The organism is Algibacter agarivorans, assembly GCF_039543245.1.
Taxonomy (GTDB): domain Bacteria; phylum Bacteroidota; class Bacteroidia; order Flavobacteriales; family Flavobacteriaceae; genus Algibacter_G; species Algibacter_G agarivorans.
Genome location: NZ_BAABJJ010000037.1, coordinates 1 through 57,671, shown reverse-complemented (window position 1 = coordinate 57,671; position 57,671 = coordinate 1). Strand labels below are relative to the sequence as shown.

General features: G+C 33.7%; 40 protein-coding genes and 1 tRNA gene (1 of these 41 running past the window's edge). 14 read left to right on the top strand and 27 right to left on the bottom strand.

Annotated features, from left to right (window positions below; genetic code table 11):
* The 11 genes from ABD935_RS12955 to ABD935_RS12905 all read right to left on the bottom strand — a co-directional run.
* Nucleotides 1-875, bottom strand: partial view of an HlyD family secretion protein gene (locus ABD935_RS12955; RefSeq protein ID WP_345192552.1) — the 5' portion only. Its footprint begins 484 nt before the window's first position; 875 of the gene's 1,359 nt are visible here — the first part of the coding sequence; it begins with the start codon at nt 873-875; its stop codon lies beyond the left edge, outside the window.
* A 3-nt stretch (nt 876-878) separates the two neighbouring features.
* Nucleotides 879-2,546 (bottom strand): peptidase domain-containing ABC transporter, encoded by a 1,668-nt coding sequence (locus tag ABD935_RS12950; RefSeq protein ID WP_345192550.1) that lies wholly within the window; start codon nt 2,544-2,546, stop codon nt 879-881.
* A 2-nt stretch (nt 2,547-2,548) separates the two neighbouring features.
* Nucleotides 2,549-3,220 carry a TetR/AcrR family transcriptional regulator gene (locus ABD935_RS12945; protein ID WP_345192547.1) on the bottom strand — a complete coding sequence of 224 codons (672 nt, stop codon included), beginning with the start codon at nt 3,218-3,220 and terminating at the stop codon, nt 2,549-2,551.
* 243 nt (nt 3,221-3,463) lie between these two features.
* The gene (locus ABD935_RS12940; protein ID WP_345192545.1) at nt 3,464-4,165 is read right to left on the bottom strand and encodes a sulfite exporter TauE/SafE family protein; all 702 of its coding nucleotides are present in this window, start codon (nt 4,163-4,165) and stop codon (nt 3,464-3,466) included.
* 1 nt (nt 4,166) lies between these two features.
* Complete coding sequence (locus ABD935_RS12935) at nt 4,167-4,613, bottom strand: FixH family protein (RefSeq protein ID WP_345192543.1); 447 nt, start codon at nt 4,611-4,613, stop codon at nt 4,167-4,169.
* A 185-nt stretch (nt 4,614-4,798) separates the two neighbouring features.
* On the bottom strand, nt 4,799-6,223 hold the full coding sequence (gene ccoG, locus ABD935_RS12930) for a cytochrome c oxidase accessory protein CcoG (protein ID WP_345192540.1): 1,425 nt from the start codon (nt 6,221-6,223) through the stop codon (nt 4,799-4,801).
* 146 nt (nt 6,224-6,369) lie between these two features.
* Complete coding sequence (locus tag ABD935_RS12925; RefSeq protein ID WP_345192538.1) at nt 6,370-7,275, bottom strand: cbb3-type cytochrome c oxidase N-terminal domain-containing protein; 906 nt, start codon at nt 7,273-7,275, stop codon at nt 6,370-6,372.
* Nucleotides 7,272-7,457: a CcoQ/FixQ family Cbb3-type cytochrome c oxidase assembly chaperone gene (locus ABD935_RS12920; protein ID WP_345192536.1), complete on the bottom strand. Its 186-nt coding sequence runs from the start codon at nt 7,455-7,457 to the stop codon at nt 7,272-7,274. The genes ABD935_RS12925 and ABD935_RS12920 overlap by 4 nt, the downstream gene beginning before the upstream one ends.
* Before the next feature lie 24 nt (nt 7,458-7,481).
* Nucleotides 7,482-9,674 (bottom strand): cytochrome-c oxidase, cbb3-type subunit I, encoded by a 2,193-nt coding sequence (gene ccoN / locus ABD935_RS12915; protein WP_345192535.1) that lies wholly within the window; start codon nt 9,672-9,674, stop codon nt 7,482-7,484.
* Nucleotides 9,675-9,684: 10 nt separating this feature from the next.
* Entirely contained in the window at nt 9,685-9,870 is a 186-nt protein-coding gene (gene ccoS, locus ABD935_RS12910; RefSeq protein ID WP_345192534.1) for a cbb3-type cytochrome oxidase assembly protein CcoS, read from the bottom strand.
* Between the two features lie 239 nt (nt 9,871-10,109).
* Complete coding sequence (locus ABD935_RS12905; RefSeq protein ID WP_345192533.1) at nt 10,110-12,485, bottom strand: heavy metal translocating P-type ATPase; 2,376 nt, start codon at nt 12,483-12,485, stop codon at nt 10,110-10,112.
* A 104-nt stretch (nt 12,486-12,589) separates the two neighbouring features.
* Between ABD935_RS12905 and ABD935_RS12900 the strand changes: the two genes are divergently transcribed.
* The 6 genes from ABD935_RS12900 (at nt 12,590) to ABD935_RS12875 (ending at nt 20,666) form a co-directional block, all read left to right on the top strand.
* Nucleotides 12,590-13,267 carry a Crp/Fnr family transcriptional regulator gene (locus ABD935_RS12900; protein ID WP_345192532.1) on the top strand — a complete coding sequence of 226 codons (678 nt, stop codon included), beginning with the start codon at nt 12,590-12,592 and terminating at the stop codon, nt 13,265-13,267.
* Nucleotides 13,268-13,355: 88 nt separating this feature from the next.
* Nucleotides 13,356-14,483 (top strand): vWA domain-containing protein, encoded by a 1,128-nt coding sequence (locus tag ABD935_RS12895; RefSeq protein ID WP_345192530.1) that lies wholly within the window; start codon nt 13,356-13,358, stop codon nt 14,481-14,483.
* Nucleotides 14,484-14,690: 207 nt separating this feature from the next.
* Nucleotides 14,691-16,157, top strand: a complete 1,467-nt coding sequence (locus tag ABD935_RS12890) for a magnesium chelatase (RefSeq protein WP_345192529.1) — start codon at nt 14,691-14,693, stop codon at nt 16,155-16,157.
* A 243-nt stretch (nt 16,158-16,400) separates the two neighbouring features.
* Nucleotides 16,401-18,476 (top strand): HAD-IIB family hydrolase, encoded by a 2,076-nt coding sequence (locus tag ABD935_RS12885; protein ID WP_345192528.1) that lies wholly within the window; start codon nt 16,401-16,403, stop codon nt 18,474-18,476.
* 15 nt (nt 18,477-18,491) lie between these two features.
* The gene (locus ABD935_RS12880) at nt 18,492-19,763 is read left to right on the top strand and encodes a glycosyltransferase (RefSeq protein WP_345192527.1); all 1,272 of its coding nucleotides are present in this window, start codon (nt 18,492-18,494) and stop codon (nt 19,761-19,763) included.
* Nucleotides 19,764-19,781: 18 nt separating this feature from the next.
* A complete protein-coding gene (locus ABD935_RS12875; protein WP_345192525.1) occupies nt 19,782-20,666 on the top strand; it encodes a carbohydrate kinase family protein in 885 nt (294 codons plus the stop codon).
* 5 nt (nt 20,667-20,671) lie between these two features.
* Here the strand turns inward: ABD935_RS12875 and ABD935_RS12870 are convergent, their stop codons facing one another.
* The 9 genes from ABD935_RS12870 to ABD935_RS12830 all read right to left on the bottom strand — a co-directional run bounded on the left by ABD935_RS12870 (nt 20,672) and on the right by ABD935_RS12830 (nt 31,986).
* Nucleotides 20,672-21,241: a YdeI/OmpD-associated family protein gene (locus tag ABD935_RS12870; RefSeq protein ID WP_345192524.1), complete on the bottom strand. Its 570-nt coding sequence runs from the start codon at nt 21,239-21,241 to the stop codon at nt 20,672-20,674.
* A 5-nt stretch (nt 21,242-21,246) separates the two neighbouring features.
* Nucleotides 21,247-22,893: a M1 family metallopeptidase gene (locus tag ABD935_RS12865; RefSeq protein WP_345192523.1), complete on the bottom strand. Its 1,647-nt coding sequence runs from the start codon at nt 22,891-22,893 to the stop codon at nt 21,247-21,249.
* Nucleotides 22,894-22,952: 59 nt separating this feature from the next.
* Complete coding sequence (locus tag ABD935_RS12860; protein ID WP_345192522.1) at nt 22,953-23,423, bottom strand: DUF6265 family protein; 471 nt, start codon at nt 23,421-23,423, stop codon at nt 22,953-22,955.
* Between the two features lie 110 nt (nt 23,424-23,533).
* Nucleotides 23,534-25,336 carry an acyl-CoA dehydrogenase family protein gene (locus tag ABD935_RS12855; RefSeq protein WP_345192520.1) on the bottom strand — a complete coding sequence of 601 codons (1,803 nt, stop codon included), beginning with the start codon at nt 25,334-25,336 and terminating at the stop codon, nt 23,534-23,536.
* Between the two features lie 17 nt (nt 25,337-25,353).
* Nucleotides 25,354-26,544 (bottom strand): acetyl-CoA C-acyltransferase, encoded by a 1,191-nt coding sequence (locus ABD935_RS12850; protein ID WP_345192519.1) that lies wholly within the window; start codon nt 26,542-26,544, stop codon nt 25,354-25,356.
* A gap of 117 nt (nt 26,545-26,661) precedes the next feature.
* On the bottom strand, nt 26,662-29,070 hold the full coding sequence (locus ABD935_RS12845; protein ID WP_345192518.1) for a 3-hydroxyacyl-CoA dehydrogenase/enoyl-CoA hydratase family protein: 2,409 nt from the start codon (nt 29,068-29,070) through the stop codon (nt 26,662-26,664).
* A 7-nt stretch (nt 29,071-29,077) separates the two neighbouring features.
* A complete protein-coding gene (locus ABD935_RS12840; RefSeq protein WP_345192517.1) occupies nt 29,078-29,524 on the bottom strand; it encodes a MarR family winged helix-turn-helix transcriptional regulator in 447 nt (148 codons plus the stop codon).
* Between the two features lie 131 nt (nt 29,525-29,655).
* Nucleotides 29,656-30,048 (bottom strand): hypothetical protein, encoded by a 393-nt coding sequence (locus tag ABD935_RS12835; protein ID WP_345192516.1) that lies wholly within the window; start codon nt 30,046-30,048, stop codon nt 29,656-29,658.
* A gap of 168 nt (nt 30,049-30,216) precedes the next feature.
* Complete coding sequence (locus ABD935_RS12830) at nt 30,217-31,986, bottom strand: AMP-dependent synthetase/ligase (protein WP_345192515.1); 1,770 nt, start codon at nt 31,984-31,986, stop codon at nt 30,217-30,219.
* Nucleotides 31,987-32,214: 228 nt separating this feature from the next.
* On the opposite strand from ABD935_RS12830, the gene ppdK reads away from it, so the two are divergent.
* The 4 genes from ppdK to ABD935_RS12810 all read left to right on the top strand — a co-directional run bounded on the left by ppdK (nt 32,215) and on the right by ABD935_RS12810 (nt 39,827).
* Nucleotides 32,215-34,944 (top strand): pyruvate, phosphate dikinase, encoded by a 2,730-nt coding sequence (gene ppdK, locus ABD935_RS12825; protein ID WP_345192514.1) that lies wholly within the window; start codon nt 32,215-32,217, stop codon nt 34,942-34,944.
* A gap of 535 nt (nt 34,945-35,479) precedes the next feature.
* Nucleotides 35,480-37,705 carry a formate C-acetyltransferase gene (pflB, locus tag ABD935_RS12820; RefSeq protein WP_345192513.1) on the top strand — a complete coding sequence of 742 codons (2,226 nt, stop codon included), beginning with the start codon at nt 35,480-35,482 and terminating at the stop codon, nt 37,703-37,705.
* 79 nt (nt 37,706-37,784) lie between these two features.
* On the top strand, nt 37,785-38,534 hold the full coding sequence (gene pflA / locus ABD935_RS12815; protein WP_345192734.1) for a pyruvate formate-lyase-activating protein: 750 nt from the start codon (nt 37,785-37,787) through the stop codon (nt 38,532-38,534).
* Nucleotides 38,535-38,570: 36 nt separating this feature from the next.
* Nucleotides 38,571-39,827: an L-lactate MFS transporter gene (locus ABD935_RS12810; protein ID WP_345192512.1), complete on the top strand. Its 1,257-nt coding sequence runs from the start codon at nt 38,571-38,573 to the stop codon at nt 39,825-39,827.
* 106 nt (nt 39,828-39,933) lie between these two features.
* On the opposite strand, the gene purL is transcribed toward ABD935_RS12810, so the two are convergent.
* The 7 genes from purL to ABD935_RS12775 form a co-directional block, all read right to left on the bottom strand.
* A complete protein-coding gene (purL, locus tag ABD935_RS12805; RefSeq protein WP_345192511.1) occupies nt 39,934-43,674 on the bottom strand; it encodes a phosphoribosylformylglycinamidine synthase in 3,741 nt (1,246 codons plus the stop codon).
* 689 nt (nt 43,675-44,363) lie between these two features.
* Nucleotides 44,364-45,932: a hypothetical protein gene (locus tag ABD935_RS12800; protein ID WP_345192510.1), complete on the bottom strand. Its 1,569-nt coding sequence runs from the start codon at nt 45,930-45,932 to the stop codon at nt 44,364-44,366.
* A gap of 68 nt (nt 45,933-46,000) precedes the next feature.
* The gene (locus tag ABD935_RS12795; RefSeq protein WP_345192509.1) at nt 46,001-46,390 is read right to left on the bottom strand and encodes an acyl-CoA thioesterase; all 390 of its coding nucleotides are present in this window, start codon (nt 46,388-46,390) and stop codon (nt 46,001-46,003) included.
* Between the two features lie 383 nt (nt 46,391-46,773).
* The gene (locus ABD935_RS12790) at nt 46,774-47,796 is read right to left on the bottom strand and encodes a UDP-glucose--hexose-1-phosphate uridylyltransferase (protein ID WP_345192507.1); all 1,023 of its coding nucleotides are present in this window, start codon (nt 47,794-47,796) and stop codon (nt 46,774-46,776) included.
* 16 nt (nt 47,797-47,812) lie between these two features.
* Nucleotides 47,813-48,961, bottom strand: coding sequence for a galactokinase (gene galK / locus ABD935_RS12785; protein WP_345192506.1), 1,149 nt, complete (start codon nt 48,959-48,961; stop codon nt 47,813-47,815).
* A gap of 13 nt (nt 48,962-48,974) precedes the next feature.
* Entirely contained in the window at nt 48,975-49,865 is an 891-nt protein-coding gene (locus ABD935_RS12780) for an aldose 1-epimerase (RefSeq protein ID WP_345192504.1), read from the bottom strand.
* Between the two features lie 20 nt (nt 49,866-49,885).
* Nucleotides 49,886-50,878 carry a GntR family transcriptional regulator gene (locus ABD935_RS12775; RefSeq protein ID WP_345192503.1) on the bottom strand — a complete coding sequence of 331 codons (993 nt, stop codon included), beginning with the start codon at nt 50,876-50,878 and terminating at the stop codon, nt 49,886-49,888.
* A 144-nt stretch (nt 50,879-51,022) separates the two neighbouring features.
* On the opposite strand from ABD935_RS12775, the gene ABD935_RS12770 reads away from it, so the two are divergent.
* From ABD935_RS12770 to ABD935_RS12755, 4 genes are all read left to right on the top strand, one after another.
* Nucleotides 51,023-52,651, top strand: coding sequence for a sodium/sugar symporter (locus ABD935_RS12770; protein ID WP_345192502.1), 1,629 nt, complete (start codon nt 51,023-51,025; stop codon nt 52,649-52,651).
* 140 nt (nt 52,652-52,791) lie between these two features.
* Nucleotides 52,792-52,865 (top strand) — tRNA-Arg (locus ABD935_RS12765).
* A gap of 213 nt (nt 52,866-53,078) precedes the next feature.
* Complete coding sequence (locus ABD935_RS12760; RefSeq protein ID WP_345192500.1) at nt 53,079-57,242, top strand: hybrid sensor histidine kinase/response regulator transcription factor; 4,164 nt, start codon at nt 53,079-53,081, stop codon at nt 57,240-57,242.
* 34 nt (nt 57,243-57,276) lie between these two features.
* Nucleotides 57,277-57,555 carry a hypothetical protein gene (locus tag ABD935_RS12755; RefSeq protein WP_345192499.1) on the top strand — a complete coding sequence of 93 codons (279 nt, stop codon included), beginning with the start codon at nt 57,277-57,279 and terminating at the stop codon, nt 57,553-57,555.
* The last annotated feature ends 116 nt before the right edge of the window (nt 57,556-57,671 follow it).

The window sequence follows — 57,671 nt, the reverse complement described above, 5'->3', positions numbered from 1 at the left end:
ACATACAATAGGCTATTACGCTTTTTGTAATTACTATAGGCGTTTTCAAGTTTTGTAACTTGAGCTTGGGTGTCAAAACCACTAGATTGTGCGGTAAACATATCGCTTTGCGCTTTTGAAATTTTATCAGTAAAAGCAGCATTTGTTCTTGATAATTCTAACCTCGCATTAATTACATCATTTTGACTCATGAGATATTTGTTTTCTTGCGAAATAAATTTAGCCTGAGTTTCTTGAAGTTTTAAGCGTTTTTCTTCAACATCTTTTAAGGCTTTTAAACCTTCTTCTTGTAACGTTTGAATACGATTAAACTGTGTTTCTGCAATTTTTAAATTAGTTTTAGAGGCTTCCAAATCAATGCTATCACTTTTTACTTTAAGCTGCGATTGCATCAATTTGTTTTTAGTTTGCTCCATCTTCAATTTTTGCTCGTTTCGTAATGCTGAAATTTGTCTATTTAAAGCATCAACTTTTCCGCCATAAGCTGTTACAGATGATGATTTGGCCTGTATTTGGTCATTGGTTCTTTCCATCAGCCTATCATCAAAATAATCACTTTTCACTTCAGAAATCCTTAAAATGGTATCGCCTTTTTTTACTTCATCACCTTCTTGTACAAACCACTCTTCAATGCGTCCAGGTATTTGAGATTGAATATGTTGCGGACGCTGATTAGGTTTTAAAGTCGTAACAATGCCTTGACCTGTTATGTTCTGAGTCCAAGGTAAAAACATTACTATTAAAAGAATAATAGCCGCTGCTAACAAAAATCTATTAAAGTATTTGTAATACTTAATATTCATGATATTCTTTCCAGACTTATATTCGGCTAAGTCTATTTTTTTGTTCAACTGGTTATGTGATATATTGAGCATGACTTAGTTGTTTTTAGATTTGATTTGACCTTTTTCTAAGGTGATGATTTCGTTGCATTTATCTTTCCAAACAGAACTAAAACTAACTACAACGAGTGCCCAAGGCCTATCTTGATGGGATAAATAATCTACAATAGCTTTTGTTTCCGCTCTATTAAACCTATCTAAAGCATCTTCAAGGATTAATACTTTTGGTGTTTTTAGAATTGCGCGAGCCAAAACAATTTTTTTTGATAATGAGTAAGACATTTGTCTGCCGTCTGGATAAAGCACCGTGTTTAGACCATCTGATTGTTCCTTTATAAAAGATTTAAGCCCAACAATGTCAAGAACTTCATGAATTTTTTCATCTGCAATATTAGCATTTCCAAAGGTTAAATTGTCTCTAATAGAACCTTCGAAAGGGTTTTCATCCGATAAGGAAAGTCCTAATTGCGATCTGTAAAAGTTTAAGTGTAAACTATTAATAGACATATCATTTATATACACATGACCGCCTGTAGGTTGTATAACTCCAGCGATTAATCGAAGTAAAGTAGATTTTCCCGAACCGCTTTCACCATTAATTAAAATTCTACTTTTTGAGTTTATTTTTAATGAAATGTTATTTAGAATATGTTTATCTCTATTGTCAACTTCATATGAAACATGTTCCAATTCAATATTAATACCTTTACTGAATTGAGGTGTCTCTCCACCTTGATTTTCTAATTCTTTGTCAACAATTTGACCTATTTTTTCTAAGGACGTCAAAGTGTCGTAAAATGATTCTAACCCTAAGATTAGTTTTTCTACTGAAGCGATTACCAAAAGAATAATGATTTCTGCTGCAACAAACTGCCCGATATTCATTTCTTGGTTTAAAACAAGAGCGCCTCCAATCAACAGTAAACTTGCAGTAACAATAACTTTAAAGCTTATCATTTGAATGAATTGAAGCATGATAACCTTAAAATGACTTTCTCTTGCTTTTAAATAATCATTTACTAAATCATCATTCTTATTTATACCTAAGTTTGTGCTTCCAGACAATTTAAAGCTAATTACAGAACGCGCAATTTCTTGAATCCAGTGGGCGACTTTGTATTTGTTTTTGGATTCTTTTAAACTGGTTTCTAATCCTTTTTTTGCGGTGAATTTGAATACTACAAATATGAGAACAAGTAGTAAAAGTCCAAAGACTATAAAGAAAGGATGGTAAAATGACAGCAGTATTAAAGCAAATAAAATTTGTAAAACAGCTGTTGGCACATCAATTAGAATTTTTGACAAACTCTTTTGAATTGTTAGTGTGTCAAAAAAGCGATTTGCCAATTCTGGTGGGTAATAATTACGCAACTCAGACATTTTTATTTTTGGAAATCGATACGCCAACTCAAAAGAAGACCTTGTAAATATGCGTTGTTGTATGGTTTCAATAATTCTTAATTGCATGAGTTGTAAAGCGCCAGAAAAAGCCACGCCAAGCGTTACTATAATGACCAGGACGACCCATGATGTTGATATTTGCGCACCTTGAATTAAATTGATGATAGCTTGGATTCCTAATGGTAGTGATAAGGCGACAATACCAGCAAAAATAGCGTAGTAAAAAATTTGTAGTATATCCCTTTTTTCCAACTGAAGTAAGCCTACTAAACGTTGCCAAGGGGTCATTTGATTGTTTTCCATAGTTAGGATTTCAAAGTGTTAAGTACTAAGTTTTTCATAAAATTTGTTGGGGAAACCCCATCGTTACAATCTGTAATTGATTTAAAATGGTCTTTTAAAAAGTGCTGATGTAAACTACCTTCAATAATAGTACTTGCGAGACTTGATGGGAATTTGTAATCAGGTTTTGTACCAATAATCATATCGCGTAAACGATGTACAATGCGCTTGTATATTACAAAATAGCCCTCTTTATTTTCTTGGTCAACCTCTTTAGTTAAAAACGATTTTGAATTTTCATTAACCATAATTTTATTTAGAATGGTCTCATTAATATGGGAGAATTTTGAATCTTTTTTTATGGCTCTAGTAACAATTTCAATAGCCTTTTCAAGTTTGTCAGATGGATTTAAACTATGTGTTTCAAACACCAATTGATACTCAATCCATGCCCAATACCATGACGATAAATACAGAAGTAGTTTGTGTTTGCTTTCAAAATAACGATAAATAGAGCTCTCGTTAGAGCCTATTAATTTCCCAAGTTTTTTAAAGGTAAAGCTGTCAAAGCCAATCTCGTCAATTAAGATGATACTATGTTCCACAATACGCTTACCAAGATCAGAAGACTCTGGGTCTTTTACATAGATTTTCTCAGGAACTGCAATCTTTAAGTTTGAAAGTAATGAATCCATAATTAGTAAATTTAAGCGCAAATATAATAGTAATACTATTATTATAGTAACCAAAGCTATTATTTTTATTGATGTATAATTGATAAATACTATGAGTTAGTGTAGTTTTTGAGTTAAACATCTATAAGTAAGGTGGTTTTGTGTATTTTGAATATCTTCTAGAGGGGATTGTAGATGTCCGCAGTGATGAGAACATTCCTAAAGTAACCTCAAGGGAACCCCCAAAAAACCAAAATGTATCTTTTAATGACAATCCACCCCGCCAGAGACCACGTCGTAAACGGGAGCAGGAGAGAGGTAAGGAATACCTAAACCTAAACCGCGTAGAATAAATAAAGCACCAATAATAATAACAAAAACAGGAATAGCTTTTTGAATTTTATGTCTTGCTGAACCTTTTAAAAAGTGACTAAAATAAATTGCCGTCGTCATTAAAGGAATAGTTCCAATGCCAAAAATAGCCATATATAAGCTACCGTTAATTGCATTTCCTCCAGCAATAGCTGCAAATAATGCCATATATACTAAGCCACAAGGTAAGAATCCATTTAAAAAACCAATGGTTATAAAGGTATCCAATGTTTTTTTCTTCATAGCACTGCCCAAGGCAGATTTAACTTTGGAAATAAGCCTATAAATAGGTTTCGAGAAATTGTATTTATTAAAGGTTTTTTGAGGAATGATAACTGCAAGAATCATTAAAACACCTATAATAATAGATAGCTGTTGCTGAAATCCAAAAATGTAAAGGCGTTGCCCGATAAGTCCAAAAATGAGTCCAATAGTACTATAAGCTAACAACCTGCCAAAATGATAGATAGCAATTTGTGACACTTTTTTAAACCCATTTGTTCGGTCTACTGGTAGCATAAACGCTATTGGCCCACACATACCTACGCAGTGGAAACTTCCAAGCAATCCCAGTATAAATGCCGAAAAAAGCATACTAATATGTTATAGATTCTTTAAATAAATAATTATTTCCGTTATATTGCCAATCTACTATAATGTTCCAACGACCATCTACCAAACGATTGTCAGGTATGAGCAAATTAGATTTAGACAATGAAATGATAGTTTCAAAGTCTAACTGTTTGTTAGATGGTCTATATAGGAACACTTTTCCAGTAATTTTTTTGTAATCTATAGTTTCAGGGAACACAATTTTTAAGCCTTCACTAGTTCTTAAATAGCTAATATTTTCCTCTAGCTCTTTTGATTTTTCAAGTTTATTAATATCATTTTGATATAGTAATTCGGCACCATAATAATCCTCAGTAACTAATTCGTGTTCAAAGTTATCGTCCACAAGCATCGTTATGATAAAGTACAAAATAAAGGCGATAAAGCCAATAAAAGCAAGTACAATTCCGGTTCCCCAATTAAATTTCATGATTCAATATTTTGTCATTCTGAGTTCATTTCAGAATCTCATAATTCTTTTTTATGGCATTTCCCTTCGTACCTCGGGTCGGGCTTTCACTACTCGCTCCCTTCGAGGAGCTCAAACATACCGTTCAATCCCTAATGCACCCATCCGCCAAAGTCACTTCCAACTTCTGTCTTCGTGCTTCTGTCTTATTTAAAACTCCTAGGCCCTAAAAAATTTGCCGTTGTTGTTTCAATTAGCTTGTCACCCGAGTAAACACCAATCTTTATTTTATTTCTATCTCCAGTTAAAGCCGAATTATTGATCTCTATAAATAAGGTGCCTTGAGCAATGCCTTGATTGGGCACTATAAAACTGTCGTGTGTGGATACCACTTTTAATTTGCCTTTATGCGACATCAATTTAAAACTCACATCCTCAATATCTTTGGATGTTTTATTTACCAATTTATAGGTAAACACATTGCTTATTATATTGTTATCTTTATGTTCATATAATTGGCCTGGAAGTCTTAAAACATTGGCTTCTATGTCGTTTCTTAAAAAAAGCATACCAGTAAGTAATCCAACTAAAATGGTTAAAACGGCTATATAGCCTTTCATTCTATTCGTGATTTTAAATGGTGCTTTCGTTTCTATATTTTCTTCACTGGCATATCTTATCAACCCTTTTGGAAGATTAATGCTTTCCATAATATGGTCGCATTCATCAATACAAGCGGTACAGTTTATACATTCTAGTTGTGTACCGTTTCTAATATCAATGCCTGTTGGGCATACATTCACACACTGAAAGCAATCAATACAATCGCCATGGCCTAAGGCTGCTCTGTCTTCGTTTTTCCTGAATTTTTTCCTGCCTTTTTCTGCTTCGCCACGTTTATGGTCGTAAGCCACTACTATGGATTTTTTGTCCAATAAAACTCCTTGCAATCTTCCGTAAGGACAAGCAATAATACAAACTTGTTCTCTAAACCAAGCAAATACAAAATAAAATACTGCTGTAAATATTGACAGCGAGATAAGTGTGCTTAAATGGCTAAAAGGACCATCGGCTATGTATTGAATGAGCTTATCGCTTCCTATTAAATAGGCTAAAAACACATTTGCAATAATGAATGAAATGATTAAAAATATAATCAGTTTTAATCCTTTCTTTCTTATTTTTTCAGCATTCCATTCTTGTTTTGATAAACGGATCTGTTTTCCCCGATCGCCTTCTATCCAATATTCAATGCGTCTGAAAACCATTTCCATAAAAATGGTTTGTGGACAAATCCAACCGCAGAAAATCCGACCGAAAGACACCGTAAACAGTGCAATAAACACCACGCCAATTATCATTGAAATAACAAACAAATGAAAATCTTGTGGCCAAAATGGAAATCCGAATATATTAAAACGACGTTCTAATATATTGAACATCAAAAACTGATTACCGTTAATTTTTATAAAGGGCGATAATAATAAAAATGCTAATAACCCATAGCTAACCAGCTTTCGGTATTTGTAAAACTTTCCGCTAGGTTTTTTAGGAAATACCCAAGCACGTTTGCCTTCTTCGGTAATCGTACCAATAGAATCTCTAAATGTTTCGTTTTTTGGGGTTTCCACTTTTTTTTATTTATCCTGCGAGCCCCGATAATTATCGGGATTAAAAACATTGTAGGTATGATGAAACTATGCTTTAAGAGACCTACAAGGTTTTTTAAAACCTCGCAGGTCTAAAAGTGTTTAGTTTATATTGAATCTGTTACAATTTACTCAACTGCTTCGGTAGGAGCTTCAGCATTTTCATCAACCCAAACATCGCCTTCTGCTACTTTCGGGTTTGCTGGCGTAGTACCTTGAAATGTTAAAACATAACTGGCTACCTGTGCCATTTCTAATGGTTTAAGTTGTGCTTTCCAGGCAATCATCCCTTTTCCTGAACGCCCACCTTCTGATACGGTTGTAAATATGCTTTTAATGTTACCACCTAAAATCCAGTGTTTATCGGTTAGATTTGGGCCAATACCACCGCCGCCATCTGCCATATGGCACGCCACGCAATTTGTTTCGAATATTGTTTTTCCAGCTGCTAAATCTGCTGCTTCAGTAAGTTGTGTTACGGTATTGGCGTCTACTAAATTTTTTGCCGTTTTTTTGTATTGCTCAATAGCAATTCTAGCTTCTGCCAATTCTGTTTCTAATTCATCAATTTGATTATCTCCATTAAAAACATGATATTTAGCTAAGTAAACAAATGCAAAAACAATTGAGATGTAAAAGGCATACACCCACCAAGGTGGTAAGTTGTTATCTAATTCTTTTATACCATCGTAGTTATGGTCTAAAATAATTTCGCCTTCTTCTTCAATCGGTTTTGAGCCTAAAAGTTTTGTATAGGTTTCTTTTAGCCAAGTGAACTTATAAGCCGATTCCTTTTCAGCTAAAAAGCGTGTTTTGGCTTCTTCATCTAATTTGTGTAGCATTACATTTTCTAATGCGCCAACAATCGCTTCAATAGCAATAAGAATTAAAAGCACTAAAAGAAGAAATAGCATCACTGCGGGATATTCAATAAATGCAGGTTTTTCTCCAGAATCTATAAAGAATTCTACGGCTCCGAAAATGATAAAAAATACTATTGGAACTCGAATCCAAGATGGAACTAATTTTCTCATAATATATCGTCGTTTTGGTTGTCTAAAGGAAGGTTACTTACGTTTTTTATATAGTCTTTTTTAGCGGTAATAACCCACCAAAAAAGTAGTACAAAAAAAGTAAAGAAGATGAGTAGAGAGATCATCGGATAAATCTCGATTCCTGCAATACTCTCCATATGGTTTTTTACAAATTTCAACATGGTTTTGAATAATTTTGATGGTTATTATTGTTGCTCAGGTTTTACGTGAATATCAGTTCCCAATCGCTGTAAATAAGCTATAAGTGCAACAATTTCTCTGTTTTTCATTTCTATAAACGTTTCGCCATTATCAGAAGCATATTTTTTGTCTGCTTCATAAGTTTTAGCAAAATCTGGGTCGTTATGCAGGTTTTCTTCAATTTGAGCTCCTTGATCTAACATGTTTTGTTGCGCATTGGCAATGTCTTCATCTGTATAAGGTACGCCTAGTGTAACCATAGCTTCCATTTTTGCCTCTGTCATCGATTTGTCAAGTTTACTAGATGAACCTGTTATTAACCAAGGATAGCGTGGCATAATAGAACCGGATGAGGTACTTTGTGGATCGTACATGTGATTGAAGTGCCAGTTATCTGAATATTTTGCACCAATTCTGTGTAAATCAGGACCTGTACGTTTACTTCCCCAAAGGAACGGATGGTCGTAAACAAACTCACCAGCTTTTGAATATTCGCCGTAACGCTCTACTTCATGTCTAAACGGACGAATCATTTGTGAGTGGCAACCCACACAGCCTTCACGAATATAAATATCTCTACCTTCTAACTCTAGCGGCGTATAAGGTTTTACACTAGATATGGTTGGGATGTTCGATTTTACCATAATAGTTGGCACAATTTGAATAATACCACCAATTAAAATAGCAACTGTAGCTAAAATGGTTAATTGAATAGGTCTACGCTCTAACCATGTATGCCAACCTTCACCAGAAGTGCGTTTTTTAGTTACGCGCTCTAAAGCAGCTGCTTCTGCTAATTCATCTTCAACTTTACTACCTTGTTTAACTGTCATTATAACATTGTAAACCAAGATGAACATACCAATGATATATAGTGTACCACCAATAGCACGCATCCAGTACATCGGGATGATTTCAGTAACGGTTTCTAAAAAGTTACCATAAACTAAAGTGCCATCTGGATTAAATTGTTGCCACATAGAATATTGCGTAAAACCAGCAACATACATGGGTAGCGCATAGATAATGATACCTAATGTGCCTAACCAGAAATGTAAATTTGACAAGGCTAACGAGTACATTTTTGTTTTAAATAAGCGAGGGATGAGGTAATAAATAATACCAAACGCCATAAAACCATTCCATGCTAATGCGCCCACGTGTACGTGTGCAATAATCCAATCGGTAAAGTGGGCTACGGCATTTACACTTTTTAATGATAGTGTAGGCCCTTCAAATGTTGCCATACCATAACCAGTAATAGCTACAACCATGAATTTTAAAACAGGGTCGGTTCTTACTTTATCCCAAGCACCGCGTAAGGTTAAAAGTCCATTTATCATACCACCCCAAGACGGCATTAAAAGCATCACAGAAAAAGCAACACCTAAATTCTGCGCCCATTCTGGTAACGCTGTATATAATAAGTGATGTGGTCCAGCCCAGATATAAAGAAATATCAGCGACCAGAAATGCACGATAGATAATCTATAGGAGTAAACAGGTCTATTTGCTGCTTTCGGTACAAAATAATACATCAATCCTAAAAAAGGCGTTGTTAAAAAGAAGGCCACCGCATTGTGTCCGTACCACCATTGTACTAAAGCATCTTGAACACCAGCGTAAACCGAATAACTTTTCATTGCGCTTACAGGCAATTCTAAACTATTAAATATATGAAGTACGGCAACGGTAACAAACGTAGCAATGTAAAACCAAATAGCAACGTATAAATGGCGTTGTCTTCTTTTTAAAATGGTCCAAATCATATTCACACCAAAAACCACCCAAATTAATGCAATGGCTATATCTATTGGCCATTCTAATTCAGCATATTCCTTTGAAGTTGAATAGCCTAAAGGTAAACTGATGGCAGCTGCAACAATAATAAGTTGCCAACCCCAGAAGTTAATATTACTTAAAAGGTTGCTTGCCATACGTGCTTTTAACAAACGCTGTAGCGAATAATAAATACCAGCAAACATGGCATTTCCAACAAAAGCGAAAATAACGGCATTGGTATGTAAAGGTCTTAAACGACCAAAACTAAGCCACGAAATACCGTCGGTAAGATTTGGGAATAGAAACATAAAAGCAAGTAGCAAACCTACTGCCATGCCTACAACTCCAAAAATTATTGTAGCATAGAGGAATTTTTTAACGATTTTATTATCGTAATGAAACTGTTGCATCTCCATAATTGAAATATTATTCTTTTTTGGTTAGTATTGTTTTTTTTGGTTTTTCTTTAATGAGTTCGTCTTCAAATAACATGCGAACGGAAGGGGTGTAGCTATCGTCAAACTGTCCATTTTTTACAGCCACAATAAAGGCTACAAAAAAAACAAGAGCAACAATAATACTAATAGTTAGTAAAATATATATAACACTCATACCTACTTGAAGTTATAGATCAAAAGTACTTTCATACTATTTTGTAAAACATGACATTTATCATGTTTTCTTATTTGTAATCATTCTAATTTTCTTTGGGCGCCTGCCTGTTGGTAGGTTACCACAACGGGTGGGCTTTTCGCTATATCTTTTTCTCGTGACTCAAAAAAGGATGACGCTGCAATCCCTGCCTGCCGGAAGGGCTAACTCACTTGTTTGCCAAAATCTCTTTTTTAATATTAGGTCAATTTTCTACCTAAAACATTCGTGCAAATTGTTGTAAACACTACAATACTAATCGAACTTAAAGGCATTAATATGGCAGCTATTACTGGAGCTAATTGACCAGTAACCGCAAAATATAGCCCAATGATATTATAAATAAATGAAAAAACAAAACTCCATTTAATAATTTTTATAGACGATTTTGAAGCTTTTATAAATTTGAATAATTGGTTGAATTTTGAAGCATCCAAAATAGCATCACAGGCGGGCGAAAACACATTTACATTTTCTGAAATGGCAATACCTACATTGCTTTGTGCCAATGCTCCAGCATCGTTCAGCCCATCACCAATCATTAAAACTTTTGCTCCAGAGTTTTGGTGGTGTTTTATGTATTCTAATTTGTCCTCAGGTTTCTGATTAAAAAATAATTTAGTTTTAGCTGGTAATAACTTTGTCAAGTTTTCCTTTTCGCCTGCATTGTCGCCCGATAAAATGACCAAGTCGTAATCTCTTTTCAGCCTTTTAAAAAGTTTAGAAAGCCCTTTTCGATATTTATTATAAAACGTAAATTTCCCCTTGTATTGATTGTTGGTACTTACATGGACTGCTGTGTTTAATGTAGCCGTTTCAGAAGCAAACCCAACAAAAGGCGCAGACCCGATTTTTATAGAATCTTGCTCGTGTCGTGCTTCCATGCCCTTTCCTATGTGTTCTTGGTAGGTGTCTAAAGTCACAATGTTATGTTCGTTTAAAAGCGAGTATAAAGAGCGACTAAGTGGATGATTAGAATTCCGTAAAGTGCTTTTAAGCAAAGATTCTTCATTGCCAGAAAGCTCTAAGCCTTCATAGTCTATATGGGTTTCTTTGTTTGCGGTAATTGTTCCAGTTTTATCAAAAATAATAGTGTCGACAGCTGCTAATTGTTCAATAACAGAAGCATTTTTTGCATAGAATTTTAGCTTACCGAATATGCGTAATAAATTCCCAAATGTAAAAGGAGCTGCTAAGGCAATGGCACACGGGCAAGCAATAATTAGAACCGCTGTAAACACATTCAATGCTTTTGAGGCATCATTAAATAACCAAAAGGCAGTTGCTATAAACGCGATGCTTAAAACGGCAATGGTGAATTTTTTACTAATAGCGTTGGTTAGTGTCGTAAAGCTGTCTTCTTTATTTTTGTTAAATACATCGTTACTCCACAGTTGGGTTAAATAACTTTGTTCAACGGTTTTTAAAACATCAACTTCAATACTAGAGTTTAGTTGTTTCCCTCCTGCAAATAATTTATCACCAGATTTTTTTGATACGGCTTCAGATTCTCCTGTTACAAAACTATAATCAATATGGGCCTTGCCATTTATAAGAATGCAATCTACAGGAATAAGTTCTTCATTTCTAATGAGCAATCTGTCACCTTTTTCAATATCGTAAACTTGAACAGATTCCTCCTTTCCATCAGCATTTATTTTAGTAATCCCAATAGGGAAATATGATTTGTAATCCCTTTCAAATGATAAAAAAGTATAGGTTTTTTGTTGAAAAAATTTTCCAAGAAGCAAGAAAAAAATGAGTCCAGATAAACTATCAAAAAATCCTGTACCTAAATTAAAAATAATTTCGGTTGTACTTCTTAAAAATAAAACGGTTACACCTAAAGCAATGGGTACATCAATATTTAATATGTTAGAGCGCAATCCTTTATATGCAGAAATAAAATAATCTTGTGCCGAATAAAATACAACAGGAAGCGAAAAAGTAAACATCAGCCATCTAAAAATAGGAGCGTAGGTTTCAATCCAAAAACCAGAAACCTGAAAATATTCTGGAAACGATAAAAACATAATGTTCCCAAAGGCAAAACCGGCAATGCCTAATTTGTAAATAAGCGACCTGTCGGTATTTTTTTTGCCAACGCTAAAATCGTCCAGACTTATAAAAGGTTCGTAGCCAATACTACTTAATAATTTAACAACTTGTTTTAAAGAGAAGCTTTCGCTATTATAAGTAATGCGAACTGTTTTCTTTCCAAAATTTACTATAGAAGCACTTATTGAAGGTGCTATTTTGTTTAGGTTTTCAAGGATCCAAATACAAGAACTGCAATGGATATGAGGAATATAAACTGTTGCAATCTGTGTTTTTTCGTCATTAAATTCTAATAAACTTTCAACAATTTTATCATTATCTAGGAAGTTGTATTTGCCTTCTATATCACTTGGTTTGGCACCAGCGGCTTTCTGTAAATCATAATAGCATGTTAAATCGTTTATAGAAAAAATCTCGTAAACAGTTTTGCAACCATTACAACAAAATGATTTTTCATCATAAGTTATTTCGGAAGATGTTGAATCTAATCCACAGTGGAAACATGTTTTATGCCCCATAAAATTTGCTCATTTATACCTTTTGCGAAAATACAAAACAAGTGCTTTTTATATATGATATTTGTCATGTTTTCTTTATTTTTACACTACTTTAATTTTTTACCATGGGCAAGTGCGAACAATGTATTATTAAGCAATTTAACTCTTTGAAGTCTTTAACTAAAGATGAACTAATACGTATATCTGGTTGTAAAACTTCTAAAAAGATTAAAAAAGGGTCAATTATTTTTGAAGAAGGCGAAGTTTTAAATGGTGTATATTGTGTTAAGGATGGCATTTGTAAACTATCCAAATTAAGCGAAAACGGAAAAGATCAAATAGTTAAAATGGTTGTTAAAGGCCAATTACTTGGGCAGCGTTCATTAATTAGTGATGAAAGTTCTAATTTACAAGCGGTAGCATTAAATGATATGGAAGTTTGTTTTATTCCTAAAAGTGAGATTATTGCCGATCTTCAAAAAAACCCAAAGTTTTCTTTTGACGTGTTGAAAGATATGGCACACGATTTAAAGGAAGCTGATAATATTATTGTTAATATGGCTCAAAAGTCTGTAAAGCAAAGACTTGCGGAGGCTTTAGTTTATATTCACGATAGTTTTGGTGTAAATCCTGATGGTACGCTAAGTGTATTGCTTTCTAGAGAAGACTATGCGAATATTGTTGGTACAGCTACAGAATCAGCGATACGTGTTTTGTCTCAATTAAAAAAAGAAAAACTAATTTCTACAGTTGGTAAGTATATAAAAATAGAAAACTTAGAAGGTTTAAAACGTGTTGAATAGCAATTATTTAAAATCCTTGTTAAAGTATAGATAAATCTAATTACTAGATTCAACATTTTGTATAAAAATATAGTATTTTTATACAGCTATGAAAAACATTAAAACTTCCAGAAAAGGTTTTGTATTTAAAAAATATGAAGCACCAAATCTATCACCTTTTGATAAGCTTTTTGATATTTTTAAAGAATTAATTACGCATACTTCTGGCGATTTTGACGAAGCCATTGATTGGTTGCGAGAATTAGATAAAGAATACAAACTCACCACATCAGAATACACTATTGATGATTTTATTGAAGACCTTAAAAAGAAAGGCTACATAAGAGAAGAAATTGATAATAAAGGACAAGGAGGTATGGCTATTACTGCAAAAACAGAAAGAGCTATTCGGCAACAAGCATTAGACCATATTTTTGGAAAAATTAAACGTAGTGGGCAAGGCAATCATAAAAGTAAAAGCCCAGGAGTAGGCGATGAGCATACCGGCGATTTTAGAAATTATCAATTTGGTGATGCTTTGGATAAAGTATCTATGACTGAAAGCTTGAAAAATGCCCAAATCAATCATGGTATTGGCGATTTTACTTTATCAGAAGATGATTTAGTAGTTGAAGAAACGCTACACAAATCGCAAATGAGTACCGTGTTAATGATTGATATTAGTCATAGTATGATTCTTTATGGAGAAGATAGAATTACTCCAGCTAAAAAAGTAGCCATGGCATTGGCCGAATTAATTACCACAAGATATCCTAAAGACACTTTAGATATTTTAGTTTTTGGTAACGACGCTTGGCAGATTGAAATTAAAGATTTGCCGTATTTAAAAGTAGGGCCTTATCACACTAACACCGTTGCAGGTCTGCAATTGGCAATGGATTTATTACGCAGAAAACGAAACACCAATAAACAAATTTTTATGATAACCGACGGAAAACCAAGTTGCTTGCGTTTACCAGACGGACAGTATTATAAAAATAGTAATGGTCTAGATACTCATATTGTAAATAAGTGTTATGCTATGGCGCAACAGGCAAGGCGATTACACATTCCTATTACTACATTTATGATTGCTCAAGATAATTACTTAATGCAATTTGTACGGGAGTTTACCTATGCCAACCAAGGAAAAGCGTTTTATACAGGTTTGAAAGGTTTAGGTGAAATGATTTTTGAGGATTATGAAACAAATAGAAAAAAAAGAATTAGAGGTTAATTTAAGATAAAACTCCTCTTTCTTCCGATTTGAAATAAAACCGAAATTCATTCTCCTCTTAAATTTAAGAGGAGAGCAAGTAAAAGTGAAAATGGTAAATAAAATTTAAAAGTAATTAAAAGTATAAATAGAACTTGTTCCTCCCTAATTTTTTAAGGGAGGTGGATTCCGATGATAATCGAAATTCGGAGGGTTAAATAATTAAATATGAAAATAGAAAACATAAAAACACTAGGCGAATTAATAAAGGCAGGTTACAAAAGCAAATTTATAAAGGATGAGTTAAGAGATAATTTAATTCAGAAAATAAAAAATAAAGAGACTACTTTTGAAGGCGTTCACGGCTATGAAAACACCGTAATACCAGAGTTGGAACGTGCTATTTTATCAAGGCATAATATTAATTTATTGGGATTGCGTGGACAAGCAAAAACACGTTTAGCCCGTTTAATGTTGAATTTATTAGATGAGTATATTCCTTTTGTTGAAGGTTCTGAAATTAATGATGACCCATTACAGCCAATTTCTAGATATGCAGTTGAATTAATAAAAGAAAAAGGAGATGATGCACCAATTTCATGGTTACACCGAAGTGAGCGTTTTGCCGAAAAGCTGGCTACGCCAGATGTTACTGTCGCTGATATTATTGGAGATGTAGACCCTATTAAAGCGGCTAATTTAAAACTGAGCTATGCAGATGATAGGGTAATTCACTACGGTATGATTCCAAGGGCAAACCGTTGCATTTTTGTAATTAATGAATTACCGGATTTGCAAGCTAGAATTCAAGTAGCGTTGTTTAATATTTTACAAGAAGGCGATATTCAAATTAGGGGCTTTAAGCTGAGATTACCTTTAGATATCCAATTTTTATTTACAGCAAACCCCGAAGATTATACAAATCGCGGTAGTATTGTTACGCCTTTAAAAGATAGAATTGGTTCCCAGATTTTAACGCATTATCCATCGGATATTGAAACGGCAAGACAGATTACAGAGCAAGAAGCTAAAGTGGTTGAAGGCCAGAAAGCATCTGTTATAGTGCCCGATTTAGCAAGAGATTTGCTAGAACAAATTGTTTTTCAAGCCCGCGAGAGCGAGTTTATCGATGCCAAAAGTGGCGTAAGTGCACGTTTAAGTATTACAGCTTTAGAAAATTTATTAAGCACAGCAGAGCGACGGTCTTTAATGGTTGGAGGTGGAATAACCACATTACGATTATCCGATTTTGTTGGTATTATTCCGTCTATTACCGGGAAAGTAGAATTGGTTTATGAAGGTGAGCAAGAAGGCGCTGCCGTGGTTGCTTATAATTTAATTGGTGAAGCTGTAAAAAGTTTATTTCCTGAGTTTTTTCCTAAGATTGGAAAACTACAAAAACAAGAAGAGGAGAGCCCTTATGATGATATTGTGTCTTGGTTTTTCAATCAAAAAGATGGTTTTGAATTGTTAGATGATTTAAGAGATAAAGAGTATAAGGCTTTATTGGATGCTATTTCGCCATTAGATGATTTGTTAGCTGAATATCAACCTAACTTATTAAAACAAGACAGCTATTTTGTAAAAGAATTTGTGCTTTGGGCTTTAGTGGAATTTAAACAGTTAAGTAAACACAGGTTTACTGAAGGTGTTCAATTTAAAGATCCTTACGGTAGTTTTATAAACGATTTATAAAATTCGAAATTTTGACTTGAAATTTTTAACCGAAAAAATGTTTTTTTCGGTTTTTTTATTTTTTGCAGTTATTAATTATTCAAAAATGTAATGGTCATTTTTTCGAATTGATAATCTGTGGCGTTCTATTTATTACATATTGAATAGTTTTAAGAATAGTTCTTATTTAATAGGTTTTTAGCTGTTTAACTTCTAATTTCTTCAAAATTAAAATTAGAATTAAACAAAAACAACATATTTTTTATGGATAAAATCGAAGCCCAGATAAGTCTGCTTTCATTTGATATAGATAATACTTTAATAGATTTTCATACGTATAAAAGTAACTTTGGGAAAATATGGAAAAAGTACAAACCAAAAGATGTTCTTTTAACTTATAATACAGGGCGATTAATTGATGATGTTCTTTATTTAATAGATAAAGGTGTTCTTCCCCAACCCGATTATATAATTTCTGGTGTTGGAACACATATTTATAATTATAACGATAAAAGTCTAGTAAAAGAGTTTAATCATGTTCTTGATGATGGATGGGACTTAAAATCTGTTGAAAATGTAATTCAAAACATTGATCATCCAATAAGTGATCAACCTACTAAATTTCAACATGCCTATAAAAGAAGTTATTTTTTTCACAACGCAACTCCCGAACTAATAACTAGCGTAGAACAAGATTTTGCTGATGCGAATATGCATATTAACGTTGTGTATTCAGGAGGTAAGTTTTTAGATATTCTTCCAAAATTTGCTAATAAAGCTAATGCATTACAATGGTTGTTAGAGAAACTAAACATAAAGACTAACCAGGTTATGGTTGCCGGCGATAGTGGTAATGACTCGGCTATGTTTGATATTAAGGATGTAAAAGGTATTGTAGTAGCCAATGCCCATGAAGAACTTTACCAATACACAAAGCATAGGCAAGTTTATCATACCGAAAATGAAAAAGGTGATGGGATTATTGAAGGATTAGTCTATTACAAAGTATTACCACAGGAAGCTAAATTAGATACTAATGTTGACCATACCGATGATTTTTTTATAAAACAAGAACTAAGTCATATTGCCACAGAAGATGAAGACGAGAAAATTGCACTGATTCGTGAAGGCTATGAAAAGGCCATTGAAGCTCTAAAAAAGAATATCACACCACTTGGTTTTTCGGCATGCTCTATAAAGGATAATGTAGCTCATGGAACAGATGAAAATTATTATAGTGTTTGGGCAAGAGATGGTGCTATTACTGTTATTGGTGCTTTACCGCTTATTCATAAAGATAAAGAGATTCATAAATGTGTCCGACAAACACTTATCACTTTATTTGAACACATCTCCAGAAATGGGCAAATACCATCAAATGTTAGAATAAAAGACAATATTCCAGATTATTCAGGTGTTGGAGGTATTTGTTCCATAGATAGTGGGATATGGGTCGTTATTGCTTTTTATGAATATGTAAATGTGACCAAGGATATAAAATTCCTAAGAGATTATATTTCGGATATTAAAGAAACCATGAGATGGTTAGGTGCTCACGATAGTAATAATGATGCACTATTGGAAATACCCGAAGCAGGGGATTGGACCGATTTATTTGGCAGAAGTTATAATATACTTTATGATGAAATTCTTTGGTATCGTTCTAATGTATGTTTTGGAAGACTCTTGGAGATGTTGGGTGATCATGAACAAGCAGGTGAATATATTCGTTGGTCACAAGTCATAAAAAAAGAAATATTACAAAATTTTTGGCCTTCAACACAACAGCAGCTATTTCAAACAGTATCATTTGCAGAAAAGCAATTTACGCTTGGAGATACATCATATTTAATAGCACAAACAACACCATTTGATTTTAGTTGGAGATGCGATACACTTGGTAATATTCTAGCCTTTTTACATGGAACCATTGACTCCGAAAAAGCCCACCAAACCTTTAAATTTATGTTAGGTGTAGGCGTTAATGACCCTTTTCCTGTTGCTAATGTATATCCCGTGGTAAGCCCAGGAGATCCTGATTGGAGACCTTATTACACCGTTAATTTATTGAATTTACCAAATCACTACCATAATGGTGGAATATGGCCATTTGTTGGTGGTTTTTGGGTTAAGTTTATTAATAAATTAGGTTTAAAAGATATTGCAATAGCCGAATTACACAAGTTAGCACTTATAAATAAAGAAGGCATAAATGAAGAGTGGGAGTTTAACGAATGGGCACACGGAACAACTGGAAAACCCATGGGTAAAGCCTATCAAGCATGGTCTGCAGCACAATACATTTCTGCTTGCCATGATTTAAAAATAATTAATAAATAACTAAAAAATAATACTATGAAATCGATTTTAATGATCTCTTTACACGGATATGTAGCTGCAAATCCAGAACTAGGAAAACCAGATACAGGAGGACAGGTAGTGTATGTACTTGAGCTTGCAGATCGTTTCAGTAGGCTAGGTAAAAATGTAGATTTATTAACACGACAGTTTGAGAACCAACCTGAATACGACCATGTTAATGAAAATTTTAATGTATGGCGAATCCCTTTTGGAGGAAAAGAATTTATCCGAAAGGAAGATATGCATGATCATTTAAAGAAGTTTGTTACCAATACTTTGGCTGCAATAAAAAAAGAACGTAAAAAGTACGATGTTATTTATTCCCATTATTGGGATGCTGGTTGGGCAGGTCAAAAAATTGCTGAAGAGTTAGGTATATCACATGTACACACACCACATTCATTAGGCTGGTGGAAACAACATACCATGGGTAGCGATATGAACGAAAAAGAAATGGAAACCTATCGTTTTAAAGAACGTATAAGAAAGGAGTACTTTGTATTTCAAATGTGTAATCATGTTATAGCAACAACTTTACCTCAAGTAGATTTATTAACGCAACAATATGATGTATTACCTAGAAATTGCTCAATGATTCCCCCAGGAATTGATGAAAATCGTTTTTATCCCGTGCCAACAAAAGAAAACGATAAAATACGGGCAAAATATGATATTCATCCAACCGATATTTTAGCTTTAGGAAGAATGGCACATAATAAAGGCTATGACTTACTTATAAAAGCTTTGCCCACAGTTTTTGAATTGTGCCCAGAAGCACGTTTAGTTGCGGCAGTTGGAGGAGATTCTGCACAAGATAAACAAGGGATAAAAAAATTAAAAGCACTAGCCAATGATCTTGGTGTTAACGATAAGATTAAGTGGAAGAATTATATAGCAGATGAAGATTTAGCAAACGTATATCGTTCAGCAAACATTTTTGCTATGCCCTCGAGATATGAACCGTTTGGAATGGTAGCCATTGAGGCTATGGCATGCGGAACTCCAAGTGTAATTACGGTACATGGCGGTTTAAATGATTTGATTGATTTTGGTAATCAGGCTTTATTTGCAGACCCACATCGTCCAATAGAGTTTGGAGCAATGATGTCTATGCCTCTGTTATATCCAAATTTAAGAAATGAATTATCTGTTGAAGGCGCTCGCTTTGCAAGAAGAAACTTTGGATGGACAGGTATTGCTAAACGTATGCTTCAGGAGTTTAGAAACTCTATAAATCAGCGGACTATGGAATCCAATATTTATTAATAGTTTAATACAAAGCAAATGTCAAACATAGTTTGTTTTGGAGAGGTACTTTGGGATATGTTTCCAACGCATAAAAAAATTGGTGGTGCACCACTTAATGTCGCATTGCGACTAAATTCTTTTGGACACAATGTTAAAATGATTAGTGCTATTGGTAATGATGAAAATGGTAAAGCACTAATTCAGCATATACATGAAACAGGTTTGGATACCGTAACCTATATCCAAAGGCTTATCGATTATAAAACAGGCGATGTTAAGGTAACGCTTAACAATAAAGGATCTGCAACTTACGATATTATGTATCCCAGAGCATGGGACAAAATAGAACTTAATGAAATGAGCAAAGATATAGTTAGTAAGTCTAACGCTTTTGTTTTTGGAAGTTTGATAACTAGAGATGAGGTTTCAAAAAGTACGCTTTACAGCCTTATAGATAATGCAAGCTATAATATATTCGACCTTAATTTACGAGCACCTTACTATACTAAAGCTATTTTAACACATCTGATGGAAAAGGCGGACTTTATAAAGTTTAATGATGACGAATTATATGAGGTAGCCAGTTTCTTAAATTCAAAATATGATAGCTTAGAAGACAACTTAGAATACATTTCAGAACAAACCAATACAGATCATATTTGTGTGACAAGAGGTGAGCATGGAGCAGTATTGCTTTATAATAATGCGCTATATTATAATAACGGTTATCAAATAAAAGTAAAAGATACAGTAGGTGCAGGCGATTCTTTTTTAGGAGCTTTAATAAGTCAATTGTTAAGTAATGTAGAGCCACAAAAAGCTATCAATTTTGCTTGTGGTGTTGGTGCTTTGGTAGCACAAAGTGAAGGTGCAAACCCCAAACTTTCGTTATCTGAGATTAATACTTTTATAAACCCTTAAGCAGCTTACCAAGTATCTCTACTTTTAATATTAGCACATAACTCAATAATCTGATTTATACGTTTTTTTCTTGTGTCTTTGCGTTTGGCGCTGTGTAACCAAGACAGGTAGCTTTTTCTATAACCTCTTGCAAAATTTTGATAGTTTTCAAATGCCAATTTGTTTTTATCGAATGCAACTTGAAGTTCTTTAGGAATAATGCTATTTTCAACATCGTCCATGGCTGTCCATGTCCCTGTTTTTTTTGCAAGCTCAATCATTTTATGCCCAGAAGGATGAATTAATCCTACTTTGGTTAATTCTTTTACATATTTTTTATTGAGAGCGCTCCAAGTACTTTTTGGATTTCTAGGGCAGAAGTACTGTCGCCTTTTTCCATTTCCTAAACTTTTTACAGTAGAATCAATCCAACCAAAACAAATAGCCACTTTAACAGCCTCTTCCCATCGCATTGTGGGGACTTTCATTTCTAGTTTGTAAAAAATAAGATATACTGCTTTTTCTTTGCTATGGTTGTTAAGTAGCCAATCATACCAATCGGTGTGGCGTTCAAAATGGAGTTCAGGAAGGTTCAAAACAATTATAGTTGTTTAAATTCCGCATAAAAATCTTTGTCAAAAACTACTGGTATTTTACTGGAAGGGGTTTCTAAAGTCTGCCATTCAACTTTTGGATAAATCCAATGTTCATCATCCGCGATTTTTACTTGAATAGGCATATCAAAACCTTCAACAATATTAGTCCAACGGTATTTTAAAGTTTTCTTTTTTATTGAATATTCTAGTGTAGGAACCATAGTGGTTCTTAAATACTGATTAAAAAATTCAGTTAAATCTATACCAGTTTCTTTAGATAAAAAATCTTCAATTTGCTGTGTGGTTACGGTTTGATGGTAAAAAGTAACATTCATTTTTCGTAAAATTTTTCGCCATTTTTCATCGTCTTCAACAAGTTGTCTTAAGGTATGGAGCATATTGGCTCCTTTGTAATACATGTCTGCAGAACCTTCGCTATTAACATTGTAATTCCCTATTAAAGGTCTATCGTTTGCAATGTTTCTACGTGTACCAATAACATATTCTGCAGCTGCTTCTTTACCGTAGTAATAGTCTAAAAAGAGGTTTTCCGAATACGAGGTAAATCCTTCATGAATCCACATATCAGCAACATCTTTATTGGTAATATTATTGGCAAACCATTCATGCCCAGCTTCATGAATAATGATGAAGTCGAATTTTAGACCCCAACCAGTACCAGATAAATCATTCCCCAAATAGCCATTTTTATATTGATTGCCATAAGTTACAGAACTCTGATGTTCCATACCTAGATAGGGCACTTCAACAAGTTTAAAACTATCGGCATAAAATGGATACTGACCAAACCAATGCTCGAAAGCTTTCATCATTTTTGGAGCTTGTTTAAATTGTTCTTTGGCCACTTCTAAATTGTCTTTTAAAACATAATAATTCATGTCTAAATTCCCCCCTTGTCCATCATAAACTTCAGTGAAATTTGCATAATCACCAATGTTTATGTTAACGCCATAATTATTAATTGGATTTTTAACAACCCACGTATAAGTCTTTGTATCTCCAATTTGCTCAACACGTCTTAATCTTCCGTTAGAAACATTTATTAATTTATCAGGAACATTCACGCTAATTTGCATACTATCTACCTCGTCGTACATATGATCTTTACATGGCCACCAAACACTAGCTCCCAAACCTTGACACGACGATGCTATAAAATGATTACCATTTTTGTCTTTTTTCCATGAAATGCCACCATCCCAAGGAGCTCTTACAGCTTCTTTAGGATGACCTTCATAATACACATCTAAGCTTTTTATTTCGCCTATATTTTGATTGTTGATTAGGGAGATGAAGTGTGCATTACCATCATGTCTAATTTTTAATTCTTTATCATTTTGAACTGCTTTTAGCAGTTTCATAGGAGATTGTAAATCAATTTGCATGACTGAATCATGCTCTAAAACTTTATATTGAATGGTGTTTTTTCCCGAAATGAATTTATTGTCTGGGTCAACTTTAATGTCTAAATGATAATAGGTTAAATCCCACCATTCGCGTTCAGGAGTAATACTTCCTCTTAAAGTGTCTTGCCTTGTGAAATTATTTTTTTCTGTTAAAAGACCTTGTGCATTTAAGAAAAAAAGGGGTGTTATTAAAAAAATTATAAGTAAGCTGAAATGGTTTTTCATTAATTTAAAATTTACACTAAAATTAAATAAAAAGGTTCATAAGAGTTTGTTAATTTTTGCTATTTGGTATAATTGAATTTAACGGTTTCTATAGAACCGTCTTTTTGATGAATATCTACATAAACATTCATTTCGTTATCATTTACTTTCTCAAATATCATGCCTTCAAAAATAGCTTTAGTAGGAGTGATTTCTTTCAAAGGAAAATCTACGGTTTCATCTTTAGTCTCCCAACCTTTCAAATCATTGTTGAAGTGCTTTAATTGAAGTATTAAAGTGTTTTCTAATTCTCTAATAATTTCTATTTCATAAAATGAAACTTTTCCGTCGTTAATTAATTTAAAGGTAGCCATCATGGAACCACCAGATGGTTCACTCCAATTTTCTTCTGTTAGTCCACCAAAGGCCTCACCTTTCCAGTTTCCTGATATCCAAGCTATATTTTTTAGTTTAGGTTCTAATGTTTTCTTTTCTTGAGCAATCAAGATGGAAGTCGTAAATAATAGATAAACAATTACTAAAGTTTTCATATTTATGATTTTTCTCTAAATTAATAAAAATAAAAAAAAGCACTCCGAAAATTTATCCGAAGCGCTTTTAGAATTGAGTTAGTCGCTCTATTCAAATCCTGTTTTTTGTATTAAAAACAATATTTATTTTCTTTAATTACTTTTTCAGCAATAATATGTCTTAATTCAATAATATTGGGCATGTTTACATATTTAATATAGCGTTTTAAACCCATAAGCATCATACGTTGCTCGTCACCTGTAGAGAAAGAAATTATAGAATGCTTTCCAGCGGTTTCAATCACATCAATAGCATGGAATAAGTTTAATTTTGCCATAGCTATTTGTTCTTTTGCATTGGCTTCACCTTCTTTCTTTGCCATTTTTTCTGCACGAAGAATAGCGGATTCTGCTAAGTAAATTTGAATTAAAATATCTGAAGAAGCCAACATGAGTTGTTGTTGACTTTCAATTTTTTCACCATATTTCTGAAAAGCTGCACCTGTAACCATTAAGAATAGTTTTTTAAGATTTTTAACGATGCTTTTTTCTTCTGAAAATAACTCCGAAAAATCAGGAACATCAAAAGAAGGAATGCCTGTAAGTTCTTTAGCGACAGCTTGTGCAGGCCCCAATAAATCAACATGACCTTTCATGGCTTTTTTGATCAACATACCAATCGAAAGCATTCTATTGATTTCATTGGTACCTTCATAAATTCTAGCAATTCTAGCATCTCTCCAAGCAGATTCTATAGGTGTTTCTTCAGAGAATCCCATACCTCCATAAATTTGGATACCTTCATCTGAACATTTTTGAATAAATTCTGAAACCGCTACTTTTAGGATAGAACATTCAATTGCATATTCTTCAACACCTTTTAATTCGGCTTCTTGATGTGTGTCTTTTCCGTTGTTTTGACGAATAGTAATACGGTCTTCAATATTTTTTGATGCACGATAAGTTGCAGCTTCACCAACCCAACAATTAGTAGCCATTTCAGCTATTTTTTGGCGAATTGCTCCAAAGCTAGAAATAGGAACTTTAAACTGAATACGCTCATTGGAATATTTAACGGATTCAGTAATCACACGTCTTTGTGCGTCTAAACAAGCAGCGGCTAACTTTATTCTACCTACGTTTAGAGCATTCATGGCAATTTTAAATCCGTTACCTCTAGTGGATAACATGTTTTCAACAGGAACTACTGTTTCGTTAAAGAAAACTTGACGAGTAGAAGATGCGCGAATACCTAGTTTGTGCTCTTCTTCGCCCATCGTAATTCCGTTTGGGTTTTCTGAGTCGTATTCAACAATAAAACCCGTAATGTTTTTATCATCTTCAATTCTAGCAAAAACAATCATTAAACTGCAAAAACCAGCATTTGAAATCCACATTTTCTGACCTGTAATCTTGTATGTTTTACCATCTTCAGAAAGTACTGCTTTTGTTTTTCCAGAATTAGCATCACTACCCGCACTAGGTTCTGTTAAACAATATGAGCCAAACCATTCTCCAGTGGCTAATTTGGGTACGTATTTTTGTTTTTGTTCTTCATTGCCGTATAGTGTAATTGGCATGGTGCCAATACCCGTATGTGCACCAAATGCAGTACTGAAAGAGCCAGTCGCTCCAGAAATAAAATCACAAACCAATACCGTGTCAACAAAGCCCATGCCCATTCCTCCGTATTCTTCAGGAACTGAAACACTTAAGAAACCAAGCTCTCCAGCTTGCCTCATACAAGATTCTGTTAAGGCATAATCTTTCTTTTCGAATTGTGCTTTTTTTGCCCAAATTTCTCTATCAACAAATTCGGTAACAGCTTCTTTCATCATAAGCTGATCTTCGTTGAAATCTTCAGGTGTAAAAATATCTTCACAATCAATTTCTTTAACTAAGAATTGACCGCCACGTAAAATGTCTTTTTCCATTGCTTTTACTTTATTTTTTAATTTAAAAATTCAAAGATGCCACATGCACCTTGACCAGTTCCAACGCACATAGTAACTGCTCCATATTTACCTTTCATATCTCGTTTACGCATCTCGTCAAAAAGTTGCACCGAAAGTTTTGCTCCTGTACAACCAAGTGGATGGCCAAGAGCAATGGCGCCTCCATTAACGTTTACTATGTTTGGGTTTAAATCTAATTCTCTAATTACTGCTAAAGACTGAGATGCAAACGCTTCGTTCAATTCAATTAACGATAAATCATTCTGTTGTAGTCCCACTTGTTTTAATGCCTTTGGAACAGCCTTTACAGGGCCAATTCCCATAATGCGAGGTTCTACACCTGCAGCGGCATAACTGACTAATCTTGCAATAGGCTCAAGGTTTAATTCTTTAACCATATCTTCACTCATTACCATTACAAAAGCAGCACCATCACTCATTTGCGATGAGTTACCGGCAGTAACACTTCCTCCAGCAGCAAAAACAGCACGTAATTTTGCTAAAGCCTCTAAACTTGTTCCTTCCCGAGGGCCTTCATCTTTTGTTACTGTATATTTTTTTGTTGCTTTTTTTCCGTTGGGATCAATGTATGTTTGTTCAACCTCTATAGGTACAATTTGGTCTTGAAAACGATTTTCAGCTTGTGCTTTTAAAGCTTTCATATGAGAATTAAAAGCAAATTCATCTTGGTCTTCACGAGATACTTTAAACTGATTTGCAACCGCTTCTGCAGTATTTCCCATCCCCCAATAATAATCTTCGTGGCCAGCACTAACCGTATCGTAGTTTAATTCTGGTTTAAAACCTGTCATAGGTACAGAACTCATACTTTCAGAACCTCCAGCAATAATACAATCGGCCATTCCTGCTTGAATTTTTGCAGTGGCAATACCAATAGTTTCAATTCCTGAAGAACAAAATCGATTTACAGTAACACCAGGTACATCAACACTATTTAATCCAATTAATGAAATAAATCGCGCCATATTTAATCCTTGCGCACCTTCCGGCATAGCGTTTCCAACAATAACATCATCAATTCTTGATACATCAAGATTTGGTAATTCCTTCATCATGTGCTGAATGGTTTCGGCACCTAACTCATCTGCTCTTTTAAAACGGAATACACCTTTTGGAGCTTTACCAACAGCGGTTCTGTATGCTTTTACTATATATGCGGTCTTCATAATTCTATTTTTATTTTGGAAAGAGAGCAAAGAAAATAGATTAGATAAAAAGACTTTTAAATCTGTCTCTAAATATTGTCGTTTAGGTTCTCTTTTTTAATCTCTTTATTCTTTTTTCTAATTACGTAATGGTTTTCCCTTAGTCAACATGTGTTGAATTCTCTCTAAAGTTTTACGTTCCGTACATAATGATAGGAATGCTTCACGCTCTAAGTCTAATAAATATTGCTCGCTAACTAATGTTGGTTCGGATAAATCGCCTCCAGCCATAACGTATGCGAGTTTATTCGCGATTTTCTTATCATGTTCGCTAATGTAATTACTGTCTTCCATAGCGTCAGTTCCCACTAAAAACATACCTAAAGCTTGCTTACCAAGTACTTTTACATCTGTTCTTCTTATGGGTTGTGTATATCCTATATCTGCCATAAGTTTGGCGTGCTGTTTTGCAACCGCAATTTGGCGGTCTTTATTAACAACTACAATATCTTTTCCTTTTTGAAGCACACCCAAATCGAATGCTTCGTAAGCTGAAGTTGATACCTTTGCCATACCAATTGTTAAAAAATATTCTTGTAATGTATTTAATTGAACATCACCTTTTCTAAATGTATCAGAAGCTCTTAAAGCCATTTCTTTTGAACCCGCTCCACCAGGAATAACACCAACTCCAAATTCTACAAGCCCCATATATGTTTCTGCTGCGGCAACTACCTTGTCGGCATGCATTGATAATTCACAAGCACCACCTAAAGACATACCATGAGGTGCGGATATTGTTGGGATAGAAGAATAACGCATACGCATCATGCTATCTTGGAAATATTTAATAGCACCATTAAGTTCATCATATTCTTGTTCTGCGGCCATCATAAAAATCATGCCAATGTTTGCACCAACCGAGAAGTTTGCACCTTGGTTACCAACTACTAAACCTGCAAAATCTTTTTCAGCAATATCAATGGCTTTATTTAATCCGGCAAGTACGTCGCCACCTATAGTATTCATTTTGGATTGGAATTCTACATTTAGGATGCCGTCTCCTAAATCTTCAACAACAACTCCTGAGTTTTTAAAGACTTCATTCGATTTTCTGATGTTATCTAGTATGATGAAGCTATCTTGTCCTGGAATTTTTTCTTGTGTTTTCTTCGGAATATCATAAGCGTAGGATGCTCCATCTTTTACGGTGTAGAAAGAAGAACTTCCTGAAGCAAGCATATTGTTTACCCAAGCATTTGGTTCTAAACCTTCGGCTTTCATTATTTCTATTCCAGCTTCAACGCCAATAGCATCCCAAATTTGGAAAGGACCATGTTCCCAACCAAATCCTGCTTTCATAGCATCGTCAATTTTATATAAATCATCTGTGATTTCTGGAATTCTATTTGAAACGTAAGCAAATAGAGCCGCAAAACTTTTTCTGTAGAATTCCCCCGCTTTATCTTTTCCTTTTACTAATACCTTAAAACGGTCAACAACTTTATCAATAGATTTTGTTAATTCTAAAGTGGCGAATTTTGCACGTTTTGCAGAACGATATTCTAAGGTGTTTAAGTCTAGCGTTAATATTTCTTTTTTACCTTCTGAAGAAACGGTTTTTTTGTAGAATCCTTGACCGGTTTTACTTCCAAACCATTTGTTTTCCATCATGGTATTGATGAAATCTGGTAATTTAAAAAGTTCTAAACGTTCATCATTAGGGCAGTTTTCTCTAATGCCGTTTGCTACGTGAACCAAAGTATCTAATCCTACAACATCAACGGTTCTAAAAGTAGCCGATTTTGGACGGCCTATTACAGGACCTGACAATTTATCAACTTCCTCAACTGTTAAATCTAAATCTTTAACCGTGTGAAATAAACTTTGAATACTGAAAATACCGATTCGGTTACCTATAAAAGCTGGTGTGTCTTTGGCAACTACAGACGTTTTTCCAAGGAATTGTTCACCATAACCATTTAAGAATTCTAAAACTGAAGTATCTGTTTTTGGTCCAGGAATAATTTCAAATAACTTTAAGTAACGTGCTGGATTAAAAAAGTGTGTACCACAAAAATGCTTTTGAAAATCTTCTGAACGGCCTTCACTCATAAACTTTATAGGAATACCAGACGTATTTGATGTCATTAAGGTACCTGGAGTTCTATATTTTTCTAGTTTTTCAAAAACTTGTTGTTTGATGTCAAGTCTTTCAACTACAACTTCCATAATCCAATCTACATGGGCTACTTTAGCAATATCATCCTTAAGATTTCCAGTAGTAATTCTATTAGCAAAACTTTGATGATAAATAGGGGCGGGTTTAGATTTTAAAGATGCGGTTAATGCATCATTAACCAATCTATTTCTAACTATTTTATCTTCTAAAGTTAACCCTTTTGCTTTTTCTTTATCGTTAAGTTCTCTAGGGACGATGTCTAATAAAAGGACTTCTACTCCAATATTGGCAAAATGGCAAGCGATACCACTTCCCATAATACCTGAACCAATAATGGCTATTTTTTTAATTCTACGTTTGCTCATTTTATTTTTAACTATCAGATTGACTGTATATTTTTTTATTACTTACCATGTCATTAATGACTTCGGCTACTTCATAAAAATGTATTAATTGTTCTTCTGAAACATTGTTTTTTATGGCTTCATTGAATAACAATACTTTTTCTTTCGAGTAATTTCTTTTTTCTAGACCAAAATCGGTCAGGGAAATAATAACACCACGACCATCATTAGGATTAGGTTTTCTTGTAATTAAGCCTTTGTTTTCCATGGTTTTCAATATTCTAGATAAACTTGTAGCTTCCATTCCCATTTTTGGACCTAAAGCTGTTGAGGGTGTACCTTTTTCGGGGTCTATACTTAACAATGTAAAACCCGTTGCCATGGTGCTTCCAAACTTTGAGGCTTCTTCATTGTACATTTTTTGAACTGTTAACCATGTAGTTCTAAGTACATAGTCTATGGTTTTATCTTTCATAGTGTTTGATTGGTGTGCTCAAATATAAAAAAAAATACTATGCATGCATAGTATTTTTTTTAAAATTATAATTATTTTTTATAAGTAAGCGGTAATGGGTTGTAAAACAGTGAATTAAATGATGTTTTTTGCTATCCTATCTTGCCGTTTACTGCACCTATAACGGCACCTATAATGGATGTCATAACAACTGAAATGGCAACATCCAAAGCGGCTAATTCCATTGAAATAGTAGCGTTCATCGCTAAATTAAAAAAGTTGTAAAATAAACCTATAAATAAGCCAATAATAGCGCCTGCTTTAGCTCCGGTGATAGCAGTTGTAATTTGTGCCCATTTTGTAAAAATGAATGATACAAATAATCCGAAAGTTAAGCAACCTAAAAATATGAATAACATAGCGTTGGAACTTTCTTCCGGTTGAGGAAATGTGTTTATAAAAATAATTCCATAAAAGAGCCAACCTAAAAGGAAATCAACAATACCTCCAATGATACCGGAAACTAAAAAATTTTTTGTTTTCATTTGTTTTTGTTTTAATTGGTTATCAATTTAAAAGTATTAAAATGATGTATAAATAACAAAAAATATGATTTAAAATTAAGCAACTGTTTGTTTTTGAGCTGTTTTATTGAGAAATGTTTAAGTTATTTTATAAAATGGAATTTTATATTTATAATATGGTTGAAGAAATTATGGGCGGTAAATTTCTTCAATTAAATCTAGATACATTTTTTTTATAGTATCTCTTTTCATTTTTAGAGTAGGAGTGAGGTGTCCAGCATCAATAGACCAAACTTCAGGTGTCAGTTTAAACACTTTTATTTGCTCCCATTTACCAAATTTTTCATTACAGATATTCATTTCTTTTTGAATGCGGTCTTTGATGATATCTGAGTTTGCGATATCAATTTCAGATTTCCCGATGGTAAGTTGTTTTTTGTCGATCCAATCTTTAATAAAATCAAAATTAGGTTGGATTAATGCTGCGGCCATTTTTTCGCCTTCGCCAATAACCATAACTTGTTCAATAAATCGGGATTGCTTTAATTCGTTTTCAAGAAGTGTTGGAACAATATATTTACCACCAGAGGTTTTAAACATCTCTTTCTTTCTGCCCGTGATTTTTAAAAAACCATCAGCATCAATTTCACCTTTATCACCTGTGTGAAAATAATCCCCTGTCATGACTTCAGCAGTTTTTTCTGGGTCTTTATAATATCCCATCATAATGTTTGGGCCTTTGCAAAGTATTTCGCCATCTTCAGCTATTTTAACATCCACATCATCTATTGCTTTTCCAACATATCCTATTTTCCATCCTTTATTGCGTCTATCGCTTACGGAAACTCCAGGCGATGTTTCTGTTAGCCCATAACATTCCATAATAGGTATATCTGCAGCACCAAATATATGCCCTAATCGAGGTTGCAGCGCTGCACTTCCAGAGGCCATAAATACAATATTGCCTCCCAATGCCTCCTGCCATTTACTGAAAATGAGTTTTCGTGCCAATGCTAGTTTTAATTCATACCACCAGCCATTTTGCCCGTATGGTTCAAATCTAGTCCCTAGATCCACGGCCCAAAAAAATAATTTCTTTTTTATTCCAGATAAATCTTGACCTTTTGCTATAATTTTATCAAAAACTTTTTCAATTAATCTAGGAACAACAGTAATCATGTTGGGTTTGACTTCCTTTAAATTATCGCCTATTTTATCTATGCTTTCAGCAAAATGAATGGAGATACAGCGATATTGACATAAATATAAAAACGTACGTTCAAAAATGTGGCATATAGGAAGAAAACTGAGTATTTTTTGATTCCTCTCAAGAGGGAATCTTTTTTCTACAGCAAACACGTTCGAAACTATATTGGCATGAGAGAGCATTACACCTTTGGGCTTTCCAGTAGTACCAGAAGTATAAATAATAGTTGCTAAATCGGATGCGCTAACAGCATCTTTTCTAGCTTCAACATCATTCTGATTTGATTTGTCTTTTCCTAGTTCAAATAACTCTGAATAATTTTTACATCCTTCAATGACATCAAAGGAATAAACCTCCTTTAATTTTGTTTTAGATTTAATCTTATTTATTTTTTCTAAAACGTCTTTATCCGAAACAAAGCAGTAAACAGATTCGCTATGGTTTAAAATATACTCATAATCTTCAGAAGAAATAGTTGGATAAATGGGAATGGTCTGTGCCCCAGTTTGAAGCGTGCCAATATCTACAATATGCCATTCGGTCCTATTTGTTGAAGAAATAACAGCTATTTTATCATCTTTCTTAACGCCCAGTTTCAGTAAAGCTCTACTTAAGGCATTGGCTTTATCTAGATAGTCTTTAGTGGATGTATTAACCCATTCATTATTGTGCTTTGTAACCAAAGCATTATCTAAAGGATGGTTTTCTAGCTGATAATAAGGGAAATCAAAAAGTCTTGTAATTTCTGTCATTTGCTATTTAATAGTTTCTAGTATTGCAAAGTATGAAATTAAAAAGGATTTTCAAATATGTTAAAAACTTCTTTAGAACGCTCTGGTTTTAATAATCAACAATTACGTTAAGCAAAATAGGTAAGGTTTTTTATTAATGGATTAATGTTGGTTTTATGATTAAAGTCATTGAAATAAAGCATTATAGTCTATAATTTTAACCTTGAATTTTTATAAAAGGTAATTATTATGGAAATATTTCAAGAAGTAAAATCTCGAGTGTATCGATTTGGGGATAAAACCGCGGATGGGAACAGTAAAATGAAAAACTTATTGGGCGGTAAAGGTGCTAATTTGGCAGAAATGAGTTCAATAGGGATTCCAGTTCCACCTGGTTTTACAATCACTACAGAAGTTTGCACAGAATATAATTTATTAGGGCAGGACGCCGTAGTAGAGTTGATTAAAGAAGAAGTTGAAGCCTCTATTGCTAATATTGAATCTTTAATGGGGACTACATTTGGCGATAAAGATAATCCCTTATTGGTTTCTGTTCGTTCTGGTGCTAGAGTGTCTATGCCAGGAATGATGGATACCGTTCTAAATTTAGGAATGAATGATGACGTGGTTTTGGGATTAGCTAAAAAGACCAATAACGAACAGTTTGCTTGGGATTCTTATCGACGTTTTATTCAAATGTACGGTGGTGTGGTTTTAGGGATGAAACCTGCTTCTAAAGATGATATTGATCCTTTTGAAGAAATCATGGAACATCTCAAGGAAAAAAGAAGTATTCAGCTAGATACCGAATTTACAATTCAAGATTTAAAAGACCTTGTTTACGATTTCAAAGATGCGGTTAAGAAACGAACGGGTCATGATTTTCCAACGAATCCATGGGATCAGCTTTGGGGAGCAATCATTGCAGTATTTAATAGTTGGAATGGTGATAGAGCTGTGTATTATAGAAACATGAATGGTTACCCTGCCGATTGGGGTACAGCTGTAAATGTACAAGCTATGGTTTATGGTAATATGGGAGATAATTCAGGAACCGGAGTGTGTTTTACCCGTGATGCAGGTACAGGCGAAAACGTGTTTAACGGTGAGTATTTAATAAATGCACAAGGTGAAGATGTGGTTGCAGGTGTTAGAACGCCTCAGCAAATAACAAAATTAGGTTCGGAGCGTTGGGCAGAACTGGCTAAAGTTGAAGAAGATGATAGAGCTGAAAATTACCCGTCTTTGGAAGAGTTAATGCCAAAAATGTTTAATGAACTTAATGATTATCAAGATACTTTAGAGACCCATTATCGCGATATGCAAGATATGGAGTTTACTATTCAAGATGGTAAGCTTTGGATACTGCAAACTAGAAACGGTAAGCGTACAGGCGCAGCTATGGTTAAAATAGCCATGGATTTATTAAAAGAGAAAATGATTGATGAAAAAGAAGCTTTGCTTTTAATTGAAGCAAACAAACTCGACGAACTTTTACATCCTGTTTTCGACCCATCAGCACTTAAAAGAGCGCATGTTATAGCACAAGGTTTACCAGCATCTCCTGGAGCTGCAACAGGTAAAATAGTATTCTTTGCAGATGAAGCCAATAAATATAAAAATAGTATTTTGGTTAGAATTGAAACCTCTCCTGAAGATTTAGAAGGGATGAATATTGCAAAAGGGATTTTAACGGCTCGTGGTGGTATGACTTCTCATGCAGCTGTAGTGGCTCGTGGTATGGGTAAATGTTGTATATCTGGCGCTGGTGCATTAAAAATAAATTATAAAAACAGAACGCTAACTGTAGATGGTCATGAGTATCATGAAGGGGACTGGATTTCTCTAAATGGTTCTACCGGTAACATTATAGAAGGTAAAGTAGCAACTATAGAGCCAGAGCTAAGTGGCGAATTTGCTGAAGTTATGACGCTTTCAGATAAATATGGCATTATGAAAGTAAGAACGAATGCCGATAGTCCAAAAGACGCTAAAGTAGCACGTAATTTTGGGGCTCAAGGTATTGGATTGACCAGAACAGAACACATGTTTTTTGAAGTAGATAGGATTAAAGCCATGCGCGAAATGATTTTAGCAGATACCGTAAAAGGTAGAAAACATGCTTTGGAAGATTTATTGCCAATGCAGCGCGCTGATTTTGAAGGTATTTTTGAAGCTATGGAAGGCTTATCTGTTACTATTCGTTTATTGGATCCGCCATTACATGAATTTGTACCGCATCAATTAGCAACTCAAAAAGAGCTTGCCGAGGATATGCATATTTCATTACAAGCAGTTAAGAGTAAAGTGTCTGAACTAGAAGAGTTTAACCCTATGCTAGGGCACAGAGGTTGTAGATTGGGTAACACATATCCAGAGATTACTGAGATGCAAACTCGAGCTATCATAGAAGCTGCTCTCAATTTAAAAGAAAAGGGAATTATTTGTAAGCCAGAAATTATGGTGCCTTTAATTGGTACGGTTAAAGAATTTGAATTACAAGAAGAAATTATTCGAGATACTGCAAGTAAAATTTTTGAAGAACGAAATGATATGATTGAATATTTAGTTGGAACTATGATTGAAATTCCAAGAGCCGCTTTAATGGCAGATTTAATTGCTGAAAAAGCAGATTTTTTCTCTTTTGGAACTAATGATTTAACACAAATGACATTTGGATATTCACGAGATGATGCTGGTAAGTTTTTGCCAATATATATTGAAAAAGGTATTTTAAAAGTTGATCCTTTTGAAATTTTGGACCAAGAAGGCGTGGGACAGTTAATAAAAATTGGAACCGATAGAGGCAGAAGCACAAAACCAAACTTAAAAGTTGGTATTTGTGGCGAACATGGTGGTGAACCAAGCTCTGTTGAGTTCTGTTATAACTTAGGAATGGATTACGTAAGTTGCTCACCATATAGAGTGCCAATTGCTAGATTAGTTTCAGCACAAGCAGCTATAAAAGCAACCTTGTAATATTTTTATTTTTTTTAGTCAAAGAGACTGTTTTGAAATGTGTGATTAGAATTTTTATAGGTCATTTTTGATGTCGTTTTAGACAAAATTTTCTAGCATAGCCATAGTTACGGTATGAAATTTTAACGAAAAAGGGCGCAAAAAGGGGCATAAAAAAAATTGACATATATCAAAACAGTCTCTAAGCCCCCGAAGTAAATTTATTTATTTCGGGGGTTTTATTTTTTAGGATGCATTTGCATATTAACGTATATATTTTTTTTGATTTGTAAATTTTTACGAATAACATGATTTGAAAATAAAAACATTTGCAAAAATCATGTTAAAAAATAATATTTGTTAACGTTTATATAGCAAATAAGTTAAAAGTATAAATATTTTATTTTTCGTTTTTGTATTTCAAACGTTTTCGTAAAAACAAACTTAATAAAAAACCTTATTTACTGACATTTGTCAGGTTTATAATTAATCTCTGTAGATACCTTTGAGGCATCAAAACAAATGGATTTTTTTCAAAATATTAATATGTAATAAAATGGAAGTAAAACAATTTAAATCGGGAATTTGGACTAAAGAGGTTAATGTTAGGGATTTTGTACTAAATAACATTACACCTTACCATGGAACACATGAGTTTTTGGTTGGACCAAGTGTGAAAACCGAAAAATTATGGGAAGTTTGTAAAGCTGCCACCAAGGAAGAGAGACAAAATAATGGTGTACGTTCTGTAGATACAGAAACCATTTCAACAGTTAGCTCGTTTGCTGCTGGATATATCGATAAAGAAAATGAAGTTATCGTTGGTTTACAAACTGACGAATTATTAAAAAGAGCCATGAAGCCTTTTGGAGGTTTTAAAGTGGTTCAAAAAGCATTGGAAGAACAAGGTGTAAAACCAAATGATGCTTTAACTGAGTTATTTTCAAAATTTGTAAAGACTCATAATGATGGTGTTTTTGATGTTTATAATGCTGAAATTAGAAAATTTCGTTCTTTAGGATTTTTAACAGGATTACCTGATAACTATGCTAGAGGTAGAATTATTGGTGATTACCGTCGTGTAGCACTTTACGGAATTGACTTTTTGATAGAAGAAAAGAAAAAAGATTTAGCAAATATTACAGGTCCTATGACTGAAGCTGTAATTCGTTTGCGTGAAGAAGTTTCTGAACAAATTAGAGCTTTAAAGGATATCATTGCTTTAGGTAATAACTACGATTTAGATTTAAGTCGCCCTGCTGAAACAGCTAAAGAAGCTGTGCAATGGACTTACATGGGGTACTTAGCAGCTGTTAAAGAGCAAGATGGTGCGGCCATGTCTTTAGGGAATACCTCTACATTTTTGGATATTTATATTCAGAATGATTTACAAGAAGGTCTTATTACTGAAGAGGAAGCTCAAGAATTCATTGACCAGTTTGTAATGAAACTGCGAATGGTACGTCATTTAAGAATGAGTGCTTATGATGAAATATTTGCTGGAGATCCTACATGGGTTACTGAAGCTATTGGTGGGATGTTTGACGATGGAAGAACAAAAGTAACTAAAACGTCTTTCCGTTTCTTAAATACATTATACAATTTAGGAGCATCGCCAGAACCTAATATGACTGTGCTTTGGTCTAAAGACTTACCAGAAAATTTTAAAAATTACTGTTCTAAAGTTTCTATTGATACCTCTTCAATTCAATTTGAAAATGATAATATGATGAGAGCAGAACGTGGCTCTGATGATTATGGAATTGCTTGTTGTGTATCTCATCAAAGTTTAGGGAAATCTATTCAATTCTTTGGAGCGCGTACCAATTTGGCTAAAACCTTATTATTGGCTATTAATGGTGGACGTTGTGAGAAAACGGGAACTCAAATGGTTGAAGGTATTGCACCTTGTGATTGTGAGTACTTAGATTTTGACAAGGTTATGGGTAACTTCAAAATAGCTATGAAAGAAGTGGCACGAGTTTATAATGATTCTATGAACATTATTCACTACATGCACGATAAATACTATTATGAAAAAGCTCAAATGGCTTTAATTGATACTAATCCAAGTATTAATATTGCCTACGGAATTGCAGGTTTATCTATTGTAGCCGATTCGCTTTCAGCCATTAAATATGCAAGAGTAAAACCCGTTAGAAATGAGGAAGGTTTAACCGTAGATTTTGAAATTGAAGGTGAGTTTCCATGCTTTGGTAATGATGAAGATGGTGTGGATGAATTAGCAGCAAAAGCTGTGGCTGACTTCAATGATGAATTGAAAAAGTTAGCTGTTTATAAGGATGCTGAACCAACAATGTCAGTATTAACCATTACATCAAACGTGTCTTACGGTAAGAAAACTGGTGCTACACCTGATGGTAGAAAAAGCGGAATTCCTTTCGCTCCTGGTGCAAACCCAATGCACGGTCGTGATTGTAATGGAGCCATTGCTTCATTAAATTCTGTTGCTAAAATCGATTATAAAGATTCATTAGACGGTATTTCAAATACATTCTCAATAGTACCAAAATCATTAGGTGCTGACACGAATGAAAGAATTGAAAATTTAGCAACAATTATAGATGGTTATTTCATCAAAAACGCTCAACATTTAAATGTAAATGTTCTTGATAAAGAAATGCTTCTTGATGCTATGGAGCACCCAGAAGAATATCCTCAATTAACAATACGTGTATCTGGTTACGCTGTTAACTTTGTAAGATTAACAAAAGAACAGCAAATGGAAGTTATTACACGTTCTTTCCACGAATCCATGTAGTTTTATTAATATTTTGATGGCATCTGAAAAAGGAGTTTAATCACTTCTTTTTCGGATGTTTTTTTTAAAAACCTGACTTATCAAAACGCAACATAACATATTAAACGTACATTCTATTGAATCATTTGGGACCCATGACGGACCCGGTGTTAGAATGGTTATTTTTCTTCAAGGCTGCAAATTAAAATGTTTGTATTGTCATAATCCGGATACTATTGATACTGCAGGAGGAAAATCATATCCTATTGAAGAGCTTGCAGAAATGGCTGTAAAAATGAAACCTTACTTTGGTAAGAAAGGTGGTGTAACAGTTTCTGGAGGTGAACCTTTACTGCAATCAAAAGCGTTAATTCCCTTTTTTAAGAGGCTTAAAGAAGAGGATATTCATACTAATATAGATACAAACGGTAGACTGTTAAATCATTTTACCGAAGAACTATTAGATGATTATGCTGATTTAGTGATGCTGGATATTAAGCACATGACTGAGGAAGGTTATGAGTTTATAACGGGACAGCGTAACAAAGAAACGACGTTTAATTTCGCAAAGCATAGAGAAGCTTCAGGAAAAAAAATGTGGTTGAGGTATGTTTTGATTCCTGGGATTACAAACACACCTGAATTGCTACATGCTATGGGTAAGTACTTTAAAGATTATAAAACCATTGAAAAAATTGAACTTCAGCCTTATCATAAGCTAGGTGTTCATAAATGGGAATCTTTAGGTTGGGAGTATCAATTGAAAGATGCTCGCGAAAACACTGTTGAGGAAATAAAATCTGCAGTAAGCATACTAGAAAACTATTTCAAAGAAGTGAAAACAAACTAAGAGGTTGCTGTAAAGCACACCCAAACATTACAAATTATGAAAACACAAAAACTAAAAAACCGATGGCTTATAGCTGCTTCTGCAGTAGGAATCCATATCTCAATAGGCTCAGTATATGCGTATTCGGTAATGACTAACCCTGTTAAAGATATTTTTGATGTAGATGGAAGTGTTATAAAATGGGCTTTTAAGATTGCTATTTTATTATTAGGACTTTCAGCAGCATTTTTAGGACGCTGGGTTGAAAAAGTTGGACCAAAAGTAAGTGGAACAACCGCTGGGATATTTTATGGTGTAGGTATATTAGGGTCAGGCTTAGCCGTTCAATTGGAATCATTATGGCTATTTTATCTTTGTTATGGTGTTATTGGAGGTATAGGGCTAGGACTTGGTTATATTACACCAGTAAGCACCTTAGTAAAATGGTTTCCAGACAGACGTGGTTTAGCAACAGGAATGGCTATTATGGGCTTTGGTTTTGCAGCTTTAATATTTGGCCCTGTTATGCAATCTTTATTTGATTCTGTTGGGGTATCTAATGCCTTTTACATTTTAGGTGTTATATATATGATATTGATTTTATCGTCTGCAAGATATATTGAAAGACCACCAGAAGGTTATTTGCCAGATGGTTTTAAGCCAGGAGAAGGTAAAACTATTAAAAAGGATATGGCGAATATTGATGCCAATGCCGCTCTTAAAACACCTCGTTTCTACTATATCTGGATTATGATGTTTATTAATATTGCCTGTGGTATTGCTATCATATCGGCAGCAAGCCCAATGATGCAGGAGAAATTAAATTACACCCCAATGGAAGCTGCGGCTATAGTTGGTTTTATTGGTGTGTTTAATGGTTTAGGTAGGATTATGTGGTCTAGTTTGTCTGATTATTTAGGACGTGCCAACACGTATATTATTTTCTTTGCATTTCAAATTTTAGCATTCTATTTCTTGCCAAAAATGACTATGGAGCTAAGTTTCTTGATTGTATTGTTTACGGTAATAACAATGTACGGAGGAGGTTTTGCGACCTTACCAGCGTTCTTAGGAGATTTATTCGGAACAAAACAATTGGGTGCAATACACGGCATGGTGCTAGCGGCATGGGGACTAGCCGGTGTTGTAGGACCTACAATTTACGATGAAGTAAAAAAAGCTACAGGTTCGTTGGATGCTACTTTATCAGTCTTTGCAGGATTGTTTATTATAGCATTAATAATTTCGTTGCTCATGAAACGTTCAGTAACAAAAGCTTATAAGGAAATTAATAAGGATTTGAAGTTTGCTTAAACCGTAATCAAGAAGTTTTAATTTTTTATGATTGTGTGAGTTAGTGAAAAAGCCCAGAAATAAATGTTTTATTTCTGGGCTTTTTAATATGTAAATAATTTTCAGACTATCTATTTTCAATCCACAATCTAGCATTTACAAAAGCTTCCAGCCATGGCGACACTTCATCTTTTCTATTTTCAGGATAATTAGCCCAATTCCATTGAAACGTAGAACGCTCAATATGTGGCATGGTTACTAAATGGCGACCTGTTTTATCACTCATCATAGCGGTATTAAAATCAGAACCGTTAGGGTTATGCGGATAGCCTTCATAACCATATTTAGCTACAATATGATAGTTGTCTTCAGAATAAGGTAAACTAAATTTTCCTTCACCGTGAGAAATCCAAACGCCTAAGGTAGTTCCTGCTAGCGTTGAAAGCATCACAGAATGATTCTCTTGAATTTTTACCGAAGTAAATGAACTTTCGTGTTTATGAGAATCATTATGAAGCATCTTACCATGAATCTCATGTTCAGGGTTTATCTCTTCTAATTCCATAAATAATTGGCAACCGTTACAAATTCCAACAGAAAGTGTGTCTTCTCTATTGAAGAAATCTTGTATTACTTTATTAGCTTTTTCGTTGTATTTAATTGCTCCAGCCCAACCTTTTGCAGATCCTAAAACATCAGAGTTGCTAAAACCACCAACAGCGCCTAAAAACTGAATGTCTTCTAAAGTTTCACGACCCGAAATTAAATCGGTCATATGCACATCTTTTACATCAAATCCAGCTAAATACATAGCGTTTGCCATTTCACGCTCAGAGTTACTTCCTTTTTCACGTAGGATGGCTGCTTTAGGACGCTTACCATCATTGCGAGGAGTTTGCGACGTGGCAATCTTTTCATTAGGATGAGATTGCTTTACTGCGTTCGCAATGACGTCTTCAAGTTTTCCTGTAAAATGTTTAGGGAATGTATATTGTAAAGGTTGCTTTTTGTAATTATCAAATCTATCTTGAGCTAAATCATTTGCAGTTTGCTTTTGGTCTAATAAGAAAGATGTTTTGTACCACACATCTCTCATGTCAGCGATATCAAAGGAGAAATTATCGTCGTTATTTTTGATGCTTACCGTTGCAGAGTTATTTACTGTGCCGATATTAAAAAACTCAATATTATTTTCCGTTAAAACAGTTTCTATGGAAGCTTCTCCTTGAAAAACTAGTCCTGAATTTTCAGAGAATAAAACTTTAATGGAATCTTCTTCATTTAAAGCAGAGATATCAAAATCTGCACCCAAATTTATATCAGCAAAACACATTTCTAACAAGGTGGTAATTAATCCACCAGAAGCCACATCGTGTCCTGCGGAAATTTTATCAGCTTTAATTAAATTTTGTATGGTATTAAAAGTGTCTTTTACAAAAGTTGAATTTTTTACATCTGGAGCTTCATTTCCAATGGTGTTTAAAACTTGGTTAAAAGAACTTCCACCTAATTTAAAATCATCTTGAGAGATGTTAATATAATAGATATTTTGGCCGTTTTGTTGTAAAACAGGTTCTACAACTTTAGAAATTTCATTACAATTTCCAGCCGCAGAAATAATAACTGTTCCTGGAGAAATGACTTCATCATCTTTATATTTCTGTTTCATGGAAAGCGAATCTTTTCCTGTTGGAACATTGATTCCCAAATCAATCGAAAACTCTGAAATGGCTTTAACAGCTTTATATAAACGCGTATCTTCTCCTTCATTTTTACAAGGCCACATCCAGTTTGCAGAAAGCGAAATTGAGGCTAGATTATCTTTTAATGGCGCCCAAATGATGTTAGTTAACGCTTCCGTAATAGAATTTCTACTACCTGCTTCTGGATGAATTAATCCAGAAATAGGTGAGTGGCCAATAGAGGTAGCAATACCTTCTTTTCCGTTAAAATCCAGAGCCATAACACCAACATTGTTTAACGGAATTTGTAACGGGCCAACACATTGCTGTTTAGCTACTTTACCGCCAACGCAACGGTCTACTTTATTAGTTAACCAATCTTTACAAGCTACAGCTTCAAGTTGTAACACTTGCTCTAAATAGATTTGTAAATTTTTAGTTTTATATCTTGAATTTTTATAATGTCGCACAACAGTTTTATCTGTTAAAACCGTTTTAGGCGAACTACCAAACATATCTTCAAGCGCTAAATCCATAGGTTTGTCGCCCTTGGTTTCAGACTCGAAAGTAAATCTGTTGTTACCTGTAACTTCGCCAACATCATAAATTGGAGAGCGCTCTCTATCTGCTATTTTATGTAGGGTATCTAAATGTTTTTCGGCAATAACCAATCCCATACGTTCTTGAGATTCGTTTCCAATAATTTCTTTTGCAGATAATGTTGGGTCTCCAACAGGTAATTTATCTATATTAATTTTACCACCAGTATCTTCAACCAATTCTGAAAGACAGTTTAAGTGTCCGCCAGCTCCGTGATCGTGAATAGAAACTATAAAATTCTCTTCACTTTCCACCATACCACGCACTGCATTGGCAGCACGTTTTTGCATTTCTGGGTTAGAACGTTGTACGGCATTTAATTCGATACCAGAATCTAACGCACCAGTATCTGCAGAAGAAACCGCAGCCCCGCCCATTCCAATACGGTAGTTTTCACCACCAAGAATAACTATTTTATCACCAGTTTTAGGCGTGTCTTTTAAAGCTTGGTCTATTTTACCATAACCAATACCGCCAGCTTGCATTATGACTTTATCGAAACCAAGTTTTCTTGCTGCTGATGCGCTTGAAGCCGAATTTTCGTTGTGTTCAAAAGTTAATACTGAACCGCAGATAAGCGGTTGTCCAAATTTATTACCAAAATCTGATGCACCATTAGATGCTTTTATCAAAATATCCATTGGGGTTTGGTATAGCCAATCTCTAGCTTCAAATTTTTGTTCCCAAGGGCGGTTTTCTTCAAGTCTAGAATATGAAGTCATATAAACCGCAGTTCCAGCTAAAGGAAGCGATCCTTTACCACCCGCAAGTCGGTCTCTAATTTCGCCACCAGCACCAGTTGCAGCACCATTAAAAGGCTCGACCGTAGTAGGGAAGTTGTGTGTTTCCGCTTTAAGTGAAATCACAGATTCAAATTCTTGAGTTGTATAATAATCAGGAATATCGGCACGTTTAGGTGCAAATTGTTCTACTTTTGGGCCTTTTACAAAAGCCACATTATCTTTATATGCGGAAACAATATCATTAGGGTTTACTTCTGATGTTTGTCTAATCATTTTGAAAAGCGACACAGGCATTTCTTCACCATCAATCACAAACGTTCCATTGAAAATTTTATGACGACAGTGCTCAGAATTCACTTGAGAAAATCCAAAAACTTCAGAGTCGGTTAACGGTCTGCCAATTTTTTTTGAAACGCCCTCAAGATATTCAACTTCTTCATCGCTTAATGATAAACCTTCTTGTTGATTGTAGGCTGAAATATCTTCAATATTAAGAATAGGTTCTGGTTGAATATCAATTGTAAATGAGTCTTGATTTAAACCTTCGAATTTCTCAGAAATCATCGGGTCAAAATCCTTAAAATCTTCTGAAACAGCTAGAAATTCCTCAATTCTGATAATATCTGAAACCCCCATATTTTGAGTGATTTCTACAGCATTAGTACTCCAAGGGGTTATCATAGCTGCTCTTGGTCCAACAAAAAAAGCATCTAAGGATGCTTTTTCAATTTTAGGCTGATCGCCAAATAACCACGTTAATTTAGAGATGGTTTCAGTTGATAATTCTTTTGTTGATTGAACAGCATATATTTTGCTGGTTACGTTTCCAAAGAAATGAATCATTAGATCTAGATTTGTGTTTGTTTAAAGAAAGTGCAAATTTACACTTTTTTCACGATTCAAGATTGCTTTTTTTATGAAAGGAAGCATTCGAAGAATTTATCCAATAAAAGGAGTTTTTTATTAGTTATATACGTCTTAAGTTTACAATTCATTAAATTAGAATATAAAGAAGAAAGCTTTAAAAGGGAGGATTAAGGTTATTATATTCCTCCATTAAATTTATTTGGTTTTATGAATTCCTTTTTTTTTTTGTATTTATACAAGTCTGGATTTCGTGAATTTTATTTGAAATTTTCAAATCAATAATATCTTTTTCTGTTAGTTTTTTATAAGTCGGATAATATTCCGAGTTTGGTAATTCAGGAAACTGTTTACTTTCCATTTCAAGAAAAACTACCTTTTCAAATGTGTTCATCGTATTTGTTGTTAATTAGACATAACGTTTTAGATATAAACTTTTGTCACTCATGTCAAAAAACAAGTCAGGATATGGTAAGTTTTTTATCACTATTATCCTTTAAAGGTAATTTCTTTATTGCATTCCTTAAGGGTTTTCTATCTGTGATAAATCTTTTCGAGTAACAGTTATATATCATTGTGGCTTCAGGTCTGGGATGACTTAAATGTTCTTGGATATAACGGATGAACATGCTTTCTTCAAGTATTGTGTAATTGAAAGCTAAAGTCCATTAATCCTCCTCATCAGGCAACGTAATGTGTTGGTAAGCACCTAAATCTGGAGAAGATGTTCTATTCACGTTTAAAATATCAACTGGTACTTGGGTGGCAAAAGTTGCTAAACCTTTATTGATAGCTGCAGAATCATCACCTATTATTAATTCATTCAAATCGGAATCTTTAAAATTAGGGTCTTCATTATAAATATTGCCTTCGTACTTGCTTGTATCATCCAAATCGTAATTTGGACCTGTAAAGTTATTATTGTTATCTTCAAAACGAATTAAACAATTGGTGAATTTAAAATTAAAAACCACAGATTCATCTTCAATTTCATCTAATAAAATTTCCGGATTGTCATTTCCATAGATAATGCAATTGTTGAAATTTGCTTCGGTTAAATCTGCTATCGTTGCATTATTTTCTTCATCTAAAACAAAATTGTTCAATAAAACAGAAGGGAATTGTCTAAAACCATTATCCCAGTAATTAGCAATTGTAGCATGTGTAAAGTTGTATCTCCCGCCCAAAATTCCAGCAAAAGATGACAAACCAGAATTGTTGATAACCACATTTTCTCCATAAATGGATGTATTTCTTCCTAAAACCCCAAAACTTGCAGAATTATAAACTTGGCTATTTGTAATGGTAAGTTTATCATTTACTCCATTAGGGTTTCCATCACATAAAATACCCACTAAAGCATTTTTTATAGTAGCGTAATTTATGGTGTTATTGACGCTGCCGTCTAAAAGCCAAATTGCTCCCCATTGCCCTGGTATATCAGAGAAATTAGGTTCCAAACGATCACCTTCAAAAACAACTTCATTTTCAAGTAAGTCGCGGTCATTGCTAAAAGCACCATTAACATGAATTGAAGCACCCTTAGAAACTATAATGCCTGAATTGTCATGAAAATGCAAACGAGAACCTGCCTCTATAGTTAAGGTTTCGTTGGGAGGTACGGTGGCAAAGCCATAAATAACATAGGGTTTTTCGTTTGTAAAAGTTAGCTCATTAGGTAGTAATTCTCGCCCTTGTAATTCGGTTTCAATTAAATCGCCTCCTATATTAAGGGTTAGGGTTTCTATAATTTTCGTGGTGTTGTCTCTATCCGGATAAATAAATACAGCATCTTGAACTAAAGTGACTAATTCAACTTTTTGCTGATTCGAACCTGCATCAAATTCTATTTGGTCAGTATATAAATAATTACCATCTGGATTTGGGAAATTATTAATATCGATAGTTGATTCAACAAAAATAAACAAGCTGTCTTTTGAAAGAATTTCTACATTTTTAAAAATCTTTCCAGCAATACCATCAACATTTAATCGATAGTTTGAAGTTTCTCCTAATGCTAACCTAAGTGAAGGAATTGAAATATTATTATCACTTCTATTATATACTTTTAAATTGTAGGTACTAGAACCAATATTGGTAAAAACGGTATCTAAGTAAATAGTGTCTTTTGAAAATTGGAGACTTCCAGTACTTGGTGAAAATTCAAAATCCTTACGGCAAGAACTCCAAAGCATTAAAAATCCTAATGTGATCAAAAAGTATAAATAGCGTTTCATTAAAAGGGTAAGTTTTAAGCGATAAAAATATAACTTTTGAATTTATGTTTTAGTATGTTATTTGGGAATTAATCAAATAAATCAACTATTTCTTGTGTAATTCTTGTTGGACGTTCTGTTTTGGCGTTTACAAAACACCATTTAGTTTCGGATTTGGCAAGTAATTTGTTTGTGTTTGCATGGTGCATTTCAACAATACGGGTACTGGTAACGCCTTCGGATTTCTCAATGTAAGTTTTAATTTTAATAGTATCATTAAGAAAGGCAGCATTTCTATATTCTATAAAATGGGATATTAAAAACCAACTATATCTGTTCTGTAAGTCTTCTGAGGCTTTTGATTGCCAATGCGCTTTTGCTATATTTTGAACCCATTGCACATAATGCACATTGTTTACATGGTTTAAATCGTCTATGTGTGTTTTAGTGACTGCTAGAGTGGTTTCGTATATATTCATTTTTCACCAGTAGGTTTTAGACCCTTAAGCTTGCCCTGAGGTTCTTGGTTTTTTTATAATAAAATGAGACTTTCTATAAACACAAAAATAAAGTATTCTGGTTGTATAGCTTTAAAACATAGGTTTTAGAACAAGGCAAACACATACTTTATGAAAAATGCCACGTCCCAATAGCTATCGGGAACACTAATTTTCTATTTTAAGGATAAATGCAAAAATAATCTACACTAATAATCACAAATAATCACAAATAAAAAATCTGTAGATTTTTTATTTGTGATTATTATTTTTACACCTATATTTTAGTTTTATTAGTGTATCTGCTGCCTGCCGGGGCAGGCAGGTTGGTGGTAAAGATGACTCTCAAATTTTTTCAGTTCAGGCTATAATAAATCCCGAAGCATTTTTACTGCAGTTTCCGCAGTAATATCTCTTTGAGGAGAACCAAACATTTCATAACCTACCATAAATTTCTTAACTGTTGCACTTCTTAATAACGGTGGGTAAAAACTCATGTGCCAATGCCAATGTTTGTTTTCATTACCATCTGTTGGTGCTTGATGAATACCACTGGAATAAGGGAACGATGTGTTAAATAATTTGTCATAAGCTTTAGTGATTACCGAAATAGCTTCTGCATATTGCAATGCTTCATCGTTATTCATTTCTAATATATTGGCTTGATGTTTTTTAGGAACAATCATAGCTTCAAAAGGCCATACAGCCCAAAATGGAATTAAAACTACAAAGCCTTCGTTTTCAAAAATTATACGTTCTTGTTTTTCTAATTCTTGCGCTAAGTAATCGCCTAAAAGACTACTGTTGTTTTTGTTAAAGTAGTTTAATTGTTGTGTGTTTTTCTTGTCTACTTCGTTAGGAAGGGTAGACTGACTCCAAATTTGCCCATGCGGATGCGGATTGCTGCAACCCATTACAGCACCTTTGTTTTCGAATATTTGAACGTAATTAATTTTCGGATTGTCTGCCAACTCTTTATACTCTCTTTGCCATGCGAAAACAACTTTTTGAATTTCGGTTGCAGACATATCAGCTAAACTTTTAGAGTGGTCTGGGCTAAAGCAAATTACTTTACAAATACCAGTTTCGCTTTCTGCTACTAAAAGACCATCTTTTACATTGAATGATGGTGAATCGCTTTGTAGTGCTGCAAAATCATTAGTAAAAACAAATACATCTGTGTATTTTGGGTTTATTTCCCCATTAATTCTTGTATTCCCTGCACATAAATAGCATGTTTCATCGTGTGTAGGGCGCTTTTCGTTATTAACAGTTTCATTTTGTCCTTGCCATGGTCTTTTTGCACGATGTGGAGATACTAAAACCCATTCTCCAGTTAAAATATTATAGCGCTTATGTGAATAATCTTGTAAATCTGTATTTTTCATTTTATATAATTGTTGGTTATTTTACTAAATGTGTTCCGTCAGAAAGTTGTATGAAATACACCGAGCAGTCTTTATCAAACTTGTTTTTGTATGCCTTTGAAGCTGTCTCCGCAAAGTTCTTAGCCTCGCTTTTAGCAATTAAATTGATGGTGCAACCACCAAAACCACCACCCATCATTCTTGCTCCTAAAACATGTTTGTTCTTCTTTGCTTGTTCTACAAGAAAATCCAGTTCATCACAACTTACTTTATATTGCGTGGATAAACCGTTGTGTGATTGATAAATTAAAGCCCCTAAAGTTTCTAAATCTCCATCTGTAATGGCTTTTGCGGCCTTTACTGTTCTTGTATTCTCTTGGATAACATATAGTGCCTTCTGGTAATTTGCCGGAGTTACTTTATCAATTATAGTTTCTAAATCTGTTTCAGTAGCATCTCTTAGAGCTTTAACGCCCAATAGTTTCGCAATACTTTCACATGCAGAGCGTCTATCGTTGTAAGCACTGTCTGATAAACTATGTTTTACGTTTGTGTTGATTAGCATTAACTGATGATCTTTAAAGTTTATTTCGTAAGGCTTTGATTCAACAGTTCTGCAATCTAAATGTAAGGCATGATTTTTTTTGCCAAACATACTTGCATATTGGTCCATAATACCACAATTAACCCCAACATAATTATGTTCCGCTTTTTGCGAGATTAAAATCATATCGTGTTTTGATAGACCTAAATCAAATAATTCATTTAACCCAAAAACAACACTGTTTTCCAAAGCTGCAGAGGATGACATGCCAGCTCCACCAGGAATATTACCTTTAAAGACGATATTAAAATCGCCCACAACAATATTTCTGTTTTGTATTTCTGAAACCACACCAAATACGTAATTTTCCCAACTACCTTCTTTTGATGGTTTTAATGTGTTCAATTCAAATTTTATGGTACTATCCAAGTCTAATGCAATAGCTGTGCAGTCTCCAGAATTGCTCTTTTGGATTGCAGCAGCAATGCCTTTGTCAACAGCAGCAGGAAAAACAAACCCATCATTATAATCCGTGTGTTCGCCAATAATATTTATTCTTCCCGGAGAAAATATAAGCAATGGTTCTGATTTGAATGTTTCGATAAATATCTTTTTGACATCTTTAATTAGTGTAGCACTCATGTTTAGTTATAGTTTAGTTGTTATTTATTTTTAAGTTCCATGTTACGGAATAGGTTTCATTTGCATTTAAAACTTCCAGACCAATTTTATTGTTGAAACTGTCTGAAACTCCCGTGGTTGGTTCAATGGCAATGGTGTTTGGTTTTGGTGGTGTATAGGCTTGTAAATAATTGTTTTTTGATGAGGTATCAATTATTAAATTATATTTTGGAGTATTGAATTTAACAGTATTAGAGTTTAAAATCCAGCAATCATCCAGTTGTTTATTTTTTATCTGTAAAGTCTCGATGGGTTCAATGTCTTTAATGCCAGTAGTGATATTACGTTCGCCAATTATTAGTTTTTGCTGACTATCAAAACTCATAGAACTACCAAATAAATCATCACTTGTAAAGTAGGGGTGCCAGCCAATTGTAAAAGGGAATCCTTTGGAATCGGTGTTTTTAACAGAAACACTCAAACTTAAGTTGTTTTTTGAAAAAGTGTATTTTAATTGAATGGAATACCTGTATGGAAACCCGATGGACTTCTCGTATTCTTTATATTTTAAAATGATTGTGGCTGATTCTTCACTGGTTTGGGTATCGGTAATTTGAAACGTTTTATTGTATATCAACCCGTGTAGTGCATTGTTTTCTTCTTTTTGATTAATTTCAAATTGAAAATCTTCTCCGTTAAATGTATATGCACCATCTTTAATTCGATTTGCAAAAGGAAATAAAATGGATGACGCGTAAGTAATGTTATAGGTTAAAGGCGATAAGTCTTGAATTATGGCATGCCCATTAAGTGTTAATTCTTGTAGGCTTCCACCATTGTTAAGGTGAATTTTGCCGTAAACTTTTTTATCAGAATTTTCAATTTCTAAAATATTTAAATCTTTATTGTGGTTGATTTTATACATTAATTTTAATTTTTTGTTGATTACAATGAATTTCTGATGATTAAATTATTTGGGTTTTCTATTTTGATTACTTCTTTATTAAGTATCATTTCAGCCAAACGCTTGCCCATCATATTAAAATCTGTTGAAATGGTTGTAATGCCGCCTTCAACAATTTCTTTAAGCAAGGTATCATTATAAGAAATTATCCCTATGTCTTTAGTAAGAATAAATGCATTGCTTTTCATTTTTTTAATGATTCTCAATAAACTTTTATCATCAGGAATAATATAAAGTTCACCTTTTTCAAGCGTATGGTCCTGTAAGGAATTTAAAACTGTAAAAGGTATTGAGTTTTTTTTACAAAATATAGTAAATCCTTTAAGCATGCCTTGAGGTTGTTTGTCTTCCGAAAACACCAAAATTAACTTTTTGTATTTCTTGATAAGGTGTAAGGATTTGGTAAGGTTGTTGAAAATGGCTTTTTCAAAATTCTGGTAAATAGCTGAATAATTTAACAAATCATCATGTATCTGATCTAAAATATAGACTTTTTCTTGGGGTAGATTTTGAATGGCGTTATTTGTGTTTTTCAAATTCGCAGGCATGATAGCATAGTAATTATAGTCGCCAGCATTATCAAATATCAGTTTACTGAACAAGTTTTCGTTGAAGTGATGAAAAAAAATATCAACCTGAATATTTTCGCCTAAATGCTCTAAGAAAGAATTATATAAGTCTTCTTTAAAAGAGTTCAACTCATCAAAAAGCAAGAATATTTTTTGGGTTACGTTTACATTTTCGCTAGATACGTAATATCCTTTGCCAACAACAGAATGTATAATGCCTCTGTTTTTTAATTCGTTAAAGGCAGTTAATACAGTATCTCTTGATAGACTGTGTTCATCTTTAATGCTGTTGATAGAAGGTATTTGATCTCCTTTTTGTAGTGTGCCAGATATTATAGCGTCTTCAATTGAATTGATGATTTGCTTATATTTTGGAATCCCTATTTTTTTCTTGACTGTTATCATGATTTCGTGAGCAAATATATAAAAAATAATTACAAAAACCTACTAGACCCTACTGGTTTGTTTTTTTATTTTAAAAAAGGTCTTATTTTAAAATATAATTTCTATATTTGACTTCTTAATACTAACTAAACTAAATATTTTACTATGACAGCAGGATTTGAAATGTGGGACTATGTGGTCTTTATTGCTTATGCGATTTTAATTTTAGGTGTAGGATTGTGGGTTTCTCGTGATAAGGAAGGTCATCAAAAAAATGCCGAAGATTACTTTTTGGCAAGTAAATCTTTACCATGGTGGGCCATTGGTACATCATTAATTGCAGCAAATATTTCTGCAGAGCAATTTATTGGTATGTCTGGATCTGGATTTGCTTTGGGTATAGCTATCGCATCTTATGAGTGGATGGCGGCCTTAACGTTGATTATTGTGGGTAAATATTTCTTGCCCATTTTTATTGAGAAGGGCTTGTATACTATTCCTGAATTTGTTGAAAAGCGATTTTCTACCAATCTAAAAACTATATTAGCTGTGTTCTGGTTAGGACTTTATATTTTTGTTAATCTTGCTTCTGTACTGTATTTAGGAGGTCTGGCCATTGAAACCATTATGGGTTTTGATATGATATACGCTATTATTGGTTTGGCTTTATTTGCTGCTGCATATTCGCTTTATGGTGGTTTATCCGCTGTAGCTTGGACGGACGTTATACAAGTAGTGTTCTTGGTATTAGGTGGTTTAGTGACTACTTATTTAGCGTTGAATACAGTTTCTGGAGGTGAAGGTGTGCTGGTAGGTTTCTCAAAAGTATGGGAAGCTGCACCAGATAAATTCCATATGATACTTGAAGAATCTAATGACAACTATATAAATTTACCCGGTATTTGGGTGTTAGTAGGTGGTTTATGGGTGGCTAATTTATATTATTGGGGTTTCAACCAGTATATCATACAAAGAACATTGGCGGCTAAATCATTAAAAGAATCTCAAAAAGGTATTTTATTGGCGGCGTTTTTAAAACTTATCATTCCTTTAATAGTTGTCATTCCAGGAATTGCGGCTTATGTAATGGTTAATGATCCATCGATTATGGCTAATTTAGGCGAGGTTGGTATGCTAAATATGCCATCTGCTGAACAAGCTGATAAGGCTTATCCTTGGTTGTTGCAGTTTTTGCCAACAGGACTTAAGGGTGTTGCTTTTGCTGCATTAGCGGCAGCGGTCGTGTCTTCTTTGGCTTCGATGTTAAATTCTACATCAACCATATTTACTATGGATATTTATAAGCAATATTTCAATAAAAATGCTGATGATAAAACGACTGTAAATGTAGGGCGTATTTCTGCAGCTGTGGCATTAATAATTGCAGTAATTGTAGCGCCGCTTTTAGGCGGTATAGATCAGGCATTTCAGTTTATACAAGAATATACAGGTATTGTAAGTCCTGGTATATTAGCTGTATTTATTTTAGGTTTATTCTGGAAGAAAACAACTAATAATGCTGCTATTTGGGGGGCGGTTTTATCCATTCCAATTGCATTAGCGCTTAAGTTTATCCCTATTCCTGCATTTGAGCCTTGGATGCACCAAATGGGAATTGCAGCGGTATTGACCATGGTAATCATAGTTATAATGAGTAATATTCAAAACAAAGGCGCAGAAGACCCTAAAGCTATTGTGATTTCTAAAGATTTATTTAAAACATCACCTTTATTTAATATCGGTTCTATGGTAGTCTGTATTTTATTGGCAGTACTATATGCTTTATTTTGGTAGAATTATAAAAAAAGGATATTTAAAAAAGACATCAATTCATGATGTCTTTTTTTTATTTGAAAATTTTAAAACATTTCTTTTGGTTAGATATATAGTTAATTTTATATTTGCACACCAGAAAACAGAAATGTTTTCATTGAGGGCTCTTAGCTCAGCTGGATAGAGCACCTCCCTTCTAAGGAGGCGGTCGAAGGTTCGAATCCTTCAGGGCTCACTTAAAGCTTCACTTTAAAAAGTGGGGCTTTTTTGTTTTTATATGTGATACTTTTGTACAGAGTATTCAAAATTAAACAACCAAAAATAATAGCAAAACATTAATTTATTGATATATTTGGGTTAAGCCCTTATTTGGTATATAGTTATGTGTAAAACCCTTTCAATCTTAAAGTTTCTCTTTTTTCTGTGTTTGTTTTGTTTTCAAAATGAAATGAGCGCACAGGATTTAATTTATTTTCATCATTTAACTACTGATAACGGGTTGTCTCAAAATGATGTTAATGACATTTATCAAGACAATCAAGGTTTTATGTGGTTCGCCACACACGACGGATTGAATAAATATGATGGTTATGATTTTACAGTTTATAATCCAGATTCTAATAATTCTAAAAGTATAAATAGTAATTTAATCTTTGCATTGACCGCAGATAATAATGGAAACTTATGGTTAGGGACTACAGGAAATGGATTGAACTATTTTAATAAATCATTAGAAACTTTTACTCATTTTACCCATGACGAGTCTAATATAAAAAGTCTTAGTAATAATCATATAAGGACCCTTTTTTTAGACAAAGAAAATAAATTGTGGGTTGGAACCAACGATGGATTAAGTTTATTAGATCTAAATAAGTCTATTGATTCTGTAAGTTTTAAACGTTTTAACTTGTATCAGGAAGATCTGATTTCTGGGTCTGATAAAAACTCTATTTTTTCAATTTTTGAAGACAGTAAAAAACAGCTTTGGGTTGGAGGCTCTGATGGTTTGTATAAATTATTTAGGGACAATAATGGAGATATCTATTTTAGAACCGTTAATGAAGATATTGGGCTACCAAATGATACGGTAAGAAGTATTAAGGAGGATGCTTATGGACGTTTGATGATAGGGACGGGCTCTGGGTTGTATTTACTTGAAACAAATGGAGATACACACAAGGTAAATATGGTTTATGATGGCTTTTTTAATGTGATAGCTGTTAAAGAAAACCACATCTGGGCGGGAACAAACGATGGGCTGTTATATTTTGATAGTGCTAATAAAGATAGGATTCTAGAATTTAAAGGCCGCTATGTTTATGATCCTAGAAATCCCAATAGTTTAAGTAAAAATATAGTTAAATCTTTGTTTATAGATTATACAGGAATTGTTTGGGTAGGTACCAATGGAGGAGGCGTTAATAAGTTTGATCCTGAGAGAAAACATTTTAGGCATATTAGAAAAACATTAGAGCCTGAAAGTCTGAGTTATGATAAAATAAGGGCTATGTTTGAAGATAGCAATGGCACGCTATGGATTGGAACAGAAGGAGGTGGATTAAACATGCTCCTTAAAGAGAACCTTAGCGAAAATTACAGTGGTTTTATAACACTCAAAACCATTACAAAACCATTTGCATTAGCAGAGGTAGAAAAAGGAAACACTAAAAAGCTATTCATTGGAGCTGAACCTGTGCCAGGGGGATTGTTTACGTTGGACATTTCAAATCCAAGTCGCATAAACGAAAGTGACATTAAAAAAGAAAAAGAAATAACCCATAGTGTTTTTTCAATTTTAGAAGATAGTCATAAAAATGTATGGATAGGCACTTACAATGGAGGCATTCATCGTTGGTTATATCAAGGAGAGAATTTACCTTACCAAAAAGATGTTTTATTATATTCCAAAGGAGATGTTTCAAGTATTTCAAGTAATATTATTCGTAATATTTATGAAGATAGTAAAGGTAATATTTGGTTTGCTACTGGAAGAGGGTTAAATAAGTTATTGCCTATAGAAATAGCAAAGAGCCAGCCTAAATTCATCACTTATTTCCACAACCCAAAAGATAGTCTAAGTATTAGTCATAATTATATTCTTGAACTTTACGAAAGCAGTCAAGGAGATATGTGGATAGGAACTTTTGGTGGCGGACTTAATAAATTTGTTCCAGCCTCAGAAGGTTTGCCTGATAGATTTTTGGTTTACAACAATACAGATGGTTTGCCTAATAACGTTATTAAGGGAATTTTAGAAGATGATAATAATAATTTATGGGTATCTACAAATAAAGGGCTAACAAAATTTAATCCTGACACAAAAGCCATTAAAAATTATGATGTTAACGATGGCTTGCAAAGTAATGAATTTCAGGAATTGGCCTGCTTAAAGCGGGAAAATGGCGAGTTGCTTTTTGGAGGTATTAATGGATTTAACGCTTTCTACCCTGAAGATATTATCGATAACGCCTATGAGGCTAAAACTGTTATAACAAGTTTTTCAATATCTAATAAACCCGTTGATATAGGAGAAAAATTAAATGGAAAGGTTATATTAAATAAGTCAATAAACGATTCACAAGAAATTAAGTTAAAATATAGCGAAAATAGTTTCTCTTTTGATTTTGCAGCACTACATTACGCAGCTCCTCTAAAAAATCAATTTGCATACATGCTTGATGGTTTTGATAAGGAATGGGTTTTTACCTCTTCAAAAAAGCGATTCGCAACATATACAAACATTAATCCAGGAAATTATATTTTAAAAGTAAAAGCATCTAACAATGATGGTATATGGAATTCATCCCATAGTGAGTTGAAAATTAAAGTGATACCTCCTTTTTATCGTACTAATTTGGCGTATGTTTTTTATGGGCTTTTATTTTTAGTAGCCTTACTATTATATAGAAGATTTACCATAATTAAAACAACAAAAAAACATCAATTAGAACTAGAGCATTTAGAGAATGAGAAAAATGAAGAGCTACAAAGAATAAAGCTTGAATTTTTCACTAATATTTCTCACGAGTTTAGAACGCCATTGACACTTATTAAGGGACCTATAGAGTTTTTACAGAAAAACAGTAAAAATTTAACCCAAAAGGCATTGCAAGAACAGTATGCGTTAATGCAAAAAAATGCTAGCTATTTAATGCGATTGGTTAATCAATTATTGGATTTTAGAAAAATTAATCAAGGTAAGATGAGATTGGTGGTTCGTAAAAGTAATATTGTTACTTTTATCAAGGAAGTTGCAGAACCCTTTCAATTTTTATCACATAAGCAACTTATAGATTTTCAGATAAAAACGTCAAATCAAAATTTAAAATGTTGGTTCGACCACGAAGCATTAGAAAAAATAGTGAACAATTTACTTTCCAACGCTTTTAAATTTACACCAGAGCATGGTACAATTACTATTGAGGTTTTTCAAGAAATTGATGACCAGATCAGTCATAACGATGTTGTAGTCATTCAAGTTATAGATTCTGGAAAAGGAATACCAAAAAACAGAATCCAAAATATTTTCGAAAGATTTTATATAGAAGAAGATGAGGATAAAAAAAATCCACAAGGCGCAGGTATAGGTTTAGCATTTACTAAAAACCTTGTAGAACTTCATAGAGGTTCTATTCAAGTTAAGAGTAATGTAAATGAAGGCAGCCTATTTACTGTTAAACTCCCAATGAAAAAAGAGGCATACTTGAATATTCCTGAAATTGTTTGTAAAGAAGAATCTGATAGCGATTTTTTAATGAGGTCTTCTGAGAAAGAATCCTTTGCTATTGATATTAACGATGATCTATTAGATGACGATATTACAAAATCAAGATCCAAGTTGCCTATTTTATTAATTGTGGACGATAATAAAGATATAAGGGTTTTTGTTAAACAAGTACTGCAAAAAGAATATGAGATTCACGAAGCAGAAAATGGTGAAGAAGGGTTTAATATCGCTAGTAGAATTACCCCTAATATCATTATAACAGATTTAATGATGCCAATTATGGATGGTCTTGAATTATGTGAAAAACTAAAAACTAATAAGACAACTAGTCATATTCCTATTGTTATGTTAACCGCAAAAATTTCGCAAGAAAGTGAACTTAAAAGTCTTAAAATTGGTGCAGATGATTATATTAGAAAGCCCTTTGACACTGAGATGTTGAAGATAAAATTGAAAAATATTATAAAAGGGAGAGATGTATTAAGAAAACGTTTTAACCGCGAAATAAATTTAAACCCTAAAGAAGTCACGGTAACCTCTGCAGATGAGCGTTTCTTACAACAAGCCATCGAAATTGTTGAAAAACATATGATGAATACTGATTTTAGTGTAGAAATGTTGGTTAAAGAAATGGGGCATAGCCGTAGTAATTTATATTTAAAATTTAAAGAAATAACAGGCCTGTCCTCTAGTGAGTTTATTAGAAACATTCGCTTAAAAAGAGCCGTACAATTGTTTGAACAAAGTAATTTGTCGGTAAAAGAGATTATGTACATGACAGGTTTTAATACGGCTTCCTATTTTGCTAAATGTTTTAAAAAGCAGTTTGGCGTTATTCCTAGTGAGTATGTAAGGCAGAAAGATAAGAGAAATGAGTTGGAATAATTTTTTTACTAAATACTTTTCTAACAAGAGTTCTATGATGATTTTATTAGTGCTCTTTCTTTCTTGTGCTAAGTTTCAAAAAGAGAATACACAAACTCCTAATATTATTTTCATTTTTGCCGACGACATGATCTATTCTGCCATACATGCACTTGGTAACAATAAAATTAAAACACCAAATCTTGACCAATTGATAAATCAAGGCACCCCTTTACACATGCTTATAAAAGCGAGAGATATTGACAACGATGGTGATTTAGATATTTTACTAGGTAGCAATTCAGGTGTTTTTATGGATGAAAAAAAAGCATAGAAAACAAAAGAATGGCAAACTAAAGGAGGCGCTATTACTATTTTGGCACTTTCAGAAGTAAGTCCAAAAACTATTCATTTTTAAAAAGGATTGGAGTATTATTCATATTTCTTCAA

Excerpts from the sequence above, each read along its gene's own strand:
- ABD935_RS12875 (WP_345192525.1), top strand. The coding sequence starts at position 19,782 with ATGTCAAACATAGTTTGTTTTGGAGAGGTACTTTGGGATATGTTTCCA.
- ABD935_RS12865 (WP_345192523.1), bottom strand. The coding sequence starts at position 22,893 with ATGAAAAACCATTTCAGCTTACTTATAATTTTTTTAATAACACCCCTT.
- ABD935_RS12920 (WP_345192536.1), bottom strand. The coding sequence starts at position 7,457 with ATGTTGAAATTTGTAAAAAACCATATGGAGAGTATTGCAGGAATCGAG.
- ABD935_RS12855 (WP_345192520.1), bottom strand. The coding sequence starts at position 25,336 with ATGGAAAAAGACATTTTACGTGGCGGTCAATTCTTAGTTAAAGAAATT.
- ABD935_RS12780 (WP_345192504.1), bottom strand. The coding sequence starts at position 49,865 with ATGTATAAAATCAACCACAATAAAGATTTAAATATTTTAGAAATTGAA.
- ABD935_RS12835 (WP_345192516.1), bottom strand. The coding sequence starts at position 30,048 with ATGAAAACAAAAAATTTTTTAGTTTCCGGTATCATTGGAGGTATTGTT.
- ABD935_RS12860 (WP_345192522.1), bottom strand. The coding sequence starts at position 23,423 with ATGAAAACTTTAGTAATTGTTTATCTATTATTTACGACTTCCATCTTG.
- galK (WP_345192506.1), bottom strand. The coding sequence starts at position 48,961 with ATGAGTGCTACACTAATTAAAGATGTCAAAAAGATATTTATCGAAACA.
- ccoN (WP_345192535.1), bottom strand. The coding sequence starts at position 9,674 with ATGGAGATGCAACAGTTTCATTACGATAATAAAATCGTTAAAAAATTC.
- ppdK (WP_345192514.1), top strand. The coding sequence starts at position 32,215 with ATGGAAATATTTCAAGAAGTAAAATCTCGAGTGTATCGATTTGGGGAT.
- ABD935_RS12950 (WP_345192550.1), bottom strand. The coding sequence starts at position 2,546 with ATGGAAAACAATCAAATGACCCCTTGGCAACGTTTAGTAGGCTTACTT.
- pflB (WP_345192513.1), top strand. The coding sequence starts at position 35,480 with ATGGAAGTAAAACAATTTAAATCGGGAATTTGGACTAAAGAGGTTAAT.
- ABD935_RS12790 (WP_345192507.1), bottom strand. The coding sequence starts at position 47,796 with ATGAAAAATACAGATTTACAAGATTATTCACATAAGCGCTATAATATT.
- ABD935_RS12775 (WP_345192503.1), bottom strand. The coding sequence starts at position 50,878 with ATGATAACAGTCAAGAAAAAAATAGGGATTCCAAAATATAAGCAAATC.
- ABD935_RS12940 (WP_345192545.1), bottom strand. The coding sequence starts at position 4,165 with ATGCTTTTTTCGGCATTTATACTGGGATTGCTTGGAAGTTTCCACTGC.
- ccoS (WP_345192534.1), bottom strand. The coding sequence starts at position 9,870 with ATGAGTGTTATATATATTTTACTAACTATTAGTATTATTGTTGCTCTT.
- ABD935_RS12935 (WP_345192543.1), bottom strand. The coding sequence starts at position 4,613 with ATGAAATTTAATTGGGGAACCGGAATTGTACTTGCTTTTATTGGCTTT.
- ABD935_RS12810 (WP_345192512.1), top strand. The coding sequence starts at position 38,571 with ATGAAAACACAAAAACTAAAAAACCGATGGCTTATAGCTGCTTCTGCA.
- ABD935_RS12945 (WP_345192547.1), bottom strand. The coding sequence starts at position 3,220 with ATGGATTCATTACTTTCAAACTTAAAGATTGCAGTTCCTGAGAAAATC.
- ABD935_RS12845 (WP_345192518.1), bottom strand. The coding sequence starts at position 29,070 with ATGAGCAAACGTAGAATTAAAAAAATAGCCATTATTGGTTCAGGTATT.
- ABD935_RS12840 (WP_345192517.1), bottom strand. The coding sequence starts at position 29,524 with ATGAAAGATAAAACCATAGACTATGTACTTAGAACTACATGGTTAACA.
- ABD935_RS12905 (WP_345192533.1), bottom strand. The coding sequence starts at position 12,485 with ATGGGGCATAAAACATGTTTCCACTGTGGATTAGATTCAACATCTTCC.
- ABD935_RS12925 (WP_345192538.1), bottom strand. The coding sequence starts at position 7,275 with ATGAGAAAATTAGTTCCATCTTGGATTCGAGTTCCAATAGTATTTTTT.
- ABD935_RS12795 (WP_345192509.1), bottom strand. The coding sequence starts at position 46,390 with ATGAATATATACGAAACCACTCTAGCAGTCACTAAAACACACATAGAC.
- ABD935_RS12760 (WP_345192500.1), top strand. The coding sequence starts at position 53,079 with ATGAGCGCACAGGATTTAATTTATTTTCATCATTTAACTACTGATAAC.
- ABD935_RS12890 (WP_345192529.1), top strand. The coding sequence starts at position 14,691 with ATGAAAATAGAAAACATAAAAACACTAGGCGAATTAATAAAGGCAGGT.
- ABD935_RS12770 (WP_345192502.1), top strand. The coding sequence starts at position 51,023 with ATGACAGCAGGATTTGAAATGTGGGACTATGTGGTCTTTATTGCTTAT.
- ABD935_RS12895 (WP_345192530.1), top strand. The coding sequence starts at position 13,356 with ATGAAAAACATTAAAACTTCCAGAAAAGGTTTTGTATTTAAAAAATAT.
- ABD935_RS12880 (WP_345192527.1), top strand. The coding sequence starts at position 18,492 with ATGAAATCGATTTTAATGATCTCTTTACACGGATATGTAGCTGCAAAT.
- ABD935_RS12850 (WP_345192519.1), bottom strand. The coding sequence starts at position 26,544 with ATGAAGACCGCATATATAGTAAAAGCATACAGAACCGCTGTTGGTAAA.
- ABD935_RS12885 (WP_345192528.1), top strand. The coding sequence starts at position 16,401 with ATGGATAAAATCGAAGCCCAGATAAGTCTGCTTTCATTTGATATAGAT.
- ABD935_RS12900 (WP_345192532.1), top strand. The coding sequence starts at position 12,590 with ATGGGCAAGTGCGAACAATGTATTATTAAGCAATTTAACTCTTTGAAG.
- ABD935_RS12755 (WP_345192499.1), top strand. The coding sequence starts at position 57,277 with ATGATGATTTTATTAGTGCTCTTTCTTTCTTGTGCTAAGTTTCAAAAA.
- ABD935_RS12830 (WP_345192515.1), bottom strand. The coding sequence starts at position 31,986 with ATGACAGAAATTACAAGACTTTTTGATTTCCCTTATTATCAGCTAGAA.
- purL (WP_345192511.1), bottom strand. The coding sequence starts at position 43,674 with ATGATTCATTTCTTTGGAAACGTAACCAGCAAAATATATGCTGTTCAA.
- ABD935_RS12800 (WP_345192510.1), bottom strand. The coding sequence starts at position 45,932 with ATGAAACGCTATTTATACTTTTTGATCACATTAGGATTTTTAATGCTT.